Origin of the sequence: Serratia odorifera (assembly GCF_041448735.1) — a bacterium.
GTDB lineage: Bacteria > Pseudomonadota > Gammaproteobacteria > Enterobacterales > Enterobacteriaceae > Serratia_F > Serratia_F odorifera.
In genome coordinates this window covers 1-57,671 of the sequence record NZ_JBGMUT010000015.1, presented here as the reverse complement: position 1 = coordinate 57,671, position 57,671 = coordinate 1, and the positions used below count along the sequence as shown (strand labels likewise).

54 protein-coding genes (1 of these 54 running past the window's edge) are annotated in these 57,671 nt (G+C 55.4%); 37 read left to right on the top strand and 17 right to left on the bottom strand.

The window, feature by feature from the left end:
• The 3 genes in view from ACCC84_RS21885 to rlmM are tightly spaced (at most 50 nt apart) and all read left to right on the top strand, a layout consistent with a single transcriptional unit that may run on beyond the window.
• Positions 1–485, top strand: partial view of a transcriptional regulator GcvA gene (locus ACCC84_RS21885; protein ID WP_004959182.1) — the 3' portion only. Its footprint begins 433 nt before the window's first position; 485 of the gene's 918 nt are visible here — the last part of the coding sequence; its start codon lies off the left edge, out of view; the stop codon is at positions 483–485.
• Between the two features lie 50 nt (positions 486–535).
• A complete protein-coding gene (locus ACCC84_RS21880) occupies positions 536–931 on the top strand; it encodes a DUF423 domain-containing protein (RefSeq protein ID WP_088499772.1) in 396 nt (131 codons plus the stop codon).
• Positions 924–2,024 (top strand): 23S rRNA (cytidine(2498)-2'-O)-methyltransferase RlmM, encoded by a 1,101-nt coding sequence (rlmM, locus tag ACCC84_RS21875; protein WP_004959184.1) that lies wholly within the window; start codon positions 924–926, stop codon positions 2,022–2,024. Before ACCC84_RS21880 ends, rlmM begins: the two co-directional genes overlap by 8 nt.
• A gap of 93 nt (positions 2,025–2,117) precedes the next feature.
• Here rlmM and xni read toward each other — a convergent pair whose 3' ends face one another.
• From xni to queF, 3 genes are all read right to left on the bottom strand, one after another.
• Positions 2,118–2,876, bottom strand: coding sequence for a flap endonuclease Xni (xni, locus tag ACCC84_RS21870; RefSeq protein ID WP_004959185.1), 759 nt, complete (start codon positions 2,874–2,876; stop codon positions 2,118–2,120).
• 51 nt (positions 2,877–2,927) lie between these two features.
• Entirely contained in the window at positions 2,928–4,292 is a 1,365-nt protein-coding gene (gene ppnN / locus ACCC84_RS21865) for a nucleotide 5'-monophosphate nucleosidase PpnN (RefSeq protein WP_039991805.1), read from the bottom strand.
• 219 nt (positions 4,293–4,511) lie between these two features.
• Entirely contained in the window at positions 4,512–5,357 is an 846-nt protein-coding gene (gene queF, locus ACCC84_RS21860) for an NADPH-dependent 7-cyano-7-deazaguanine reductase QueF (protein WP_004959189.1), read from the bottom strand.
• A gap of 63 nt (positions 5,358–5,420) precedes the next feature.
• On the opposite strand from queF, the gene syd reads away from it, so the two are divergent.
• On the top strand, positions 5,421–5,975 hold the full coding sequence (syd, locus tag ACCC84_RS21855; protein ID WP_039991806.1) for a SecY-interacting protein: 555 nt from the start codon (positions 5,421–5,423) through the stop codon (positions 5,973–5,975).
• 615 nt (positions 5,976–6,590) lie between these two features.
• Here syd and ACCC84_RS21850 read toward each other — a convergent pair.
• The gene (locus ACCC84_RS21850; RefSeq protein ID WP_039991808.1) at positions 6,591–7,829 is read right to left on the bottom strand and encodes an MFS transporter; all 1,239 of its coding nucleotides are present in this window, start codon (positions 7,827–7,829) and stop codon (positions 6,591–6,593) included.
• A 183-nt stretch (positions 7,830–8,012) separates the two neighbouring features.
• Between ACCC84_RS21850 and ACCC84_RS21845 the strand changes: the two genes are divergently transcribed.
• From ACCC84_RS21845 to ACCC84_RS21835, 3 genes are read left to right on the top strand one after another with little or no spacing between them, the layout of a single operon-like run.
• The gene (locus ACCC84_RS21845; protein WP_039992590.1) at positions 8,013–8,342 is read left to right on the top strand and encodes a YqcC family protein; all 330 of its coding nucleotides are present in this window, start codon (positions 8,013–8,015) and stop codon (positions 8,340–8,342) included.
• Positions 8,342–9,115: a tRNA pseudouridine(65) synthase TruC gene (gene truC, locus ACCC84_RS21840; protein WP_004959198.1), complete on the top strand. Its 774-nt coding sequence runs from the start codon at positions 8,342–8,344 to the stop codon at positions 9,113–9,115. The genes ACCC84_RS21845 and truC overlap by 1 nt, the downstream gene beginning before the upstream one ends.
• Before the next feature lie 31 nt (positions 9,116–9,146).
• On the top strand, positions 9,147–9,596 hold the full coding sequence (locus tag ACCC84_RS21835) for a flavodoxin (protein WP_371902327.1): 450 nt from the start codon (positions 9,147–9,149) through the stop codon (positions 9,594–9,596).
• 772 nt (positions 9,597–10,368) lie between these two features.
• On the opposite strand, the gene ACCC84_RS21830 is transcribed toward ACCC84_RS21835, so the two are convergent.
• The 4 genes from ACCC84_RS21830 to map all read right to left on the bottom strand — a co-directional run bounded on the left by ACCC84_RS21830 (position 10,369) and on the right by map (position 15,406).
• The gene (locus tag ACCC84_RS21830) at positions 10,369–10,758 is read right to left on the bottom strand and encodes a DUF3461 family protein (protein ID WP_004959202.1); all 390 of its coding nucleotides are present in this window, start codon (positions 10,756–10,758) and stop codon (positions 10,369–10,371) included.
• 115 nt (positions 10,759–10,873) lie between these two features.
• On the bottom strand, positions 10,874–11,698 hold the full coding sequence (gene dapD, locus ACCC84_RS21825; protein ID WP_004959206.1) for a 2,3,4,5-tetrahydropyridine-2,6-dicarboxylate N-succinyltransferase: 825 nt from the start codon (positions 11,696–11,698) through the stop codon (positions 10,874–10,876).
• 166 nt (positions 11,699–11,864) lie between these two features.
• A complete protein-coding gene (glnD, locus tag ACCC84_RS21820) occupies positions 11,865–14,543 on the bottom strand; it encodes a bifunctional uridylyltransferase/uridylyl-removing protein GlnD (RefSeq protein WP_039992591.1) in 2,679 nt (892 codons plus the stop codon).
• Between the two features lie 68 nt (positions 14,544–14,611).
• Positions 14,612–15,406, bottom strand: a complete 795-nt coding sequence (map, locus tag ACCC84_RS21815; protein ID WP_004959210.1) for a type I methionyl aminopeptidase — start codon at positions 15,404–15,406, stop codon at positions 14,612–14,614.
• A 368-nt stretch (positions 15,407–15,774) separates the two neighbouring features.
• On the opposite strand from map, the gene rpsB reads away from it, so the two are divergent.
• The 18 genes from rpsB (at position 15,775) to ACCC84_RS21725 (ending at position 38,057) form a co-directional block, all read left to right on the top strand.
• A complete protein-coding gene (gene rpsB / locus ACCC84_RS21810) occupies positions 15,775–16,500 on the top strand; it encodes a 30S ribosomal protein S2 (protein WP_004959211.1) in 726 nt (241 codons plus the stop codon).
• Positions 16,501–16,756: 256 nt separating this feature from the next.
• Entirely contained in the window at positions 16,757–17,608 is an 852-nt protein-coding gene (gene tsf, locus ACCC84_RS21805) for a translation elongation factor Ts (RefSeq protein ID WP_088499771.1), read from the top strand.
• Between the two features lie 184 nt (positions 17,609–17,792).
• Positions 17,793–18,518 (top strand): UMP kinase, encoded by a 726-nt coding sequence (pyrH, locus tag ACCC84_RS21800; RefSeq protein ID WP_004959220.1) that lies wholly within the window; start codon positions 17,793–17,795, stop codon positions 18,516–18,518.
• 243 nt (positions 18,519–18,761) lie between these two features.
• Positions 18,762–19,319: a ribosome recycling factor gene (gene frr / locus ACCC84_RS21795; protein ID WP_039991810.1), complete on the top strand. Its 558-nt coding sequence runs from the start codon at positions 18,762–18,764 to the stop codon at positions 19,317–19,319.
• Between the two features lie 155 nt (positions 19,320–19,474).
• Positions 19,475–20,671: a 1-deoxy-D-xylulose-5-phosphate reductoisomerase gene (gene ispC / locus ACCC84_RS21790; RefSeq protein WP_039991811.1), complete on the top strand. Its 1,197-nt coding sequence runs from the start codon at positions 19,475–19,477 to the stop codon at positions 20,669–20,671.
• A 280-nt stretch (positions 20,672–20,951) separates the two neighbouring features.
• Positions 20,952–21,710, top strand: coding sequence for a (2E,6E)-farnesyl-diphosphate-specific ditrans,polycis-undecaprenyl-diphosphate synthase (ispU, locus tag ACCC84_RS21785; protein ID WP_004959232.1), 759 nt, complete (start codon positions 20,952–20,954; stop codon positions 21,708–21,710).
• Between the two features lie 9 nt (positions 21,711–21,719).
• Positions 21,720–22,568 carry a phosphatidate cytidylyltransferase gene (cdsA, locus tag ACCC84_RS21780; protein ID WP_004959236.1) on the top strand — a complete coding sequence of 283 codons (849 nt, stop codon included), beginning with the start codon at positions 21,720–21,722 and terminating at the stop codon, positions 22,566–22,568.
• A 28-nt stretch (positions 22,569–22,596) separates the two neighbouring features.
• Complete coding sequence (gene rseP, locus ACCC84_RS21775) at positions 22,597–23,952, top strand: sigma E protease regulator RseP (protein WP_039992593.1); 1,356 nt, start codon at positions 22,597–22,599, stop codon at positions 23,950–23,952.
• Positions 23,953–23,987: 35 nt separating this feature from the next.
• Positions 23,988–26,390, top strand: coding sequence for an outer membrane protein assembly factor BamA (gene bamA, locus ACCC84_RS21770; protein ID WP_004959239.1), 2,403 nt, complete (start codon positions 23,988–23,990; stop codon positions 26,388–26,390).
• 159 nt (positions 26,391–26,549) lie between these two features.
• The gene (gene skp / locus ACCC84_RS21765) at positions 26,550–27,047 is read left to right on the top strand and encodes a molecular chaperone Skp (RefSeq protein WP_039991812.1); all 498 of its coding nucleotides are present in this window, start codon (positions 26,550–26,552) and stop codon (positions 27,045–27,047) included.
• 4 nt (positions 27,048–27,051) lie between these two features.
• Positions 27,052–28,074 carry a UDP-3-O-(3-hydroxymyristoyl)glucosamine N-acyltransferase gene (lpxD, locus tag ACCC84_RS21760; protein ID WP_198773918.1) on the top strand — a complete coding sequence of 341 codons (1,023 nt, stop codon included), beginning with the start codon at positions 27,052–27,054 and terminating at the stop codon, positions 28,072–28,074.
• A gap of 174 nt (positions 28,075–28,248) precedes the next feature.
• Positions 28,249–28,704, top strand: coding sequence for a 3-hydroxyacyl-ACP dehydratase FabZ (fabZ, locus tag ACCC84_RS21755; protein ID WP_147415637.1), 456 nt, complete (start codon positions 28,249–28,251; stop codon positions 28,702–28,704).
• 3 nt (positions 28,705–28,707) lie between these two features.
• On the top strand, positions 28,708–29,496 hold the full coding sequence (lpxA, locus tag ACCC84_RS21750; protein WP_004959245.1) for an acyl-ACP--UDP-N-acetylglucosamine O-acyltransferase: 789 nt from the start codon (positions 28,708–28,710) through the stop codon (positions 29,494–29,496).
• Between the two features lie 3 nt (positions 29,497–29,499).
• The gene (gene lpxB / locus ACCC84_RS21745; RefSeq protein ID WP_371902326.1) at positions 29,500–30,648 is read left to right on the top strand and encodes a lipid-A-disaccharide synthase; all 1,149 of its coding nucleotides are present in this window, start codon (positions 29,500–29,502) and stop codon (positions 30,646–30,648) included.
• On the top strand, positions 30,645–31,253 hold the full coding sequence (rnhB, locus tag ACCC84_RS21740; RefSeq protein ID WP_004959254.1) for a ribonuclease HII: 609 nt from the start codon (positions 30,645–30,647) through the stop codon (positions 31,251–31,253). The genes lpxB and rnhB overlap by 4 nt, the downstream gene beginning before the upstream one ends.
• A gap of 94 nt (positions 31,254–31,347) precedes the next feature.
• Positions 31,348–34,836, top strand: a complete 3,489-nt coding sequence (gene dnaE, locus ACCC84_RS21735) for a DNA polymerase III subunit alpha (RefSeq protein ID WP_039992597.1) — start codon at positions 31,348–31,350, stop codon at positions 34,834–34,836.
• Between the two features lie 12 nt (positions 34,837–34,848).
• Complete coding sequence (gene accA, locus ACCC84_RS21730; protein ID WP_004959261.1) at positions 34,849–35,808, top strand: acetyl-CoA carboxylase carboxyl transferase subunit alpha; 960 nt, start codon at positions 34,849–34,851, stop codon at positions 35,806–35,808.
• 107 nt (positions 35,809–35,915) lie between these two features.
• Entirely contained in the window at positions 35,916–38,057 is a 2,142-nt protein-coding gene (locus ACCC84_RS21725; RefSeq protein ID WP_371902325.1) for a lysine decarboxylase LdcC, read from the top strand.
• Between the two features lies 1 nt (position 38,058).
• On the opposite strand, the gene ACCC84_RS21720 is transcribed toward ACCC84_RS21725, so the two are convergent.
• Entirely contained in the window at positions 38,059–38,601 is a 543-nt protein-coding gene (locus ACCC84_RS21720) for a MarR family winged helix-turn-helix transcriptional regulator (RefSeq protein ID WP_081445095.1), read from the bottom strand.
• 147 nt (positions 38,602–38,748) lie between these two features.
• Here ACCC84_RS21720 and ACCC84_RS21715 point away from each other — a divergent pair, with 147 nt between their 5' ends.
• The 8 genes from ACCC84_RS21715 (at position 38,749) to ACCC84_RS21680 (ending at position 48,432) form a co-directional block, all read left to right on the top strand.
• The gene (locus tag ACCC84_RS21715; RefSeq protein ID WP_039991815.1) at positions 38,749–38,982 is read left to right on the top strand and encodes a glutaredoxin domain-containing protein; all 234 of its coding nucleotides are present in this window, start codon (positions 38,749–38,751) and stop codon (positions 38,980–38,982) included.
• 135 nt (positions 38,983–39,117) lie between these two features.
• Positions 39,118–39,507: a VOC family protein gene (locus ACCC84_RS21710; RefSeq protein ID WP_004959270.1), complete on the top strand. Its 390-nt coding sequence runs from the start codon at positions 39,118–39,120 to the stop codon at positions 39,505–39,507.
• A gap of 89 nt (positions 39,508–39,596) precedes the next feature.
• The gene (gene cadC / locus ACCC84_RS21705) at positions 39,597–41,144 is read left to right on the top strand and encodes a lysine decarboxylation/transport transcriptional activator CadC (RefSeq protein ID WP_004959272.1); all 1,548 of its coding nucleotides are present in this window, start codon (positions 39,597–39,599) and stop codon (positions 41,142–41,144) included.
• A gap of 361 nt (positions 41,145–41,505) precedes the next feature.
• Entirely contained in the window at positions 41,506–42,849 is a 1,344-nt protein-coding gene (gene cadB / locus ACCC84_RS21700) for a cadaverine/lysine antiporter (protein ID WP_039991817.1), read from the top strand.
• Positions 42,850–42,943: 94 nt separating this feature from the next.
• A complete protein-coding gene (cadA, locus tag ACCC84_RS21695; RefSeq protein WP_039991818.1) occupies positions 42,944–45,085 on the top strand; it encodes a lysine decarboxylase CadA in 2,142 nt (713 codons plus the stop codon).
• A 185-nt stretch (positions 45,086–45,270) separates the two neighbouring features.
• Complete coding sequence (gene dtpD / locus ACCC84_RS21690; RefSeq protein ID WP_371902324.1) at positions 45,271–46,731, top strand: dipeptide permease DtpD; 1,461 nt, start codon at positions 45,271–45,273, stop codon at positions 46,729–46,731.
• A 56-nt stretch (positions 46,732–46,787) separates the two neighbouring features.
• Positions 46,788–48,098, top strand: coding sequence for a tRNA lysidine(34) synthetase TilS (gene tilS, locus ACCC84_RS21685; protein ID WP_371902323.1), 1,311 nt, complete (start codon positions 46,788–46,790; stop codon positions 48,096–48,098).
• Positions 48,099–48,117: 19 nt separating this feature from the next.
• Positions 48,118–48,432, top strand: coding sequence for a c-type cytochrome (locus ACCC84_RS21680; RefSeq protein WP_371902322.1), 315 nt, complete (start codon positions 48,118–48,120; stop codon positions 48,430–48,432).
• Positions 48,433–48,499: 67 nt separating this feature from the next.
• Here ACCC84_RS21680 and rof read toward each other — a convergent pair whose 3' ends face one another.
• Both rof and ACCC84_RS21670 read right to left on the bottom strand, forming a co-directional pair.
• Positions 48,500–48,763, bottom strand: a complete 264-nt coding sequence (gene rof / locus ACCC84_RS21675; RefSeq protein WP_039991819.1) for a Rho-binding antiterminator — start codon at positions 48,761–48,763, stop codon at positions 48,500–48,502.
• The gene (locus ACCC84_RS21670; RefSeq protein WP_039992600.1) at positions 48,750–48,950 is read right to left on the bottom strand and encodes a YaeP family protein; all 201 of its coding nucleotides are present in this window, start codon (positions 48,948–48,950) and stop codon (positions 48,750–48,752) included. The genes rof and ACCC84_RS21670 overlap by 14 nt, the downstream gene beginning before the upstream one ends.
• 203 nt (positions 48,951–49,153) lie before the next feature.
• Here ACCC84_RS21670 and ACCC84_RS21665 point away from each other — a divergent pair, with 203 nt between their 5' ends.
• From ACCC84_RS21665 to nlpE, 3 genes are read left to right on the top strand one after another with little or no spacing between them, the layout of a single operon-like run.
• A complete protein-coding gene (locus tag ACCC84_RS21665) occupies positions 49,154–49,702 on the top strand; it encodes a YaeQ family protein (RefSeq protein ID WP_004959304.1) in 549 nt (182 codons plus the stop codon).
• A gap of 3 nt (positions 49,703–49,705) precedes the next feature.
• Complete coding sequence (gene arfB / locus ACCC84_RS21660) at positions 49,706–50,119, top strand: alternative ribosome rescue aminoacyl-tRNA hydrolase ArfB (RefSeq protein ID WP_004959308.1); 414 nt, start codon at positions 49,706–49,708, stop codon at positions 50,117–50,119.
• 56 nt (positions 50,120–50,175) lie between these two features.
• A complete protein-coding gene (nlpE, locus tag ACCC84_RS21655) occupies positions 50,176–50,859 on the top strand; it encodes an envelope stress response activation lipoprotein NlpE (RefSeq protein ID WP_004959310.1) in 684 nt (227 codons plus the stop codon).
• Positions 50,860–50,934: 75 nt separating this feature from the next.
• On the opposite strand, the gene proS is transcribed toward nlpE, so the two are convergent.
• The 6 genes from proS to metN form a co-directional block, all read right to left on the bottom strand.
• Entirely contained in the window at positions 50,935–52,653 is a 1,719-nt protein-coding gene (gene proS, locus ACCC84_RS21650) for a proline--tRNA ligase (protein ID WP_004959311.1), read from the bottom strand.
• Positions 52,654–52,773: 120 nt separating this feature from the next.
• The gene (gene tsaA, locus ACCC84_RS21645; protein WP_371902321.1) at positions 52,774–53,481 is read right to left on the bottom strand and encodes a tRNA (N6-threonylcarbamoyladenosine(37)-N6)-methyltransferase TrmO; all 708 of its coding nucleotides are present in this window, start codon (positions 53,479–53,481) and stop codon (positions 52,774–52,776) included.
• Positions 53,478–53,882, bottom strand: coding sequence for an envelope stress sensor lipoprotein RcsF (rcsF, locus tag ACCC84_RS21640; RefSeq protein WP_039991820.1), 405 nt, complete (start codon positions 53,880–53,882; stop codon positions 53,478–53,480). Before rcsF ends, tsaA begins: the two co-directional genes overlap by 4 nt.
• A gap of 178 nt (positions 53,883–54,060) precedes the next feature.
• A complete protein-coding gene (locus tag ACCC84_RS21635) occupies positions 54,061–54,876 on the bottom strand; it encodes a MetQ/NlpA family lipoprotein (protein ID WP_004959317.1) in 816 nt (271 codons plus the stop codon).
• A 58-nt stretch (positions 54,877–54,934) separates the two neighbouring features.
• Positions 54,935–55,588 carry a methionine ABC transporter permease MetI gene (locus ACCC84_RS21630; RefSeq protein WP_004959318.1) on the bottom strand — a complete coding sequence of 218 codons (654 nt, stop codon included), beginning with the start codon at positions 55,586–55,588 and terminating at the stop codon, positions 54,935–54,937.
• Positions 55,581–56,612 (bottom strand): methionine ABC transporter ATP-binding protein MetN, encoded by a 1,032-nt coding sequence (metN, locus tag ACCC84_RS21625; protein WP_004959319.1) that lies wholly within the window; start codon positions 56,610–56,612, stop codon positions 55,581–55,583. The genes ACCC84_RS21630 and metN overlap by 8 nt, the downstream gene beginning before the upstream one ends.
• 186 nt (positions 56,613–56,798) lie before the next feature.
• On the opposite strand from metN, the gene gmhB reads away from it, so the two are divergent.
• Positions 56,799–57,362, top strand: a complete 564-nt coding sequence (gene gmhB / locus ACCC84_RS21620; protein ID WP_039991821.1) for a D-glycero-beta-D-manno-heptose 1,7-bisphosphate 7-phosphatase — start codon at positions 56,799–56,801, stop codon at positions 57,360–57,362.
• Positions 57,363–57,671: the final 309 nt, after the last annotated feature.

Sequence of the window (57,671 nt, the reverse complement as noted above, 5' to 3'; positions counted from 1 at the left end):
TTTTCTATGGGCGCGGCAACTGGCCAGGCCTGCGCGCCGAGCGTTTATATGCCGAATATTTACTGCCGGTGTGTTCACCCAGCCTGTTGACCGGCGATCATGCATTAAAATCACCGGACGATCTGGCTTATCATACGCTCCTGCATGATACTTCACGCCGCGACTGGCTGGCCTATACCCGCCAGTTGGGCTTACAGCACATTAATGTGCAGCAAGGCCCGATCTTCAGCCACAGCGCCATGGTGGTACAGGCGGCGGTGCACGGGCAAGGCGTTGCGTTGGTCAATAACGTGATGGCGCAAAGCGAGATTGAAGCCGGCCGTCTGGTCTGTCCGTTTAATGATGTGCTGGTCAGCAAAAATGCTTTTTATCTGGTATGTCATGACAGCCAGGCAGAACTGGGTAAAATAGCCGCCTTTCGCCAATGGATACTGGCGCGAGCAGCCAGCGAACAGGAAAAGTTCCGCTTTCGCTATGAACAATAAATTGGCCGCGGCCTGACGGCGGCTGGTTTCTTTAATAAAGGTAAATAACGATGACAAGTCGTTCAATGCTGATTTTCGCCGCCATCAGCGGCTTTGTGTTTGTCGCCCTGGGGGCGTTTGGCGCACACGTACTGACGGGTACCCTCGGCGCCAATGAAATGGCGTGGATCCGTACCGGTCTTGATTACCAGGGGTTCCATACGTTGGCGATCCTGGCGCTGGCGGTGGCGATGCAACGTCGCGTCAGCCTGTGGTTTTACTGGAGCGGAGCGCTGTTGGCGCTCGGCACCGTGTTGTTCAGCGGCAGCCTGTATTGTCTGGCGCTGTCGCACCTGAAGGTCTGGGTGTATATCACGCCGGTTGGCGGCGTGTGCTTCCTGATCGGTTGGGCATTGATGTTGATTGGCGCGTTGCGTCTGGGGAAAAAGGCCGAGCGCCATGAATAAGATTGCGTTGTACTGCCGTCCCGGCTTTGAAAAAGAGTGTGCGGCGGAAATTACCGACAAAGCCGCGCAACTGGAGATTTTTGGTTTTGCACGGGTGAAGGAAAACAGCGGCTATGTGCTGTTTGAGTGCTATCAACCGGACGACGCTGACCGTCTGGCAAAAGAAATTCCATTCCGCGAGCTGATTTTTGCCCGTCAGCTGGTGGTGGTTGGCGAACTGCTGCGCGATCTGCCGCCTGAAGATCGGGTTTCACCGATTGTCGGTATGCTGATGGGCGTGGTCGATCGCGGTGGCGAGCTGCGGGTTGAGGTGGCGGATACCAACGAAAGTAAAGAGTTGATGAAGTTCTGCCGTAAATTGACGGTGCCGCTGCGCGCCGCGATGCGCGAACAAAAGGTGCTGATGGCGCGTGAGAACCCAACGCGGCCGGTGGTGCACGTATTCTTTATTGCGCCGGGCTGTTGCTACGTCGGCTATTCCTACAGCAATAACAACTCGCCGTTTTATATGGGCATTCCACGGCTGAAGTTCCCGTCCGATGCGCCGAGCCGTTCTACGCTGAAGCTGGAAGAGGCCTTTCACGTCTTCATTCCCGCCGATGAGTGGGACGAACGGTTGGCCAGCGGTATGCATGCGGTCGATCTGGGCGCCTGCCCTGGCGGTTGGACCTATCAGTTGGTGAAGCGCAGCATGATGGTGCATGCGGTGGATAATGGCCCGATGGCGCCAAGCCTGATGGATACCGGTCAGGTGACCCACCACCGTGCCGATGGCTTCCGCTTCGAGCCTACCAGCAGCAAGGTATACTGGCTGGTGTGCGACATGGTGGAGAAACCGGCCAAGGTGACCAGTTTAATGATCCAGTGGCTGGTCAAAGGCTGGTGCCGCGAAGCAATCTTCAACCTGAAACTGCCAATGAAAAAGCGTTACGAAGAGGTTTCGCAGAATTTGCAGAGCATCCGTGAAGCGCTTGCGGCAGCGGATATCAGCGCTGAAGTACATGCCAAGCAGTTGTATCACGATCGTGAGGAAGTGACGGTGCATGTGCGTCGTATGTGGTCGGCGATCCCTGGCCGTCGCGACGAACGTTAATCCCCGGGTTGGCGGGGGGCGCGCTGTCGGCTGCCCGCCAATCAGCCCACCATGACGCGCTAATCCCTCCGCCGCCTTCAGGAGGAATGCCGGTCAGCGTTCGGGCAGTCGCAGCTGTTGCAGGTTGCCGTTAAGCTGTAGATCGGTGCGCAGGGTGGCGATTTGCTTGCACACGTAAGCCATCTCGCGATGTTGTTCCAGTTTGCTGCGCCATTTTTCCGGGATGGCCGCCAGCTGTTGGTACACGCCATCCAGACTCCCCGCCTGTTGCAGCAATTGCACCGCCGTTTTAGGTCCGATGCCGGCGACGCCCGGTATTTTGCTGCTGCCAATCCCCGCCAATCCCCAGTAATCCGCCAACTGCTGCGGCAACACGCCGAACTCCTGCTGCACAAACGGCATATCCAGCCAGCGTTTTTGGAAGTAATCGCGGATCTGCACCTTGGGCGACAGCAGTTGGCAATAGCCTTTGTCGGTGGAGACGATGGTGACCTGATGGCCGCCGGCCGCAACTTTTACCGCCAGCGTAGCGGCCAGATCGTCAGCCTCATTACCCGCTGAATGCCAGCAGGCTACGCCGAGGGCTTCGAACGCCTGACGCAGCTGTGGCATTTCCTGTTGCAGGTTTTCCGGCATTGGCGAGCGCCCGGCCTTATAGTCCGGTAATAACTGATGCCGCCAGCTGTCACTGCGATCGTCCTCATCAAACACCGCCACCGCGTGGCTCGGGCTGCTGTGCTGAATCAACTGGCGCAAGGCGTGGCGACAGGCATCGACGCATGGCGATCCCTGTACCGCATGGATGCGGCGGATCAGGTTTAGCGCGTCGACAATAAGCAAGGATATGGGCATGACATTTACACTAATTAAAGTGGGCGGCTCGCGCCGCCCAGGGGAGGGGGATCAGGCAATGATTTCGTAGCAGGGCACGTAGGCGCTGCCCGGCAGCTTCATGCGATGCTGGGCGACAAACCCTTGTAGCAGGCTGTCCATCTGTTTCATCATCTGCCGATCGCCGTGCAGTTTGTAAGGACCAAACTGCTCGATGGCGTGAATGCCATTTTCTTTTACGTTGCCGGCGACGATGCCGGAGAACGCACGGCGCAGGGCGGCAGCCAGTTCTTCTGGCGGCTGCTCCGGCGACAGGTTGAGATTGGCCATGTTTTCATGGGTCGGCTCAAACGGCAATTGCAGATCGGGGGCGATGCGCATTGACCAGTTAAAGCTGTAGGCATCACCGGTATTACGGCGGTTTTCCTTCACCAGCGGCATTGCCAGTTTCATCTGGCGCGCCACTTCGGCCGGATCGTCAATGATAATGGTGTAGTGGCGGCGTGCTTCATCGCCCAGGGTATTCATGATGAACTCGTCCAGTACGCGGAAGTAATCGGCGCTTTCTTTCGGCCCGGTGAGGATCAGCGGCAGTACCTGGTCGCTGTTTTCCGGATTCATCAGTATACCCAGCAGATACAGCAACTCTTCTGCCGTACCGACGCCACCTGGGAAAATGATGATGCCGTGCGCGATACGCACAAAGGCTTCCAGACGTTTTTCGATATCCGGCATGATGACCAGTTCGTTCACCAGCGGGTTAGGCGGTTCGGCGGCAATGATCGACGGTTCGGTCATACCGATGAAACGACTGTTGCGGTAGCGTTGCTGGGCGTGTCCGACCGCTGCACCCTTCATTGGCGCTTCCATGGCACCCGGCCCGCAGCCGGTGCAGATATTCAGTTCACGCAGACCCAGCTCGCTACCGACCTTGCGCGCATACAGGTATTCGGTCGGGTTGATCGAGTGGCCGCCCCAGCACACCACCATGTTTGGATCTTCGTCGAGGTGCAGCGTGCGCGCGTTGCGCAGAATGGAAAACACCAGGTTGGTGATATGTGCGGAGTTCTCCAGGTTCAGATGCTGGAAGCGGCCGGCGTTGACCAACTGACCATGAACAAACAGGATATCGCGCAGTACGGCGAACAGGTTGGCTTGCAGCGAGCGAATGATGCGCCCGTCGACAAAGGCCTCCTCCGGCGGGTTGACCAGCTCCAGTTTTACCCCGCGTTCGCGGCGCAGTACGTTGATATCAAAGGTTTCATAACGCGACAGCAGCTGTTTGCTGTTGTCGGTCTGGCTGCCGGAGTTCAGCACCGCCAGCGAACAGTTGCGGAACAAACGATACAGGTCGCTGCTGGCAGTGCGCTTCAGCATGTCGACTTCCAACTGCGACAACAAATCCATCGAGCCAAGTGGGCTGATATGTGTAATCAAGGTAACTCCTTTGCACCCAATATGGGGCGGTAGTAATCCATACGGCAGCAGAACAGCATCGATTATTGTAAATGGGCTTTTCGCACACGGCGGTAAGGCTGTCACTTTGCACGCCAAGGGGCGCTTTGCTGCGCTGGTCCTTATTTAACCTTACCGCTGTCCCCTGATTTTTACCAACGTAACGCTACCGTTAGCTCAGTTGTTGAGCAGCGCTTCGCATTATTGGCGTGCCAGACGGCCATGTGACGGTGAAAATTGCCCATTGCTGCGCCACGGATTGATGTCCAGCCCGCCACGGCGGGTATAACGTGCATAGACCGACAGCTGCTGCGGTTGGCAAAAACGCATGATGTCATTGAAGATACGTTCAACGCATTGTTCATGGAACTCGTTATGATGTCGGAACGACACTAAATAGCGCAGCAATGCTTCGCGATCGATCTGCGGGCCACGATAGCAGATCTGCACCGAACCCCAATCCGGCTGATTGGTGATCAGGCAATTCGACTTCAGCAGATGGCTGACCAGCGTTTCTTCTACCGTCTGCGTGCCGGCGGCATTTTGCAGATAATCGGCGTTGAACTGATAGTTGTCGATGGTGATGTTCTGCCGATCGATGCATTCGCCGCGCAAACCAGCGATAGGCTGACCTTCCAGCCGATCCAGCGGGTAGAGTGCCACCTCGATGCCGCCTTGCGCGCAGGCGGCCAGATCGCGTTGCAGGGTGTTGCGCACCGTTTCCCAGTCGGCAAAGCGCGTCTGGTTGAAGCTATTAAGGTACAGCTTAAAGCTTTTGGACTCGATCAGGTTCACGCTGGCGGCATCGAGGCTGATTTCTCCCACGGCAACCTGCGGCAGACCGTTGTTGTTCAGCCAGGAGAGTTCGTACAGTGTCCAGATGTCTGCACCGTGGAACGGCAGGTTGTCCGGATACAGGCCCAGAGGTTCACGGTTCATGCTGCGTGGCACCGGTTGCAGCAGCGCCGCGTCATAGTGGTCGTGATAGGCCGTCGGCTTGCCGAGCGTCAGGCCCGATAATGCCTGATGATCTTGATGAGAGGACATCTGCTGTCACCTTAAAGTTAGCGAGGTACAATGGCAGCCAGTTTAGCGTATGCGAGAGGAAATATGGATCATCAAGTAACGCACGCCCTGCGTGAATTTACCCAGCGCTATGTGGCGCTTTGGCAGCAGGAGCGCGGTCATGCGCCGGCAAGCTGCGAACTGTATGGCGTTGCTTCGCCATGCATCGTTGAAAACCGTGAGGACGCGGTGTTGTGGCTGCCGCAGCCGTTCACGCCTGCCGACGCGACGCTGGAAAAGGTCGAAACGGCAATGGCGTTGCGTTTGCAACCGGACATCCACGCTTTTTATACCCGGCAATTCGCTGGCGATATGAGCGCGCAGTTCGGCGAGCACCAGCTTTGTCTTTTGCAGGTATGGAGCGACGAGGACTTTATTCGCCTGCAGGAAAACCTGATCGGCCATTTGGTGACGCAAAAGCGCCTGAAACTGTCGCCGACGCTGTTTTTAGCCACTACCGACTCCGAGATGGCCGTGGTGTCGCTGTGCAACGTCAGCGGCAACGTGGTGCTTGAACAGTTTGGCAGCGATAAGCGTACCTTGTTGGCGGCCAGTCTGGGCAATTTTTTGGATGCATTGCGGCCAACATTGCGCGACTGAGGTTAAATCGTGCCGTGCCGTGTGAGAGATCTCTCACAAGAGTTGTGCGAGATCGCTTTTAATTTCATATCGCGTTAACGCAAAATTTGATTTATTGCCAGGTGTATCAAATAGTTAACTTTCTCTTAAGATAACTCTTGGCGCAATTTTTGACGTAATGCTTTTACAAGCCCTTGTGATCCGCATGGAATTAGGCGATCTTATGCCTACCGGATGGATGATGGTTGGAGCAGGATGCGTCAGGATGATGCAGGCTTCAGGATGAAGAAGTGGATGCACTCAGTGAAGAGTGACAGGGATGGCGTCAGGATGATGCTCAGGATGTTTCAGGCATGAAACCAGGGACACCTCCAGGATGGAGATTGAGAACCGGCACAGGATGGTCGGCGGGTCAGGAAGACCACGGAACCTCGTCAGGCTGACGTTTAAAGGAATACGGCAAGGATTGTCTGGTCAGGATGGCCGAAGGAAAAGTTTTCAAGGATTGAGCAGGGAGCACACTGCGTAGCGGGATAGCTATAAAACGAACCGGGGGCACTGTTAACGCAGTGCCCCCAATTTTTTGCCCGTCATAGCTCAGCGGGCGCCATGCCGTTGGCCGGCATGGCCTGCGGATCAGCCAATTGCCCCCAGGGTATCGCCATTGCCGTGCTTTTTCGGCAGCAGGCACAGTGTGGCGTAGATATCCAACAGATAGATGACTGCCAGCAGTGTGATGGCAGCGGTGAAGGAGACCTGCGTCACCAACGCGCCAATCACCAAAGGCCCAAGCCCGCCGACGCCACGCCCCAGGTTGAACAATATGTTCTGTGCGGTGGCGCGCACCTGTACTGGATAGATGTCTGAAATCAATGCGCCATAGCCGCCGATCATGCCGTTAACAAACAATCCCATCACCGCACCGGCGAACAGCATCAACAGCGGATCGCTGAGCTGTGCGTAACAGACCACCATCACCACCGCGCCAATTTGGTAAACCACAAAGATCTTCCAGCGCGCGAAGCGATCGGCCAGCACGCCGAACAGCCAGATACCGAAGGTCATACCGATGACCGTAACGGCGGTCCAGATACCGGATTTGGTTAACGAGAAGCCAAAGTTTTTGGCCAGATAGGTCGGCATCCATATCATCAGGCCGTAATAACCGAAGTTTTGCACCGAACAAAGAATAAAAATACCGATGCTGGCGCGACCGGTGGCGCGATCCCTGAACAGCAGCCTGAGTCGCTGGGTAAAGGAGAGCGGCGTGTCGTCGCTTTTGTTACGGGCAAACTCTTCTGGTTCGCCCATGGTTCGACGGATCAGGAAGGACGCCAGCGCCGGCAGCAAACCGACGAGGAACATGCCGCGCCAGCCGATATGCGTTAGCAGCAGCGGCGTGAGAAAGGCGGCAGCCAGCACGCCGAGTTGCCAGCCCATACCGACGTAGGCCGATGCACGATTGCGTTTTTCTGCCGGCCAGGCTTCGGCGATCAGCGCCATGCCGATGCCGAACTCGCCGCCCAGACCGATGCCTGCCAGCGTCCGATAAGCCAGCAGATCCCAGTAACCGACCGCGACCGCGCACAAGCCGGTGAACAATGAAAACATCAGGATGGTGATGGTCAAAACGCGGATCCGGCCGAAGCGGTCGCTCAGATGACCGAAGATCACTCCGCCCAGCACCGCACCAATCAGTGTCCAGGTCACCAGTGAACCAGCTTCTGATGAGCTCAGCCCCAGTTCGCTGGAGATCACCGGCAGCATAAAGCCCAGGATAAGCAGATCGAAGCCGTCCATGGCGTAGCCCGTCACCGAGGCCAGCATCGCCTTGCCTGGGGTGGCGTGAGGTTTGGTTGAGATGTTAAGCGACATGAGTTTCATCTTGTGGGTGTATTTGGGCATCTATTGTGCCGTGCGCCGCTGAACGCCACCAGATGAAATTTCCCCTGGCGACGCTCGACATTGGCATTTGGGCTATAACAGGTTAAATGCTATGCTCTGCCGCCTTTCAGCCAGCGCGCTGATTACCATGGTTTAACCGGATCGGGAATGCAGATGAGTATACAAAATCAGGTTCGCCACGATTTGCAGGCGATAGAACAATCCATGCGGGATTTGGCGTTGTGGCAGGTGTCGCCGCCTGCGCCTGAAGCGTTCAGCAGCACCGAGCCATTTTGCGTCGACAGCATGTTGGCGGAAGAGTGGCTGCAATGGGTGCTGTTGCCGCGGATGTATGCGTTGCTGGACGCCGGTGCGCCGTTGCCGACCCGCTTTGCCATTACGCCGTATTTCGAGGAAGCGCTGAAAGACAAGCAGCCAAACTGTCTGCCGCTGCTGGTGCTGTTGCAGCGTCTGGACAATACGCTGAATAAAGAGCCCGGCTAATGCTTGAAATTCTTTATCAGGATCAATACCTGGTAGCGGTAAACAAGCCGGCAGGTTGGCTGGTGCACCGCAGCTGGCTCGACAGCCGTGAAACGGTCTTCGTGATGCAAACCGTGCGCGATCAAATTGGCCAGCACGTGTTCACCGTGCATCGTCTCGACCGCCCGACCTCCGGCGTGTTGCTGATGGCGCTATCCAGCGAGGTGGCCCACCTGCTGTCACAGCAGTTTGAGCAGCATCAGGTGCAGAAAACCTATCATGCGGTGGTGCGTGGTTTTGTTACGCAAGGCGCGCGGCTGGATTATCCACTGACCCAGGAAAGGGACAAGATTGCCGATAAGTTTGCCGAGCAGGACAAGGAGCCGCAGCCGGCGGTCACGCATTATCGGCCGCTGGCACAGGTCGAAATGCCGGTGGCGATTGGCCGTTATGACAGCGCACGCTACAGTCTGATGGAGCTGCAGCCGGAAACCGGGCGTAAACATCAGTTGCGGCGCCATATGACGCACCTGCGCCATCCGATTATCGGCGACAGCAAGCACGGTGACCTGCGGCAAAATCGCGGTATGGCACAGCATTTTGGCAGTTCGCGGCTGATGCTGCACGCCAGCCATTTGCAATTCACACACCCGGTGACCGGCCAGCCGTTATGCATTTCCGCGCGCTGGGATGACACCTGGCAGCGGGTAATGTCACAGTTTGGCTGGCTATCTGTGCTACCCGAGCTTGCCGGGGTTGAGTTTCCAACCGCGAGCGGTCAGGATAGCCGGTAATTTTTTACAGTTCAGGAAGGGAGTTGGAGCGATGGCTCAGGTCGGTATTTTCGTTGGAACGGTGTATGGCAATGCTTTGCTGGTAGCGGAAGAAGCGGAAACTATCCTTGGCGAGCAGGGCCACGAGGTCAAGCTGTTCGAAGAAGGCACGCTCGAAGCCTGGCAGTATTATCGCCAGCATTATGCGCTGGTGATTACCTCAACGACCGGACAAGGCGATTTGCCGGACAGCATCGCACCGCTGTTTGCTGCCATTCGCGATGAGGTTGGTTTTCAACCGGAACTGAAATATGGCCTGATCGCTCTCGGTGACAGCAGCTACGATAACTTCTGTGGCGCCGGTCGGGCGTTTGATGCACTGTTGCAAGAGCAGGGCGCGACCCGGATAGGCGAGATGCTGGAAATTGACGCCATAGAACTGCCGGAACCGGAAGTGGTGTCCTGCCCTTGGGTAGAGCATTGGGGCACGTTGCTGAAATAATAAAAAAGGCGCGTTAATCCATGATTCGCGCCTTAATTTATTCTGAACTTGAATTACCCGCGGCATTGTCCATTAACGCTGTTGCGACTCGAATTCCCACCCAGTGTTCCTGAATTATTATCACCACAATTTATATTATAAAATCGAGTCGCTTCAATCACGCCAGCTCCTATTCCAACACCCGCTGCTCCACCAGGTAAACCTTGAACGGCAACCACCTGCAATTGCTCCCGGTGTTGTATCACTCGTGACCGCTGAATAACCGCGGCCTTCATAGCCAGAATCGGTATCTCCACCGCGGACAAGGCCAATTTGATCAGGCTTGAGCTGCTGCATGCTCTTTATTTTTTTGGTTCTATCACATAAATAATGTATAGCTATCATCGAGGTGGCGACATAAATAAGAGTTGCTTTCAATGTATATTCAGCAGTGAGTTGATTGAGTGAAATATATAACCTAGAGGAATGGGAAGTAATAGGCTGATTAATTAAAATATATAAAAACAACGGATATTTTTATCGTTAACTGGCGTATGTTTTTTCGCTAATAAATATCCCACGGTATATCGATTGCCAGTGGAGTACTGGTCATAAAACAGAGCGTGGTTTATGGCATGGAAATAACGTTGTGACGCGATATATGATTAACCGGCTTTGATGTAAAGGAAAGGGTAAATTTGTCAGCGTCGACGGTGCATCATTTAACCGTCATTGCCAATACTCGGTTATAGCTGGTGAAACTAGCCCTCGAATAACCAGAGGGCTATAATTTTTACTTACCGCGGGTCAACTTCTCCAGATCGGATTCGATCTCGGCGATTTTGTTCGAGACCACGCCTTCCAGATGACGCAGATCTTCCAGGATCTTGCGTTTCAGATCGACTTCGACCTGATCGCGTTGGCACAGCTGGTCCAGTTCGTCGATCACATAGCGCAGGTTCGGGTTGATCTCGTGGATTTCCTTGTAACCCTGTCCTGCGTTGTCCGCCACCACGGTTTTGCGCTGACGTGGATATTTGAATTTCACGCTCTTGGCGAAGAACTCGCCTTTATCCTTGCGGAAATAAATCTTGAGAATATCGTTATTGGCTTCCTGTCGCAGGCTATAACGATCGACATCTTCCGGTTGATTTATACCCAAGCTTTTCAAGTTATCGTACATACAGCGCCCCTCTAATGGTGTTTATTTCACGGTTTATTATGGTGAAAAGACGGTACTGCGACTGTGACTGGCATCAAGGCAAAAAAATAGCGGGTGAATCACCCGCCGTTCAAGTTTAGTCGATAGTGCGTAATAACTCATTAATACCGACTTTACCGCGCGTTTTGGCGTCCACTTTCTTCACAATGACCGCACAGTACAGGCTGTAGGAACCGTCTTTCGATGGCAGGTTGCCGGAAACCACCACCGAGCCGGCCGGTACGCGACCGTAATGCACTTCGCCGGTTTCGCGATCGTAAATCTTGGTGCTCTGGCCGAGGTAAACCCCCATGGAGATCACCGAGCCTTCTTCGACGATCACGCCTTCGACCACTTCCGAGCGTGCGCCGATGAAGCAGTTGTCTTCAATGATGGTCGGGTTGGCCTGTAACGGTTCCAGTACGCCGCCGATGCCGACGCCGCCGGACAGGTGAACGTTTTTACCGATCTGTGCGCAAGAGCCGACGGTAGCCCAGGTATCGACCATCGAGCCTTCGTCAACGTAAGCACCGATGTTGACATAGGACGGCATCAATACGGTATTGCGTGCGATAAACGCGCCCTGGCGTACGCTGGCCGGTGGCACAACGCGGAAGCCCTCTTGCTGGAAACGCGCTTCGTCGTAGTCGGCAAACTTCATTGGCACCTTGTCGTAATAGCGGGTTTCGGCACCGTCCATCACGATGTTGTCATTAATGCGGAAAGAGAGCAGCACCGCTTTCTTCAGCCATTGATGCGTGACCCACTGGCCGTCGATCTTTTCGGCCACGCGCAGCGCGCCGCTGTCCAATAGGCCGATGACCTGGTTTACCGCTTCGCGCGTGACGCTGTCTACGTTTGCCGGCGTGATGTCTGCACGGCGTTCGAAGGCGCTTTCAATAACGTTCTGTAATTGCTGCATTCTGTTCTCGTCCTGATAATGTTTAGCTAAAGGTTACTTGTTTACCCAAAAGATTTCGAGTGGCGGTTAGGCGGCAGCCGCACGAGTCCCCAGTACTTACGTCAGTAAGTGACTGGGGTGAGTAAGGGCAGCCAACAACGCTGCCGTTTGCAAGATGATGGGTATATCACATTTTATCGTTTGGATTGAGGGCCTCTGTCAACCGTTGTTCCAACTTTCTGCGCGTCTCGGCATTCAAGGCTCGCCGATCGCCGTCCGCCAGGATAAACAAGTCTTCAACCCGTTCGCCGATGGTGGAAATGCGCGCGCCGTGCAGTGAAAGCCCCAGATCGGCGAACACTTCGCCGACCCGGGCCAGCAGACCGGGCTGATCCAGCGCGGTCAATTCGAGGTAGCTACGCCGATCGGTGTGGGTTGGCAGGAAACTGGTTTCGGTCGGCACGCTGAAATGCCGCAGTTTTGACGAGGGGCGGCGCACCCGCGGCGGCTGGTAATCCCGTAGGGTAATGGCCTGCAGCAGCGCCTGCTGAATTGCTGCGTGGCGATCCTGCGCCAGTGGGCTGCCGTCCGGCTCCAGTACGATAAAGGTATCCATCGCCATACCGTCGCGATTGGTGAAGATCTGGGCGTCGTGCACGCTGAGATTGCGGCGATCCATTTCGCCGGCGACGGCGGCAAACAGGTAAGGGCGGTCCGGGCTCCAGATAAAGATCTCGGTGCCGCCGCGCGTCGCCTGCCGGCTGACCAGTACCAGCGGCTGGGTGGAGTCATGCACCAGCAGGTGGCGGGCATGCCAGGCCAGCTGGTTTGGCGAATGACGCAGGAAATAATCGGCGCGGCAACGGCTCCAGATGCGGTGCAGCGCCTCCTCGTCGATATTGTCCATGCGCAGCAGAGCCAGCGCCTGCAAACGGTGGTGGCGCACGCGCTCACGCAGATCCGGGCTGTTTTGCATGCCGCGACGCAGCTGTTTTTCGGTGGCGAAATACAGTTCGCGCAACAGACTCTGCTTCCAGCTGTTCCACAGTGTTTCATTGGTGGCGCAGATATCGGCTACCGTCAGGCACACCAGATAGCGCAGCCGCGTTTCGCTTTGCACTTCGGCGCTGAATTGCTGAATGACGGTCGGGTCCTGAATATCGCGGCGCTGTGCGGTGACAGACATCAGCAGGTGGCAGCGCACCAGCCAGGAAATCAGTTGGGTTTCGCGCGAGTTCAGGCCGTGCAGTTCGGCGAACTCGATCACGTCCTGCGCGCCGAGTATCGAATGATCGCCGCCGCGCCCTTTGGCGATGTCGTGGAACAACGCGGCGATCAGCAACAGTTCCGGATGCGGCAGGCGCGGATACAGTTCGACGCACAGCGGGTGGCGCGGGCGGGTCTCTTCATCGGCAAAGCTTTCCAGCTTTTGCAGCACGCGGATGGTGTGTTCATCTACAGTATAGGCATGGAACAGATCGAACTGCATCTGGCCGACGATTTTGCCCCACTGCGGCATGTAGGCCCACAGCACGCTGTGGCGATGCATTGGCACCAGCGCACGCGATACCGCGCCCGGATGGCGCAGGATCGCCATAAACAGTTCGCGCGCTTGTGCAATGGTACACAGCGGCTGTTTAAGATGGCGGCGCGCATGGCGCAGCTGGCGCACGGTCGTGGAATAGATGCCCTTGATCTCGCGGTTACGCACCATCAGGTAAAACATCCGCATAATGGCTTCCGGCTGGCGGATAAACAGCGTTTCATCACGCAGATCGATCAAGGCGCCGCGCAGTTGGAAATCATCGTTCAGCGGTCGCGGTTTTTCCGTGGCGTCCAGGGCCAGAATCGCCTCGTCAAACAGCTGCAGCAGCATGTGATTGAGTTCGCCGACGCGACGCGTCATGCGGTAGAAATCTTTCATCATGCGTTCAACCGGCTCGTTGCCTTCGCCTTGGTAACGCAGCAGTTGCGCCACGCTGAGCTGGCGGTCGAACAACAGCCGATTGTCGTAGCGCGTCAACATCAGGTGCAGCGCGAAGCGAATGCGCCACAGGAAGCTCTGGCATTCGTTCAGTTCGTTGCGTTCCGCCTGAGTCAAAAAGCCGAAGCCGACCATTTCGTCAAGCGAGGTGGCGCCGAAGTGACGGCGGGCGACCCACAGCAGGGTGTGGATATCCCGCAGGCCACCGGGGCTGCTTTTGATGTCGGGTTCCAGATTGTAGCTGGTGCCGTGATAGCGCTGGTGGCGCTCCTGCTGTTCGGCAATTTTTGCATGGAAGAATTGCGGCGACGGCCAGAAACCGTCGCTGAAAATGTGCTTCTGCATTTGCAGGAACAGCGCGACGTCACCGCAGATCATGCGCGATTCGATCAGATTGGTGGCCACGGTCAAGTCCGCCAGGCCTTCCAGCAGGCATTCTTCCAGCGTACGCACGCTGTGGCCGACTTCCAGTTTCAGATCCCACAGCAGGGTGATGAATTCGCCGACGCGTGCCGCCTGGCCGTCGTTGAGGCGTTGCTGGCTCAGCACCAGCACATCAATGTCCGACAAGGGATGCAGTTCACCGCGGCCGTAGCCGCCGACCGCGACCAGCGCGGTTTCGGTCAGCGTGTCGAAGCCGTAGAAGGTCCATAGCCGGCGCAACAGGCGATCGATAAACTCGCTGCGCGCCGCCACCAGGCTTTCGGCGCTCGAACCGGCGTCAAATGCCGCCGCCAGCCATAGCTGAAACTGTTCCAGCCGCTGTTTTAATGCGGCGCAGTTGATTTCCTCATCGCCGTAGACGTTGGGGTAGTCAGGTTGCATTGGTGCGGCCTGCGGAGAGGTTACCGGGGCGGTCTGTTCACGGAAGTTATCTGACATTTGATGGCCCATAAAAAAGGCCGGCGTAAGCCGGCCTGTCATGCATTCGCAGTGCGTTGACGCCGCACTTACATCTCATGCGTAATGATGTTGGGGATGGTGTCATCCTTGCGCAACGTCATTATTTCGCAGCCGTTATCAGTGACCACAATAGTATGCTCATACTGCGCCGACAAGCTGCGATCCTTGGTTTTTACCGTCCAGCCATCTTTCATGGTGCGGATACGGTAATCACCGGCGTTGACCATCGGTTCAATGGTGAACGCCATACCGGCCTGCAGCACCACGCCACCGTCGTCGGCGTCGTAATGCAACACCTGCGGTTCTTCGTGGAATACTTCGCCGATACCGTGCCCGCAATATTCACGCACCACGGAGAATTTTTCCGCTTCGACGAATTGCTGGATGGCTTTGCCCAGCGTGCGCAGGCGAATGCCCGGCTTGACCATTTTCAACGCCAGATACAGGCTTTCCTGCGTGACGCGGCATAGACGCTCACCCAGAATGGTCGGTTTGCCCACCAGGAACATTTTAGAGGTATCGCCATGCCAGCCGTCTTTGATGACGGTAACGTCGATGTTGACGATATCGCCGTCTTTCAGCGACTTGTCATCGCTTGGGATGCCGTGGCACACCACTTCGTTGACAGAAATGCACACCGATTTTGGGAAGCCGTGATAGCCCAGGCAGGCAGAGATGGCCTGCTGTTTTTCGGTGATGTACTGGTGGCAGATGCGATCCAGCTCGCCGGTGGTGACACCGGGTTTGACGTGGGGTTCGATGATTTCCAGCACTTCGGCAGCCAGACGGCCGGCCACGCGCATTTTTTGGATGTCATCAGGGGTTTTGATAGAAATTGCCATGAAATTCGTCCGCAGGAGTGTCGATAATGCCGACAACAATAAGAATAGGAAGCAGTCTCTTATGGTATCAGCCCGCCGATAGGCTGCCAAATTTCATTTGCGCGCGGCCTGGCCGCAACGCGACGATAATGCAACAAAAGTTGGAGTGTGTGGTCGGTTTATGGTATAAAGCGCGCCGGCGATCGGTGAGTTCGTTCTTGTGACGACGACAGATATGGCCGAAAATACTTTAACTGCACTCACATTGTGTAAATAACACACACGTATCGGCACATCCGCCGGGGTGCCTCGGGTGACATCGTCATGCTGGGGTCGGCGTTATGGGATACGTGGAGGCATAACCCCAACTAATCTATAGAGGTTTAATCATGGCAACTGTTTCCATGCGCGACATGCTCCAGGCTGGTGTACACTTCGGTCACCAAACCCGTTACTGGAACCCGAAAATGAAGCCTTTCATCTTCGGCGCTCGTAACAAGGTTCACATCATCAACCTGGAAAAAACCGTACCAATGTTCAACGAAGCTCTGGCTGAGTTGACCAAGATCTCTTCCCGTAAAGGCAAGATCCTGTTCGTTGGTACCAAACGCGCTGCAAGCGAAGCGGTAAAAGAAGCTGCAAACAACTGCGACCAGTTCTTCGTGAACCATCGCTGGTTGGGCGGCATGCTGACTAACTGGAAAACCGTTCGTCAGTCCATCAAACGTTTGAAAGATCTGGAAACTCAGTCTCAAGACGGCACCTTCGACAAGCTGACCAAGAAAGAAGCGCTGATGCGCACTCGTGAACTGGACAAGCTGGAAAACTCTCTGGGTGGTATCAAGGACATGGGTGGTCTGCCAGACGCTCTGTTCGTTATCGATGCCGATCACGAACACATCGCGATCAAAGAAGCCAACAACCTGGGTATCCCGGTATTCTCTATCGTTGATACCAACTCCGATCCAGACGGCGTTGACTTCATCATCCCAGGCAACGACGACGCAATCCGTGCAGTTAACCTGTACCTGACCGCCGTTGCTGCTGCCGTCCGTGAAGGTCGTTCTCAAGATCTGGCCGTTCAGGCGGAAGAAAGCTTCGTAGAAGCTGAATAATAAGGCAAGCTCGAACTCGAGCCCTTATTAACCAGGTATTGACATATGTTGGTTAGGGGGGCCCCTTAAAGGCCCCCTTTGCTTATCTAAATGAGAACCCTGCCCAAAAGATTTCGGGTTGCGGCAGAGCGGAGACTGCACGAATCTCCAGGCGCCTGGCGAGCCAGGTGGTCAAGGTGAGAAAAGGCAGCCAACGCCGCGGTGACGCGAAAGACGAAGGGTAAATCTCCGAGCGAGATAACCGAGGAATAAAGAAATGGCTGATATTACCGCTGCTCTGGTAAAAGAACTGCGTGAGCGTACCGGCGCAGGCATGATGGATTGTAAGAAAGCGCTGGTTGAATCCAACGGCGACATCGAGCTGGCAATCGAAAACATGCGTAAGTCTGGCGCGATCAAAGCGGCGAAAAAAGCAGGCAACGTGGCTGCTGACGGCGTGATCAAAACCAAGATCGAAGGCAACTTCGGCGTGATCCTGGAAGTTAACTGCCAGACCGACTTCGTTGCCAAAGATGCCGGTTTCCAGGCATTTGCTGACAAAGTGCTGGACGCAGCCGTTGCTGGCAAAGTAACCGACGTTGAAGTCCTGAAGGCACAGTTCGAAGAAGAACGCGTTGCTCTGGTGGCAAAAATCGGTGAAAACATCAATATTCGTCGCGTTTCCATTCTGGAAGGCGACGTGCTGGGCAGCTACCTGCACGGCGCGCGTATCGGTGTTCTGGTTGCCGCTAAAGGCGCTAACGAAGAACTGGTTAAACAAATTGCCATGCACGTTGCTGCCAGCAAGCCAGAATTCGTCAAGCCTGAAGACGTGTCTGCCGACGTGGTAGAAAAAGAGTACCAGGTTCAGCTGGACATCGCGATGCAGTCTGGCAAGCCGAAAGAAATCGCTGAGAAAATGGTTGAAGGCCGCATGAAGAAATTCACCGGCGAAGTTTCTCTGACCGGTCAGCCTTTCGTTATCGAACCAAGCAAAACCGTTGGCCAGGTGCTGAAAGAGCACAACGCTGACGTGATTAACTTCATCCGCTTCGAAGTGGGCGAAGGCATCGAGAAAGTTGAAGCCGACTTTGCTGCCGAAGTTGCAGCAATGAGCAAACAGTCTTAATGCCTGTTAATGGGACCGCCTCCGGGCGGTTCCATTTTATACCCCTCATAAAAAATGCTGTCGGGTATGTGTTACTCCAGCCAGATTTACACCGATGGCGGCCCTGCCGGGTTATACTCTGCGCAGGCGCATTTCATCGGCTGAAACCTCCAATACCATTACTGCTGCTTAGGACAGAATAACCATGGCAACCAATGCAAAACCCGTATATCAGCGTATCCTGCTCAAACTGAGTGGCGAAGCCCTGCAAGGCGCAGAAGGATTTGGTATCGACGCTAGCGTTTTGGATCGCATGGCTCAGGAAGTAAAAGAGCTGGTCGAACTGGGAATTCAAGTGGGCGTAGTTATTGGCGGTGGCAACCTGTTCCGCGGCGCGGGCCTGGCGCAAGCCGGCATGAACCGCGTAGTGGGCGACCACATGGGAATGCTGGCTACCGTGATGAACGGCCTGGCTATGCGTGATGCACTGCACCGTGCCTATGTGAACGCCCGCCTGATGTCCGCCATTCCGCTGAACGGCGTGTGCGACAACTACAGCTGGGCAGAGGCAATCAGCCTGCTGCGTAATAACCGTGTGGTTATCTTCTCTGCCGGTACCGGCAACCCGTTTTTCACCACTGACTCTGCTGCCTGCCTGCGTGGGATCGAAATTGAAGCCGATGTGGTGTTGAAAGCGACTAAAGTAGATGGTGTATACTCCGCAGATCCGGTTAAAAACCCGGATGCGACGTTGTACGAACAGTTAACCTATCAAGACGTGCTGGAACGCGAACTGAAAGTGATGGATCTGGCCGCCTTTACGCTGGCGCGCGATCACGGTCTGCCGATTCGCGTGTTCAACATGAACAAGCCGGGCGCGCTGCGCCGCGTCGTGATGGGCGAAAACGAAGGTACGCTGATCGGCAAATAATTGCCGTTCAACCTGATTTAGCGGGGAGTGACGGTGCGCCGCGCCGTCTGTTCCCCTTGAGTAAAATTCACGGGCTATAATTACCTACCCAAAGGATTTCACCGCGCATCTTGTCGGCAGTACGGGACTTCGGCGCTTGGAGCGTTAAGCGCCAGGATCAACGTTGCAGCCAGCGGTGATGTGCGATGGAATACCCAGGGGGAAAATGGCCTGCCAAGTAACCAGCTTTCAAGGGTTCGCAACGTGATTAACGACATCAGAAAAGATGCTGACACACGCATGGAAAAAAGCGTTGAAGCATTCAAAAACCAAATCAGCAAAATCCGCACCGGCCGCGCTTCGCCAAGCATTCTCGACGGTATTATGGTGGAGTATTACGGCGCTGCCACGCCGCTGCGCCAATTGGCCAGCATCACCGTGGAAGATTCCCGTACGCTGAAAATCAACGTGTTTGACCGCTCGCTGAGCCCGGCGGTCGAAAAGGCCATCATGTCTTCCGACCTTGGCCTGAACCCGTCGTCTGCCGGTTCCGACATTCGTGTGCCACTGCCGGCACTGACCGAAGAACGCCGTAAGGATCTGATCAAGGTGGTACGCGGTGAAGCAGAGCAGGGCCGTGTGTCGGTGCGTAACGTTCGCCGTGACGCCAACGATAAGATCAAGGCGCTGTTGAAAGACAAGGAAATCAGCGAAGACGAAGAACGTCGCGCGCAAGACGATGTTCAGAAAATGACCGATGCTTATATCAAGCTGGTCGATGCCGCTCTGGCAGATAAAGAAAAAGAGCTGATGGAGTTCTAATCGGCTTGCACGAGAAACAGGCGTCGCCCAGGCGGCGCTTTGTTTTTTGTGGCGCAGATCCCGTTACATCGTACTGAAAGATCATGACAACGGGTGTACAAGGTTTCACACTGGAACACCTCCGATCTCCTCAGACAGTTATTCAGAGCGAACTCATGAAGCAACTGACTATTCTTGGTTCCACCGGCTCTGTCGGCACCAGCACGCTGGCCGTTGTCAGGGAAAATTCCGAACGTTTCGCCATCAAGGCGCTGGTTGCCGGCCGCAATGTGGCGGTAATGGCAGAGCAGTGTCTGGAGTTCCGCCCGGCATATGCCGCCATGGCCGATGAAGCCTCCGCGCGGGAATTGCGCCGTATCCTGGCGGAAAACGGTGTCGCAACCGACGTGTTGGCAGGCGTGGAGGCAGCGTGCGAACTGGCGGCGCTGGACGACGTCGATCAGGTCACTGCCGCCATTGTCGGCGCTGCCGGGCTGCTGCCCACGCTGGCGGCGATCCGCGCCGGCAAACAGGTATTGTTGGCCAATAAGGAATCGCTGGTCACCTGCGGTCGCCTGTTTATGGATGCGGTACGCAAGAGTCGCAGCCAGTTATTGCCGCTCGATAGCGAACATAACGCCATTTTTCAGAGTTTACCTGAGAGCATCCAGCGACAGTTGGGGTACTCTTCATTAGAAGATCATGGTGTGTCACGCATCGTGTTGACCGGTTCTGGCGGCCCGTTCCGTACCCTGCCGCTGGCGCAGTTTGCCGCGGTGACGCCGGATCAGGCCTGTGCCCATCCAAACTGGTCAATGGGACGCAAGATCTCGGTCGATTCCGCCACCATGATGAATAAAGGTCTGGAATACATTGAAGCCCGCTGGCTGTTCAATGCTTCAGCCGAACAGATGGAAGTGATTCTGCATCCGCAATCGGTGATCCATTCGATGGTACGCTATGCCGACGGCAGCGTACTGGCGCAACTGGGAACCCCGGACATGCGTACGCCGATAGCCCATGCGATGGCGTATCCACAGCGGGTCAATTCCGGCGTCGCTGCCCTGGATTTCTGCCGCATTGGCGCGCTGACCTTCGCCGAGCCCGAGCGTGAACGTTATCCCTGCCTGCATCTGGCGATTGCTGCCTGTGATGCCGGGCAGGCGGCGACCACCGCGCTCAATGCCGCCAACGAAGTGGCGGTGGCGGCGTTTTTGCAGACGCAGATTCGCTTTACCGATATTGCCACGGTTAACCAAAAAGTCGTCGAAGGTTTGGCTTTGCAGGAACCGACGTGCGTCGACGCGGTCTTAGACATTGATCGTCAGGCGCGTGATGTGGCCACCGATCTGGTGCGGCAACTGCGCGCCTGATTGGCAATACGGTTCAATTTTGTTCGTAAATTGCGCGCACCGCCGTGGCCTGTTTGTTCAGGCCTCGCTGAGGTGATATAGTCTGCGCCACCTGCCAACGGTTATGCCGTTGAATAAAGGCCTGATTGGCGGTCGAAAAGCCATTTGCATTCCGAATATCATCGGCATGCTCAGGACGTGCAGACTGAAAAGCCGTGTCGGGCACACGGCTTTTTTTGCGCGCAAGGGCCTGTGCTCCGGAAAAGCTTTTGTGTTTCTATTGAGGAAATAAGTACGCGTTATGTCGTCCGAAAATCAACAAGAGGCTAATCCGTCCATCTTTGGGCCTCGTCATGTCGCCATCATTATGGACGGCAACGGACGCTGGGCTAAACGTCAGGGCAAGTTACGTGTCTTCGGTCATAAAGCAGGGGTGAAATCGGTGCGTAGAGCCGTTAGCTTTGCTGCCAGCCATCATTTGGATGCGCTCACGCTTTATGCCTTCAGCAGTGAGAACTGGAATCGTCCGGCACAGGAAGTCTCAGCGTTAATGGAGCTTTTTGTCCGAGCCCTGGACAGCGAAGTAAAAAGCCTGCACAAACATAACGTCAGGTTGCGCGTAATCGGCGATGTCAGCCGTTTCAGCGCACGTTTGCAGGAGCGGATCCGCCGCTCCGAGCAACTGACAGAAAATAACGATGGTCTTACGCTCAACATTGCTGCCAACTACGGCGGCCGTTGGGATATCATTCAGGGAGTGAAGCGCCTGGCCGAACGCGTGCAGGAAGGTTTACTGCGCCCGGACCAGATTAATGAAGAATTGCTGAGCGAGCAGGTCTGCATGAGCGAACTGACCCCGGTGGATCTGGTGATCCGTACCGGTGGTGAGCACCGCATCAGCAACTTTTTATTATGGCAAATAGCTTACGCCGAGCTTTACTTTACTGATGTACTCTGGCCTGATTTTGATGAACTTGTCTTTGAAGGTGCGCTGAATGCATTTGCACAACGTGAGCGTCGCTTCGGGGGAACAACACCTATCGGCGTCAATGCGTCCTAGGGGGAACTTTTGCTGAAGTATCGCCTCATAACTGCTCTGATTTTAATACCGATCGTTATCGCAGCGCTGTTTTTGCTGCCGCCGGTGGGATTTGCACTGGTAACGCTGGTTGTATGCATGTTAGCAGCCTGGGAGTGGGGCCAGTTGGCTGGTTTTGCTTCCCGTTCCCAACGAATCTGGTTAGCGATACTCTGCGGGTTCCTGCTGGCGTTGATGATGCTCAGCGTGCCTGCCTATCACCAGTCGGTACATCTGTTGCAGGTCGGTGGGCCGTTATGGGCGTCGATGGGCTGGTGGCTGGCGGCGTTGCTGCTGGTGCTGTTCTATCCGGGCTCAGCCGCCCTGTGGCGTAATTCGCGCCCGTTGCGGCTGCTGTTTGGCGTATTGACCATCGTGCCGTTTTTCTGGGGCATGGTGGCGTTGCGCCAGTTCGGCTATGAACAAAATCATTTTACCGGTGCCTGGTGGCTGCTGTATGTGATGCTACTGGTATGGGGAGCGGATTCAGGTGCCTACGTATTCGGCAAAATGCTGGGTAAGCACAAGCTGGCACCAAAGGTCTCGCCCGGAAAAACCTGGGAAGGGTTGATCGGCGGGCTGGTGACCTCGGCAGTTATTTCATGGCTGTTTGGCCGCTATGCGCCATTGAACGTGATACCGGCCACCTTGCTGGTCTGTTCAATCATTGCCGCGCTGGCATCGGTGCTGGGCGATCTGACCGAGAGCATGTTCAAACGCGAAGCGGGCATCAAGGACAGCGGTCATCTGATACCTGGCCATGGCGGGGTTCTGGATCGTATCGACAGTTTGACCGCGGCCGTGCCTGTATTTGCCTGCCTGATGCTGTTAGTGTTTTAATCCGTCGTTGACGGGGAGTGAAGGGATGATGTTCAGCGTGCTCTGGAACCTGGTAGCGTTTATTATTGCACTCGGTGTGTTGATCACCGTGCATGAGTTCGGGCACTTTTGGGTGGCTCGACGCTGCGGCGTCCGCGTTGAACGCTTTTCCATCGGCTTCGGCCGCGCCCTGTGGCAACGCACCGACCGGCACGGTACCGAATTCGTCATCGCGCTGATCCCGCTGGGCGGCTACGTGAAAATGCTCGACGAACGCGTCGAGACGGTCGCTCCGGAGCTGCGTCATCAGGCCTTCAACAACAAAACCGTCTGGCAGCGCGCAGCCATCGTCAGCGCCGGGCCGATAGCCAACTTTGTTTTTGCCATTCTTGCCTACTGGCTGGTGTTTATCATCGGCGTGCCCAGTTTCCGTCCGGTGATTGGCGAAATATCTCCTCAATCCATTGCCGCTCAGGCGCAAATTTCGCCGGGAATGGAACTAAAGTCGGTTGACGGTATCGAAACGCCTGACTGGGAATCAGTTCGTTTGGCGCTGGTTACCAAAATTGGCGATACGCAAACCGAGGTGGGTGTCGCGCCGTTTGGTTCGTCGCAGTTGGTGAACAAAACCCTGGATTTGCGCCAGTGGAGCTTTGAACCAGACAAGCAGGATCCGGTGGTCTCACTGGGCATTATTCCGCGTGGCCCGCAAATCGAATCGGTGCTTGCCGAAGTGCAAACCGGGTCCGCGGCGCAAAAAGCGGGTTTGCAAGCCGGTGACAGGATCGTTAAAGTCGATGGGCAGCTGTTGGGTCGTTGGCAAACGCTGGTGAAGCGCATTCACGACGGCCCCGGGCAACCGCTGGTTTTAGAAGTTGAAAGAAACGGCGCCCCCTTGTCTTTGACGCTGATACCGGATACAAAACCGGTGGGCGAAGGGAAAAGCGTGGGTTTTGCCGGCATTATTCCGAAGGTGTTGCCGCTGCCGGATGAGTACAAAACGATTCGCCAGTATGGGCCGTTCCCGGCGTTGTATCAGGCCGGGGACAAAACCTGGCAGCTGATGCGGTTAACGGTCAGCATGCTGGGCAAGTTAATAACCGGTGATGTAAAGCTGAATAACCTGAGCGGCCCGATATCCATTGCGCAGGGAGCAGGGGCGTCAGCCGGGGTAGGGTTCGTGTATTACCTGATGTTCCTGGCGTTGATTAGCGTTAACCTGGGTATCATCAACCTGTTCCCATTACCGGTGTTAGATGGTGGGCATCTCCTCTTCCTGGCGATAGAAAAGCTGAAGGGTGGGCCGGTTTCCGAGCGAGTACAGGACTACAGCTACCGCATTGGTTCGATCGTGTTGGTGCTGTTAATGGGTCTTGCACTTTTCAATGATTTTTCTCGCCTTTAGGGGCGGGGATAGGTTAGGAAGAACGCATAACAACGATGGCGATGAAAAAGTTGCTCATAGCGTCGCTGCTGTTTGGCAGCGCCACCGTATACGGTGCAGACGGGTTCGTAGTGAAAGATATTCATTTCGAAGGCCTGCAACGGGTCGCCGTCGGTGCGGCGTTACTCAACATGCCGGTTCGCGTAGGCGATACCGTCACTGACGATGATATCAGTAATACCATCCGTGCCTTGTTTGCCACTGGCAACTTCGAGGACGTGCGCGTACTGCGCGATGGTAATACCTTGATCGTTCAGGTTAAGGAACGCCCTACCATAGCCAGCATCACCTTCTCCGGTAACAAGTCGGTGAAGGACGATATGCTCAAGCAGAACCTGGAAGCCTCTGGCGTCCGGGTTGGCGAGGCGCTCGACCGCACCACGATCTCCAGTATTGAAAAAGGCCTGGAAGACTTCTATTACAGCGTCGGTAAATACAGCGCCTCGGTGAAAGCCGTGGTAACGCCGTTGCCGCGTAACCGTGTTGACCTGAAACTGGTGTTCACGGAAGGGGTTTCCGCCAAAATTCAACAAATCAACATCGTCGGCAACCATGCCTTCACCAACGATGAGCTGATTTCACGCTTCCAACTGCGTGATGAGGTGCCGTGGTGGAACGTGGTTGGCGATCGCAAATACCAGAAGCAGAAACTGGCGGGCGATCTTGAAACCCTGCGCAGCTTCTACCTGGACCGCGGTTATGCCCGCTTCAACATTGATTCGACGCAGGTCAGCCTGACGCCGGACAAAAAAGGCATTTACATCACCGTCAACATTACCGAAGGCGATCAGTACAAGCTTTCCGACGTGGTGGTGAACGGCAACCTGGCGGGCCATTCGGCCGAAGTCGCCCAGTTGACCAAAATCGAGCCGGGCGAACTGTACAACGGTAGCAAAGTGACCAAGATGGAAGACAACATCAAGAAGATGTTGGGCCGTTACGGTTATGCCTATCCGCGGGTACAGACCCAGCCTGAAATCAACGACGCCGACAAGACCGTCAAGCTGCACGTCAACATCGATGCGGGCAACCGTTTCTATGTGCGTCGCATCAAGTTTGAAGGCAACGACACCAGTAAAGATTCCGTTCTGCGCCGTGAAATGCGTCAGATGGAAGGGGCGTGGCTGGGCAACGATCAGGTCGAACAGGGCAAAGAGCGTCTGAACCGCCTGGGTTACTTTGAAACCGTTGACGTTGAAACCCAACGTGTGCCAGGCACCGCCGACCAGGTTGACGTGACCTACAAGGTCAAGGAGCGCAACACCGGTACCTTCAACTTCGGCGTCGGCTACGGCACCGAAAGCGGCGTCAGCTTCCAGGTCGGCGTGCAGCAGGACAACTGGCTGGGTACCGGTTACTCGGTTGGCGTCAGCGGCACCAAGAACGATTACCAGACCTATGCAGAACTGTCCGCCACCAACCCGTACTTCACCGTTGACGGTGTCAGTCTGGGCGGTCGTATCTTCTACAACGACTTCAAGGCGGATGATGCGGATCTGTCCGACTATACCAACAGCAGTTACGGTGTAGACGGCACGCTGGGCTTCCCGATCAACGAGAACAACTCGCTGCGCGCCGGTCTGGGCTATGTGCATAACAGCCTGTCCGACATGCAGCCGCAGATCGCCATGTGGCGTTATCTCGAATCGATGGGCCAGGATCCGAACACCACGGATCGCGCCAGCTACAAGGCTGACGATTTCACGCTGAACCTGGGCTGGACTTACAACAATCTGGACCGTGGTTACTTCCCGACCTCCGGTAACCGCACCACCTTGAACGGTAAAGTCACCATTCCTGGTTCTGACAACGAATACTACAAAGTGACGTTGGACAGCGTGCAGTACGTGCCGATCAACGACGACCGTACCTGGGTTCTGCTGGGGCGTGGCCGTCTGGGCTATGCCGACGGTCTGGGCGGCAAGGAAATGCCGTTCTACGAGAACTTCTATGCCGGTGGTTCAAGCACCGTGCGTGGCTTCCAGTCCAATACCATTGGTCCGAAGGCGGTGTACTACAATTCCAACTCCTACAGCTGCAGCAACGGCACCAAGATTTGTGGTTCCGACGATGCGGTGGGCGGTAACGCGATGGCGGTGGCCAGCATGGAGTTGATTACCCCAACGCCGTTTATCAGCGAGAAGTACGCCAACTCGGTGCGCACGTCGCTGTTCGTCGATGCGGGTACCGTGTGGGATACCAACTGGGATAGCAGTCAAACCACCGGTTATGACATACCGGACTACAGCAAACCGGGTAACATCCGTGTTTCCGCCGGTATTGCATTGCAGTGGATGTCACCGCTTGGGCCGTTGGTGTTCTCTTATGCCAATCCGCTCAAGGATTACGAAGGCGACAAATCCGAACAGTTCCAGTTTAACATTGGTAAGACCTGGTAACGGGTCTCATCTCTGGGTTTAGCAGTAGCTAAGAATCACAGGTGCCAGACCGTCGGCGGAGCAGAGAGAGATAAGTCTCATTGTGTCTTGAGATAAGTCTGGCAGATTGTGTATTTCAAGTGTCATATGACACAAACGGGTGATGGTAAGGAGTTTATAGTGAAAAAGTGGTTGTGTGCCGCAGGCCTCGGTTTAGCAATGGCTGCTTCAGCGGGCGTTCAGGCAGCTGACAAGATTGCTGTCGTCAACGTTTCCAGCATTTTCCAACAGTTGCCAGCACGTGAGACCGTTGCTAAACAATTGGAAAACGAATTCAAGGGCCGCGCGGGCGAACTCCAGAACATGGAACGCAGCCTGCAAACCAAAATGCAGAAGTTGCAGCGTGATGGTTCTACCATGAAGGCAAGCGAACGCAGCAAGCTGGAAAAAGACGTGATGGCTCAACGCGAGCAGTTCTCTCAGAAAGCCCAGGCTTTTGAGCAGGACAACCGTCGTCGTCAAATGGAAGAACGTAACAAAATCCTGAGCCGTATTCAGGATGCAGTGAAATCTGTTGCCAGCAAAGAAGGCTATGACGTGGTGATCGACGCTAACGCCGTCGCTTACGCAGGCTCTTCAAAAGATATCACTGCTGACGTGCTGAAACAGGTTAAATAACAACATGCCTTCAATTCGACTGGCTGATTTAGCACAGCAGTTGGATGCACAATTGCACGGTGATGGCGATCTCGTCATCACCGGCATTGCTTCTATGCATTCGGCACAAGCGGGCCAAATCACGTTTTTGTCAGACAGCCGTTATCAAGAGCGGTTGTCCTCCTGCCAGGCCAGCGCCGTGGTGCTGACCGAAGCAGATTTGCCTCACTGCCGCAGCGCGGCACTGGTGGTGAAAAATCCTTATCTGACCTACGCGCGCATGGCGCAATTGATGGACACCACGCCGGCTCCGGCTCAGGATATCGCGCCGAGCGCGGTGATTGCTCCTGACGCACAGCTTGGCGAGCATGTTGCCGTCGGTGCCAATGCGGTGATTGAGTCGGGTGCCGTACTCGGCGATAACGTGGTTATCGGTCCCGGGTGTTTTGTCGGCAAGAATGCACACATTGGCGCAGGTACGCGTCTCTGGGCTAACGTTACCGTTTATCATGAGGTGGTCATCGGGCAGCAGTGCCTGATTCAGGCCGGAACGGTAATCGGCGCTGATGGTTTCGGTTATGCCAACGAGCGTGGCAACTGGATTAAAATTCCCCAGTTGGGCACGGTGATTATCGGCGATCGCGTTGAGATTGGCGCCTGCACCACCATCGATCGCGGTGCCTTGGATAACACTCATATCGGGAATGGTGTTATCATTGACAACCAATGCCAGATTGCACATAACGTGGTGATTGGTGAGAATACTGCCGTTGCCGGCGGCGTTATCATGGCCGGCAGCCTGAAAATTGGCCGCTATTGCCAGATCGGTGGCGCCAGTGTGATTAATGGTCACATGGAGATTGCCGACAAGGTGGTAGTGACAGGAATGGGAATGGTTATGCGACCAATCACCGAACCTGGGGTATACTCTTCGGGCATTCCGTTACAACCCAACAAAGTTTGGCGTAAAACCGCCGCGTTGGTGATGAATATCGATGAGATTAGCAAACGCTTAAAAGCTGTCGAACGAAAAGTCGGAAAAGACTAATCACTGCCGTCCGCCTGAGCCTTACTGGGTAGAAAAACGAAACGCGTTGGTCGCTCTATGGCGGCCAAAAGCGCAAATAGTTGTTAATTTGCGGCCTGCCTGATGATCTCCTTTTTGGGGTCAACGCAGGCCGTGTTGTTGATGCCATCAGATTTTAGAGACAGGAAGAGTATTTTGACTATCGACACTCATACTCTAGATATTGCAGAAATTTTGGAACTGCTCCCTCATCGTTACCCATTCTTGCTGGTTGACCGTGTACTTGAGTTTGAAGAGCATAAATATCTGCGTGCGGTGAAGAACGTTTCCGTAAACGAGCCGTTTTTCCAGGGGCACTTCCCTGGCAAACCGATTTTCCCTGGCGTATTGATCCTGGAAGCCATGGCGCAGGCCACCGGCATTCTGGCCTTCAAAAGCGTGGGTAAACTGGAACCGGGCGAGCTATATTACTTTGCCGGTATCGACGAAGCGCGCTTCAAGCGCCCAGTGGTACCTGGCGATCAGATGATCATGGAAGTCACTTTCGAGAAAACCCGCCGTGGTCTGACGCGCTTTAAAGGCGTGGCGACCGTTGACGGTAAAATTGTCTGCGAAGCAACCATGATGTGTGCCCGCAGCCGGGAGGCATAATCCGTGATAGACAAAACCGCCTTTATCCACCCAAGCGCAATTGTTGAAGAAGGCGCCGTTATCGGCGCTGGCGTGCATATCGGTCCCTTCAGTTACGTCGGCTCGCAGGTGGAAATCGGCGAGGGCACGCTGCTGAAGTCGCACGTTGTGGTCAATGGCATTACCAGGATTGGCCGCGACAATCAGATCTACCAGTTCGCTTCCATCGGTGAAGTGAACCAGGATCTGAAATACGCCGGTGAACCTACGCGTGTCGAAGTCGGCGATCGCAATCGCATCCGCGAAAGCGTCACCATCCACCGCGGCACGGCTCAGGGTAGCGGCGTAACCAAAGTGGGTAATGACAACCTGCTGATGGTCAACGTACACGTTGCTCACGACTGCGTGGTGGGTAATTCCTGCATTCTTGCCAACAATGCAACGCTGGCAGGCCATGTGGAAATTGACGATCATGCGATCATCGGCGGTATGACGGCCATTCATCAGTTCTGCATTATCGGCGCACACGTGATGGTTGGCGGCTGCTCCGGTGTTGCACAGGACGTGCCTCCTTTTGTCATCGCACAAGGCAACCACGCTACGCCGTTCGGCGTTAACGCGGTGGGCCTGAAACGCCGTGGATTTGATAAAGACGAAATGCAGGCGATTCGCAATGCCTACAAGATCCTTTATCGCAGTGAAAAAACGCTGGATGAAGCGAAAGCGGAAATCGAAGCCCTGGCACAGCAGCAGCCGGTGGTACAGCAATACCTTGATTTCTTTAATCGTTCCACCCGCGGTATCATTCGCTAACCCATGTCTACGCGTCCATTGACTATCGGTTTGGTCGCCGGCGAAACGTCCGGTGATATTCTTGGCGCCGGATTGATCCGTGCGCTCAAGGCAAAACACCCTGACGCGCGTTTTGTCGGCGTTGCCGGCCCGTTGATGCAGGCCGAAGGGTGTGAAGCCTGGTATGAAATGGAAGAGCTGGCGGTGATGGGCATTGTGGAAGTGCTTGAGCGCTTGCCTCGCCTGTTGAAGATCCGCAAGGATCTTACCCGCCGCTTTAGCGAGCTTGCCCCCGATGTCTTCGTTGGCATTGATGCGCCGGACTTCAACATCACGTTGGAGGGACGTCTGAAGCAACGCGGTATTCGCACCATCCATTATGTCAGCCCATCAGTGTGGGCCTGGCGTCAAAAGCGCGTTTTCAAAATTGGCAAAGCGACCGATCTGGTATTGGCGTTTCTCCCTTTTGAAAAAGCGTTTTACGATCGTTTCAACGTTCCCTGCCGCTTTATCGGCCACACCATGGCCGATGCCATGGCGTTGCAGCCCGACAAGCTGGCGGCGCGCGCCACATTGGGCATTGACCCTCAGGCCCGCTGTCTGGCGTTGTTGCCGGGCAGTCGCGGTGCGGAAGTGGAAATGCTCAGCGCGGATTTCCTTAGAACTGCCCAGTTGCTGCGTACGCGCTATCCCGACCTGGAGATTGTGGTTCCGCTGGTCAATGCCAAACGGCGTGAACAGTTTGAACGCATCAAGGCGGAAGTAGCGCCGGAACTGCCGGCGCATTTGCTTGACGGCAAAGGGCGTGAGGCGATGCTGGCCAGCGACGCCGCGTTGCTGGCGTCTGGTACCGCCGCGCTGGAGTGCATGCTGGCAAAATGCCCGATGGTGGTCGGTTACCGCATGAAGCCGTTTACCTTTTGGCTGGCGGAGCGGTTGGTGAAGACCCCGTATGTCTCATTGCCGAACCTGCTGGCCGGGCGCGAAATCGTCACCGAGCTGTTGCAGCATGACTGCGTGCCGGGCAAGCTGGCCGCCGCGCTGCTGCCTCTGCTGGAAGACAGCCCGCAAGCGGAGCAGTTGAAACAGACATTCCTTGAATTGCACCAGAGCATTCGCTGTGGCGCTGACGAACAGGCCGCTCAGGCTGTGTTGGAGCTGGCAAAAGCATGATTGAACCCTTTGTTTATCCGACGGCGCAATGTATCGCCGGCGTAGACGAGGTCGGGCGCGGCCCGTTGGTCGGTGCGGTAGTGACTGCCGCAGTGATCCTCGATCCGGCACGTCCTATCGTTGGCCTGGCCGATTCCAAAAAGCTGAGTGAAAAACGTCGCCTGGCGTTGTACGACGAAATTATCGACAAAGCCCAGGCCTGGAGCCTTGGCCGAGCAGAACCTGCTGAAATCGACAGTTTGAACATTCTGCACGCCACGATGCTGGCGATGCAGCGAGCGGTGGCCGGTTTGGCGATAACGCCGGATCTGGTGCTGATAGACGGCAACCGTTGCCCGAAACTGCCGATGCGTTCGCAAGCGGTAGTGAAGGGCGATAGCCGGGTTGCCGAAATCAGTGCCGCGTCGATTCTGGCCAAGGTGACGCGCGATCGCGAAATGGCCGAACTGGATCTGTCGTTCCCGGCTTACGGCTTTGCCCAGCATAAAGGCTATCCGACCGCGTTCCATTTGGAAAAGCTGGCGCAGTATGGTGCGACGCAGCATCATCGACGCAGTTTTGCACCGGTAAGAAGAGCGCTGGAAGCCGCACCTTTTGCTGAATAAAATGTAACGTGCGTTACCCCGCAGCAGGATGACAAATACCCTGGTAGCGGCTTGACGCCACGTTATGACATTCACACATTTCTGGTATCAGGATATGGCCGAACCCCGTTTTATTCACTTACGCGTTCACAGCGACTACTCGATGATCGACGGGCTCGCCAAAGTCGGGCCGTTGGTGAAAAGAGCCGCTGCGTTAGCCATGCCGGCCCTGGCAATCACCGACTTCACCAACCTGTGCGGTCTGGTCAAGTTTTATGGCAGCGCGCACGGTGCCGGTATCAAACCGATCATTGGCGCAGATTTCCATGTGCAAAGCGATGTGCTGGGCGATGAGCTGGCGCAGCTTACCGTACTGGCCGCCAACAACGACGGCTATCAGAACCTGACCTTGCTGATCTCCCGCGCCTATCAACGCGGTTACGGCGCCGCCGGTCCTATCATCGACCGTGACTGGCTGGTAGAACACCGCGAAGGGCTGATATTGCTATCCGGCGGGCGGATGGGCGACGTCGGCAAATTTCTGCTGCGCGGCAACCACGCGCAGGTTGAGCAGTGTCTGGCGTTCTATCAGCAGTATTTCCCCGATAACTACTACCTGGAGCTGATCCGCACCGGGCGGCCGGATGAAGAAAACTACCTGCACGCCGCGGTAGCCCTGGCGACCGAGCGTGATTTACCGGTGGTGGCGACCAACGATGTGCGTTTTCTGGTTGAAGACGATTTCGACGCCCATGAAATCCGCGTGGCGATCCACGACGGCTTCACCCTTGATGACCCTAAACGTCCGCGCAATTACAGCCCGCAGCAATACATGCGCAATGAAGACGAGATGTGCGAGCTGTTTGCCGATATTCCCGAAGCGTTGATCAACAGCGTTGAAATCGCCAAACGCTGTAACGTCACCATTCGTCTGGGTGAATACTTCCTGCCGCAATTCCCAACCGGTGATATGACTACCGAAGACTTTTTGGTAGCCAAATCCAAAGAAGGGCTGGAAGAACGTCTGGAGTTCCTGTTCCCCGATCCTGAAGTCCGTGCCCAACGTCGGCCAGAATACGATGAGCGTCTGGATATCGAACTGAAGGTGATCAACCAGATGGGGTTCCCCGGTTACTTCCTGATCGTAATGGAGTTCATCCAGTGGTCGAAGGATAACAACGTGCCGGTAGGGCCAGGGCGAGGCTCCGGCGCCGGCTCGCTGGTGGCCTATGCGTTGAAGATCACCGACCTCGACCCGCTGGAGTTCGATCTGCTGTTCGAACGTTTCCTTAACCCTGAACGTGTTTCGATGCCTGACTTCGACGTCGATTTCTGCATGGAAAAACGCGATCTGGTGATTGAGCACGTGGCGGAGATGTACGGTCGCGAAGCGGTATCACAGATTATTACCTTCGGCACCATGGCGGCCAAAGCGGTAATTCGCGACGTTGGGCGCGTGCTGGGCCATCCATACGGGTTTGTCGACCGCATTTCAAAACTGGTGCCGCCCGATCCGGGCATGACGCTGGAAAAGGCCTTTGCCGCCGAACCGCAGTTGCCGGAAATCTACGAAGCGGACGAAGAGGTCAAGGCGCTGATCGACATGGCGCGCAAACTGGAAGGGGTGACGCGTAACGCCGGGAAGCACGCCGGCGGCGTGGTGATCGCGCCGACCAAGATCACCGATTTTGCTCCACTGTATTGCGACGCGGAAGGCAACCATCCGGTTACCCAGTTCGATAAAAACGACGTGGAATACGCCGGGCTGGTGAAGTTCGACTTCCTTGGCCTGCGTACCCTGACCATCATCGACTGGGCGCTGGAGATGATCAACAAGCGGCGCGCCAAGACCGACCTGCCGCCGATCGACATCGCCGCTATCCCGCTCGACGACAAGAAAAGCTTCGATATGCTGCAACGCTCGGAAACCACTGCGGTATTCCAGCTTGAATCGCGCGGCATGAAGGATCTGATCAAGCGTCTGAAACCGGACTGCTTCGAAGACATGATCGCTCTGGTGGCGCTGTTCCGTCCGGGGCCGTTGCAATCTGGCATGGTGGATAACTTTATCGACCGTAAGCACGGCCGTGAAGAGATCTCCTACCCGGACATTCAATGGCAGCATGAGTCGCTGAAACCGGTACTGGAGCCAACCTACGGCATCATCCTGTATCAGGAACAGGTGATGCAGATTGCCCAGGTGCTGGCTGGCTATACGCTGGGCGGCGCGGATATGCTGCGTCGTGCGATGGGTAAAAAGAACCCGGTCGAAATGGCCAAGCAGCGTGGCGGTTTTGAAGATGGGGCGAAAGCGCGGGGCATTGACGGTGAACTGTCGATCAAGATCTTCGATCTGGTAGAGAAGTTCGCGGGATATGGCTTTAACAAATCCCACTCCGCGGCCTATGCGCTGGTATCTTATCAGACGCTGTGGCTGAAGGCGCACTACCCGGCCGAGTTTATGGCGGCGGTGATGACCGCCGATATGGACAACACCGACAAGGTGGTCGGGCTGGTGGATGAGTGCTGGCGGATGGGGCTAAAAATCCTGCCGCCAGACATCAATAGTGGCCAATACCACTTCCACGTCAATGACGACGGCGAAATCGTTTACGGTATCGGCGCGATTAAAGGTGTGGGGGAAGGGCCAATTGAAGCTATTATTGAAGCGCGCAACAGCGGCGAACAGGGTTACTTCAAGGACTTGTTCGACCTTTGCGCGCGTTCTGATATCAAAAAGCTGAACCGCCGCATTCTGGAAAAGCTGATCATGTCCGGGGCGTTTGACCGCCTGGGACCGCATCGCGCTGCGCTGATGAATTCGCTCGGTGACGCGCTGAAAGCGGCCGATCAGCATGCCAAAGCCGAGGCCATCGGCCAGGTGGATATGTTTGGCGTGCTGGCGGAAGCGCCGGAGCAGGTTGAGCAATCTTATGCCAACGTTGCACCGTGGCAAGAGCAGGTGGTGCTGGACGGTGAGCGGGAGACGCTGGGGCTGTATCTGACCGGCCACCCGATTACCCAGTACCTTAAGGAAATCGAACGTTACGCCGGTGGCCAGCGTTTGAAAGACATGCACCCGACGGATCGGGGCAAAATGACCACCGCCGTTGGCTTGGTGGTCGCTGCGCGGGTGATGGTCACCAAGCGTGGCAATCGCATCGGGATTTGTACGCTGGATGACCGTTCCGGGCGTCTGGAAGTGATGCTTTTCACCGATGCGTTGGAAAAATACCAGCATTTGTTGGAAAAAGACCGTATCCTGATTGCCAGTGGACAGGTCAGCTTTGATGACTTTAGCGGCGGGCTTAAAATGACTGCCCGTGAGCTCATGGACATCAGCGAAGCACGTGAAAAATACGCTCGCGGGCTTGCTATCTCGCTGACTGACAGGCAAATTGATGACCAGCTTTTGAACCGTCTCCGTCAGTCGTTGGAACCCCATCGCTCGGGGACGATTCCAGTGCATCTCTACTATCAACGGATCGACGCACGGGCCAAGCTGCGTTTTGGCGCAACCTGGCGTGTGACGCCCACCGACCGCTTGTTGATAGATTTGCGGACTTTGGTAGGCAATGAGCAGGTGGAACTGGAATTTGACTAAAATAGGAATACTATGAGTCTGAATTTTCTTGATTTTGAACAGCCGATTGCAGAGCTGGAAGCGAAAATTGACTCGCTGACTGCAGTCAGCCGTCAAGACGAAAAATTAGATATTAATCTGGACGAAGAGGTTCAGCGCCTGCGTGAAAAGAGCGTTGAGCTGACGCGCAAGATTTTTTCCGATCTTGGGGCCTGGCAAGTTGCCCAATTGGCACGCCATCCGCGCCGTCCTTACACCCTGGATTATATCAAACACATCTTTACCGACTTCGAAGAGTTGGCCGGCGACCGCGCCTATGCCGATGACAAGGCGATCGTCGGTGGGATCGCGCGTCTGGACGGTCGGCCGGTGATGATCATCGGGCACCAGAAGGGCCGCGAAACCAAAGAGAAAATCCGCCGCAACTTCGGTATGCCGGCACCGGAAGGTTACCGTAAGGCGCTGCGCCTGATGGAGATGGCGTCACGCTTCAAGATGCCGATCATCACCTTCATTGACACTCCGGGCGCCTACCCGGGCGTGGGTGCAGAAGAGCGCGGCCAGTCGGAAGCGATTGCCCGCAACCTGCGTGAGATGTCGCGTCTGCAGGTGCCGGTGATCTGTACGGTTATTGGCGAAGGCGGCTCCGGTGGCGCGTTGGCGATCGGCGTTGGCGATAAAGTGAATATGCTGCAGTACAGTACCTACTCGGTGATCTCGCCGGAAGGCTGTGCCTCGATTCTGTGGAAAAGCGCTGACAAAGCGCCAATCGCCGCAGAAGCGATGGGCATCACCGCGCCGCGTCTGAAAGAACTGAAGCTGATTGATTCGGTGATCCCGGAACCGCTGGGCGCGGCTCATCGCGACGTGCCGGCGATAGCTGCATCGCTGAAGGCACAGTTGCTGGCCGATCTGACCGATCTCGACGGGTTGAACACCGAAGAGTTGCTCAATCGCCGCTATCAGCGCCTGATGAACTACGGCTACTGCTGATAAGCGCTTGCCACACCAAACCGCCTCCGGGCGGTTTTTTTACGTCTGTCTATTTTGCTTTATGCTTTATAAGGTTGTATTGGCCGTTTACTGACAGGAGCAGCACCATGAATATTATCGCGATCATGAGCCCGATGGGCGTTTACTACAAAGATGAACCGATACGCGAGCTGCATCAGGCGCTGTCTGTCATGGGGTTTCAACTGGTGTATCCGCAAGGCAGCGCAGATCTGCTGAAGCTGATTGAACACAATGCGCGCATCTGCGGCGTGATTTTCGACTGGGACGAGTACAGTCTGGAACTGTGCAGCGAAATCAACGAACTCAATGAATACTTGCCGTTGTATGCGTTCATCAACACCCATTCGACTTTCGACGTCAGCCTGCATGAAATGCGCATGGTGCTGTATTTCTTTGAGTACGGCCTGAATGCGGCGCAGGATATTGCCCAGCGTATCCGCCAGTACACCGATGAATACATCGACACTATCACGCCACCGCTGACCAAGGCGCTGTTCACCTACGTCAAGGAAGGCAAATACACCTTCTGTACCCCTGGCCATATGGCAGGCACCGCGTTTCAGAAAAGCCCGGTCGGCTGTCTGTTCTACGACTTTTTTGGCGCCAATACGCTGAAGGCCGACGTCTCGATTTCGGTGACCGAACTGGGTTCGCTGCTCGATCATACCGGCCCGCACCTGGAAGCCGAAGAGTATATCGCCCGCACCTTTAACGCCGAGCAGAGCTATCTGGTGACCAACGGCACCTCGACCGCCAACAAGATTATTGGCATGTACTCGGCACCGGCGGGTAGCACGGTATTGATCGACCGCAACTGCCACAAATCGCTGTGTCATCTGTTGATGATGAGCGATATCGTGCCAATTTACCTGCGCCCGCTGCGTAATGCCTACGGCATTCTCGGCGGCATCCCACGGCGGGAGTTCAGCCGCGAGAGTATCAGCAGTCGCATTGCGGAAACCGCTAATGCCAGTTGGCCGGTGCATGCGGTGATCACCAATTCCACCTATGACGGCCTGCTGTATAACACCGACTTTATCAAGCAGACGCTGGAGGTGCCGTCGATCCATTTTGACTCCGCCTGGGTGCCATACACCAATTTTCACCCCATCTATAGCGGCAAGAGCGGTATGAGCGGCGAGCGTATCGCCGGTAAGGTGATCTACGAAACCCAGTCGACGCACAAATTATTGGCGGCGTTCTCGCAAGCCTCGATGATACATATCAAGGGGGATTACGATGAAAGTACCTTCAATGAAGCCTATATGATGCATACCACCACCTCGCCGCATTACGGCATCGTGGCATCAATGGAAACCGCTGCGGCGATGCTGCGTGGCAATCCGGGGCGGCGGATGATCAACCGCTCGGTAGAGCGTGCCCTGCATTTCCGCCGTGAGGTACAGCGGTTGCGCGCGGAAAGTGACGGCTGGTTTTTTGATATCTGGCAACCGAAAGAGATCGATCAGGCCGAATGCTGGGCGTTGTCACCGGACGAAAACTGGCATGGTTTCGGCAACACCGACCGCGATCACCTGTTCCTCGATCCGATCAAGGTGACCATTTTGACACCCGGCATGAATGAGTTGGGGGGATTGGCGGAAAGTGGTATTCCGGCGGCGCTGGTGGCCAAGTATCTCGACGAACGGGGTATCGTGGTAGAAAAAACCGGTCCTTATAACCTGCTGTTTCTGTTCAGCATCGGTATTGATAAAACCAAGGCGATGAGCCTGTTGCGCGGCTTGACCGATTTTAAACGCGCTTTCGATCTTAACCTGCGGGTGAAGAATATGCTGCCGGATCTGTACGCCGAAGATCCCGACTTCTATCGCAATATGCGTATCCAGGATCTGGCCGCCGGCATCCACCGGCTGATTTGCCAGCACGACTTGCCGCGCCTGATGCAACGCGCGTTCGACGTCTTGCCACAAATGTGCCTGACCCCGCACCAGATGTTCCAGCAGCAGGTGCGCGGCAACGTTGAAAGCTGTGAAATAGATCAACTGATAGGCAGAGTGGCGGCAAACATGATCCTGCCATACCCGCCAGGGGTGCCGTTGGTGATGCCGGGAGAAATGATCACCGAAGAAAGCCGGGCGGTGCTGGATTTTCTGCTGATGCTGTGTTCGATTGGCAAGCGTTATCCGGGGTTTGAAACCGACATTCATGGTACCAAAGTGACCGACGACGGGCGCTATCTGGTGAAGGTGCTGAAAGATCCGCTGTGATTCAGGCAAACTCGCGACAGATAAGCCGCTCGCTGGCGTGCGGTAACGGCTCATGCGTCAGGCCGCAAAAGCCGTGCCCTTCGCGCCGCTGATGGTAGCGGCAGCGGTGACATTCACCAAACAGCGCAGCGTCGCCTTGCTTTTGTAACTGGCGCAGTAACTGCGTCAGTAATGCCAACAGATCATCGCCGTCGTTGCCCATCGCCTGCTGCGCCTCGCGTAGATAGGCCGGAGGAAACAGCGCGTCCATCAATTCACGCGCTTTGTCGGTCAGCTGCAATCGTACGCTGCGGCGATCTTTAACGTCCGCCATCCGGGCGATCAGCCCGTTACTCTCTAATTTTTTTAACGATTGCGACACCGTACCCTTGGTGAGTCCAAGGTAATCCGCCACCGCCATCGGCGTGTTGGAATAGTGATTGCAGCGCGCCAGATAATACAGCGCACTCAGCTGCACCGGCGGCAAGGCGGCCAGCTCCTCATGACTGCGCAGCCAGCTGCGCTGCAGGCTATTCAGGCGTTCCAGCAAATCAAACAGTGTCAGCATAATCCCCTCGTTATTGTCGCTAGATAGTATCGATTGAAAACTATATTGACAAGCAGTAGCGATGACCTTACTGTACATTTGGTTTCGATTCGAAACTAAATGGGGTATCAACTTACCCACAAGGTCATAACAAGGAGAATTATCATGACTAAAGCCGTTTTCTATCATGCCGGTTGCCCGGTTTGCGTGAGTGCAGAACAACAGCTGTTGGCACTGCTGCGTGATGATGTCGTCGTGGATGTGGTGCATCTGGGCGAGCAGCCGGCCAGCATTGCCGATGCCGAACGGGCAGGGGTGAAGAGCGTGCCTGCGCTGGTAGTGGATGGTCAGGTGTTGCATATCAACTTTGGTGCGGCGCTGGCAGATCTGTCAGGCTGAACGCCAGGTTGACTACGGTATTGTTTCAAGCCCCGTTTGCTCAGCGGGGCTTTTTACTATTCGGCCTTTTGCCGATTGACCTCGGTCGGACTCATCGCCTAACGTAGCTCATCCAACCTTACATCAGGAGTTAGTATGTTGGCTTTACGTCAGGTGCATCACATTGCAATCATTGCTTCCAATTATGCCGTCAGTAAGCACTTTTACTGCCAGATACTGGGTTTTACCCTGCAAGGCGAGTTTTATCGCCAGGAGCGCGACTCCTGGAAGGCCGATCTGGCGCTGAATGGCCAATATACCCTCGAACTGTTTTCCTTTCCGTCACCGCCGCTGCGTGTCAGCCGTCCGGAGGCATGTGGCCTGCGCCATCTGGCGTTTAGCGTCGACGATATCGAGCAGTCGATTGCGCATTTACAGGCTGCTGGCGTGGCATGCGAAACGGTACGCGTTGACCCTTATACCGGGGCGCGCTTCACATTCTTCAGCGATCCTGACGGCTTGCCGCTAGAGTTATATGAACAATGAATGCTTAATCGACATGGCGCAGCCCAAGTCGCAGGAGGTTATGGTATTATCGCGCGCTTGCTTCGTGTCCCCTTTGAGTTATTTCCGCCATGCAACAGCCTGTATTTCGCGTCGGAGAGTGGCTGGTTACTCCAGCAAATAATCAAATCAGCCGTGATGGGCGTCAGAAGACGCTGGAGCCACGTTTAATCGATATGCTGTTCTACTTTGCTCAGCATCCGGACGTGGTGTTGAGTCGTGATGAGCTGATCGATAACGTCTGGAAACGCAATATCGTCACCAATCATGTGGTGACGCAGAGCATTTCCGAACTGCGCAAGTATTTGAAAGACGGCGATGGCAACGGCCGTGAATACATTGTCACCGTGCCCAAGCGTGGTTATAAGCTGGCTGCGCCGGTCATGTGGTGCGAAGAGGGCGAACTGCTACCGCCGGCAGCGCCGCAGGTGGCGGTGATTACCCATGAGCCGGAAGATGGCGGCGAAGATGATGCGCAAGACTATATCCCGCCGCGCCCGGCGGCAAAACCTGCCGAGCCGGCGCGTAACGGCAGGCGATTTTATCAACGCTCGCCATTTTGGGTATGGTTGAGCTTCCTGGCCGCACTCAGCGCCTGCGTGGCGTTTGTCGGTATTGCGACCTTGTCGCAGCGGGTACCGGTAGCAACCATGCCGATGCTGCTTAATCCGCGGGATATCGATATCCGCATTCAGGGCGGCAACAGCTGCAGCAACTGGATGCCGCAGCTTTCCTACGTGGTTGGCCTCAGTGAGCTGATTGCCGACTCCCTCAATACCTACTCCACCTTTTTGGTCCACGATCAAACCAACTATAACTACGGCGGGCCGAGCAGTTCAGGCAAGTCGCTGACCATCGAATTCGTCAACCAGCGCCACTACCGCGCCCAGCAATGTTTCCTGTCGGTAAAGCTGGTGGATAACGCCGATAGCGCCATCATGCTGGATAAACGTTACTTTATCACCACGGATAATCAGCTCAAGATCCAGGCCGATTTGCTAAACAGCATGTCGGTGGCGCTGAAGCAACCGTGGCCGCCGCAGTTGCTAAAGCGTCTGAACGATGTGCTGCCGCAGCAGGGGCCGGCCTTGCAGCAGTTTTATCAGGCGCACCAGCTGTTGATTCAGGGGGATGTTGAATCCCTGACGCGTGCCAGTGAACTGCTCAGCGCGCTGATGAAAAGCGCGCCTGATTTTATCTATAGCGGGGCAGAAAAAGCGCTGGTTGACGTATTAAGAAACTCATATCAACCGTTTGACAGTCAGCAATCGCAGCAGCTGCGTGATGAGATCTCGCGGCTGGAAAAGCTGCCGCAATTGCAAGACAGCCCTATCTTGCAGCAGATATATACCGTGGAAGCGCTGGGGCAGGGAAGAATCGACGACGCCTACCGAGCGATAAATAAGGCTATCGATATGCAAATGTCGTGGATTAATTATGTTCTGCTGGGCAAGGTGTATGAAATGCAGGGGCGAAATCATTTGGCGGCAGACTCTTACATCACCGCTTTTAATTTGCGCCCTGGGGAAAATACCCTGCATTGGATAAGAAATGGCGTATTCCAAACCTCAATTTCTGCGGTCGTACCTTATTTGTCTCATTACGATGCCGATAAATAACCTGGTCATTGCTTTCGACTAGCGCAGCGTTACCGAGGACGTTATATTTAATGTGACGTTGTGTTGTCGTTTTGTAATTCAATAAGCACTTACCAGAGGGGGGTATTTTTCATTTGTTAATTATTTTAACCTGGCTAATTGGCTGTTTTTATTGGCTGTTTACCTTTTCTTGATATGAGCTTGGCATATTTATATGTTACTGCAAAACCTCAACTTATCATTTGTATGATCATGAGTGTAATATCACTTTATCTTTAGGATTTTATATTCTCGTCTGTTTAACATTCTGAGCATCAAGTCGGGTCGCTGATTGTTGGTTTATCGCCCTGGCTTATAAAAAATGACACTCAGGAGAACAGACATGGCTTCATCCAAGAAGATAGGGCTTATTGCCTGCACCGGCGTGGTCGCCGGGAATATGATGGGGAGCGGGATTGCGCTATTACCCGCGAACCTGGCAAGTATCGGCTCCATTGCCATTTGGGGCTGGGTGATATCTATTATTGGTGCGATGTCGTTGGCCTATGTTTACGCCAGACTTGCCACTAAAAATCCACAACAGGGTGGCCCTATTGCCTACGCCGGGGAAATATCGCCGGCCTTTGGCTTCCAGACCGGCGTTCTGTATTACCATGCCAACTGGATTGGCAATCTGGCCATCGGCATTACCGCCGTTTCCTACCTTTCTACCTTCTTCCCCGCGCTGAATAATCCGGTACCGGCAGGCATTGCCTGTATTGCCATCGTCTGGGTGTTCACCTTTGTCAATCTGCTCGGCGGATCCTGGGTCAGCCGTTTGACCACCCTTGGCCTGGTGCTGGTGTTGATCCCGATTGTGGTGACCGCCATTGCCGGCTGGCACTGGTTTGACGTCGCTACCTATCAGGCGAACTGGAATACCTCCACCACCACTGACAGTCACGCAGTGGTTAAAAGTATTCTGCTGTGTCTGTGGGCCTTCATCGGTGTGGAATCTGCTGCGGTCAGCACCGGCATGGTAAAAAATCCGAAACGCACCGTACCGTTGGCCACCATGTTGGGGACCGGTCTGGCCGGCATTATCTATATCGCCGCCACCCAGGTATTGAGCGGCATGTACCCTGCCAGCCAAATGGCCGCCAGTGGCGCACCGTTTGCCATCAGTGCCTCCACCATTATGGGCGGTTGGGCCGCGCCAATGGTCTCAGCCTTCACCGCCTTCGCCTGTCTGACCTCGCTGGGCTCGTGGATGATGCTGGTAGGCCAGGCCGGGGTTCGTGCCGCCAATGACGGTAACTTCCCGAAAGTGTACGGCGAACTGGATAAAAACGGCATACCGAAGAAAGGCCTGCTGCTGGCCAGCTGCAAAATGACCGCGTTAATGGTGCTGATCACCCTGATGAGCTCCAACGGCGGCAAGGCATCCGACCTGTTTGGCGAACTGACCGGCATCGCGGTACTGCTGACCATGCTGCCTTACTTCTACTCGTGCGTAGACCTGATTCGCTTCGAAGGCGTCAATGTTCGCAACCTGTTGAGCCTGATCGCTTCCATCTGCGGCTGTGGCTTCTGCTTCATCGCCTTGATGGGTGCCAATTCGTTCGAACTGTCCGGCACCTTTATCGTCAGCCTGATCATCCTGATGTTCTACGCCCGGAAAATGAATACCCGTCAGGTTGCCAACGCGGCAGCTATCGAAGACAACGCAGCGGCCAAAGCGCACTGATCCACCGCCTCTGACCAACCGATATGACCTCAGCCTCTTTCTTTCCGACCTGTCTCGCGATGGGAAGGGGCTTGCTTTGCCAGGAGAAATGCTTATGAACGTTATCGCCATCATGAATCACATGGGTGTCTACTTTAAAGAAGAGCCGATCCGTGAACTGCATCAGGCGTTGGAAGGACTGGATTTCCGCATTGTTTATCCTAACGATCGCGAAGACCTGCTCAAACTGATCGAAAATAATGCCCGCCTGTGCGGGGTGATTTTCGACTGGGACAAATACAATCTGGAGCTGTGCGAAGAAATCAGCCAGCTCAATGAATACATGCCGCTTTACGCCTTTGCCAATACCTACTCGACGCTTGATGTCAGCCTGAACGATCTGCGCATGCAGGTACGTTTCTTTGAATACGCGCTGGGCGCGGCGCAGGATATTGCTGCCAAAATCAAGCAAAACACCGATGAATACATCGATACCATTCTGCCGCCGTTGACCAAGGCGTTGTTCAAATACGTGCGAGAAGGCAAATACACCTTCTGTACCCCAGGCCATATGGGGGGCACCGCGTTCCAGAAAAGCCCGGTCGGCAGCCTGTTTTATGATTTCTTTGGCGCCAATACCATGAAGTCCGACGTGTCTATTTCGGTATCGGAACTGGGGTCGCTGCTGGACCACTCCGGCCCGCACAAAGAAGCCGAGGAGTATATTTCCCGCGTATTCAACGCTGAACGCAGCTACATGGTGACCAACGGCACCTCCACCGCCAATAAAATCGTCGGCATGTACTCGGCGCCAGCGGGCAGCACGGTGCTGATTGACCGCAACTGCCACAAATCGCTGACGCACCTGATGATGATGAGCGACATCACGCCGATCTACTTCCGACCAACCCGTAACGCCTACGGCATTCTCGGCGGCATCCCGCAGAGCGAATTTAGCCGTGCCACCATCGCCAAACGGGTAAAAGAAACGCCGAACGCGACCTGGCCGGTGCATGCGGTGATCACCAACTCGACCTACGATGGTCTGCTGTACAACACCGATTTTATTAAAAACACGCTGGACGTTAAATCCATTCACTTTGATTCCGCCTGGGTGCCGTATACCAATTTCCACCCGATTTATAAAGGCAAGTGCGGCATGAGCGGCGGCCGTGTGGAAGGCAAGGTGATTTATGAAACCCAATCCACCCATAAATTGCTGGCGGCATTCTCACAGGCATCGATGATCCACGTGAAGGGCGACATCAACGAAGAAACCTTCAATGAAGCCTATATGATGCACACCACCACCTCGCCGCATTACGGCATCGTGGCGTCGACCGAAACCGCGGCGGCGATGATGAAGGGCAATGCCGGCAAGCGTCTGATCAACGGTTCGATTGAACGTGCCATCCGCTTCCGCAAGGAGATCAAACGACTGAACGTTGAGTCCGACGGTTGGTTCTTTGACGTTTGGCAGCCGGAGCATATCGATGAGCCGGAGTGCTGGCCGCTGCGTTCGGACAGCGCCTGGCACGGGTTCAAAAACATCGATAACGAGCATATGTATCTCGACCCGATCAAGGTGACCATTCTGACGCCAGGGATGAGCAAAGAAGGGACCATGCAATCGTTCGGTATCCCGGCCAGCATTGTGGCCAAGTATCTGGATGAGCGCGGCATTATCGTTGAAAAAACCGGTCCGTATAACCTGTTGTTCCTGTTCAGCATTGGTATCGACAAAACCAAGGCGCTCAGCCTGCTGCGTGCCATGACCGACTTCAAGCGCTCGTTCGATCTGAACCTGCGGGTGAAAAACATGCTGCCGTCGCTGTATCAGGAAGCGCCTGAGTTCTATGAAAACATGCGCATTCAGGATCTGGCTCGCAATATTCACCAGTTGGTCGAGCAGCATAACCTGCCGGATCTGATGTACCGCGCCTTTGAGGTGTTGCCAACCATGGTGATGAACCCGTATCAGGCATTCCAGAAAGAGCTGCACGGCGAGGTTGAGGAAGTGTATCTGGAAGAGATGGTTGGCAAGGTCAATGCCAACATGATTCTGCCTTATCCTCCAGGCGTACCGTTGGTCATGCCAGGTGAAATGCTGACCGAAGAAAGCCGGCCGGTACTGGAGTTCCTGCAAATGCTGTGCGAAATCGGCGCGCATTATCCGGGCTTCGAAACCGATATCCACGGCGCTTACCGTCAGGCGGATGGCCGCTACACCGTGAAGGTGCTGAAAAACGATAAGTAAGGCCAGCGTACCCGACATGGTTGGCGATGCATCAAGGCGGCTGAAAACACTGACGATGAATAGACGCAAGTCAATGCAGCGCGGTAGTGCAGGCAATCTGAAGGCAGCGTAATGATGACGGGGACCGAGGGAAGCGTTCGCGCTTCCCTTTTGCCGTGCAGTTCATCGACTGATGGGAGAAAACCATGAAAACACCCTCACAGCCGCGCGCAATCTACTATGTCGTAGCGATACAAATTTGGGAATATTTCAGCTTTTACGGCATGCGTGCGTTACTTATTCTCTATCTAACCCACCAACTCGGCTATTCTGACAGCCACGCCATCAATCTCTACAGCGCCTATGCTTCTCTGGTTTACGTTACGCCGATTCTCGGCGGTTGGCTGGCCGACCGCCTGCTGGGCAATCGCATCGCGGTGATTGCCGGTGCGGCGCTGATGACGCTAGGCCACGTGGTACTTGGACTGAGCGCGGTTTCCAGCCAGTCGCTGTATCTGGCGCTGGCGATTATCGTCTGCGGTTATGGCCTGTTTAAATCCAATATCAGCTGCCTGCTGGGCGAACTGTATCAACCGCACGATCCGCGTCGCGAAGGGGGGTTTTCGCTGTTGTACGCCGCGGGCAACGTCGGTTCGATCCTGGCACCGATCGCCTGTGGACTGGCGGCGGAACATTACGGCTGGCACGTTGGCTTTGCCCTGGCGGGTATCGGCATGTTTGCCGGTCTGATGATTTTTCTGTGTGGCAGCCGCCATTTTCAGCATACCCGTGGCGTCAATGTTGCCTTGATGCGGAGCAAAAGCGGAGGGGTGCCGCATTGGGGCTGGCTACTGCTCGCATTGCCGTTGTCGCCGCTGCTGTTCACCTTTTTATTTATTCACGACCTGGCCGGTTATTTGCTGGTTCTGGTATGCCTGGCGGCGGTGGTGCTGGTGGCGCGTATTCTGTGGCGGGTGGATGCGACGCAGCGGCGTGCGCTGTGGCAGATCGTCATACTGATGCTGCTGGGCACGCTGTTCTGGGCATTTGCTCAGCAGGGCGGCAGTTCGATCAGCCTGTTTATCGATCATTTCGTCGATCGTCGCTGGTTATCGTGGCAAGTACCTACCGCGCTGTTCCAGTCGGTGAACGCCTTTGCGGTGATGCTCGGCGGCGTGGCGCTGGCCTGGTTGATGAGCGCGGAGGGCGAGGGCAATCGTACGTTGCGCATTTGGTGCAAATTTGCCTTTGGCCTGCTGTTGATCGGCGTTGGGTTTATGCTGATGGCGCTCAACGCGCGGCTGGGGCACATTAACGGGCAAGCGTCGATGGGGCTGATGATTGCCGGCCTGGCGATGATGGGGTTCGCCGAACTGTTTATCGATCCGGTGGCCATGGCGCAGATCACCCGCTTGAATATCCCCGGTGCCACCGGTGTGCTGACCGGTATTTACATGTTGGCGACCGGTTCGGTGGCCAATTATCTGGCGGGCATTATCGCTAATCAGATGGCGGAAGATCGCCTCGGCGGCGCGGCGATCCAGGCCTACGGCAGCATTTTCAGCCAGATTGGCTGGGGGGCGGCCGGCAGCGCATTGCTGGTGATTGCCGTGCTGGTCGGTTGGTGTATGGTCGCTCGCCGCCTTGGCCGGGTGGTTAATGCTTGATTGATCGGGGGCGGCAGAGTTACCGTGCAGCAATGTGGATGTGATAAAGCCGAACAATGAAGACCAATCAATTAGTGACGCAGCTTGCAGAACAGCTGGGCGAGCACCGCCAGTGGCTGGTGGCGTTCAGCGGCGGGCTGGATTCCAGCGTATTGCTGCACTTGCTGGTGCAACTTCGCCAACGGCGGCCGGAGCTGCAATTGCGCGCGGTGCATGTGCACCACGGCCTGAGCGCCCTGGCCGATGACTGGGTCGCGCATTGCCAGCGGCAGTGTGCCAACTGGCAGGTGCCGCTGGTGGTGCAGTATGTGCAGGTGGAGAGTCGCGACGGCGGGCTGGAGGCTGCGGCGCGTACGGCGCGCTACCAGGCACTGCAACGGACGCTGTCGAGCGGTGAGGCCCTGCTGACGGCACAGCATCTCGACGACCAGTGCGAAACCTTTCTGCTGGCGCTAAAGCGCGGCAGCGGGCCGGCGGGGCTGGCGGCAATGGCGACGTACGGCACGCTGGGCGACTCCCCGTTGCTGCGTCCGCTGCTCGGGGTGAGCCGCCGGCAGTTGGAACAGTATGCCGCTCGGCAGCAACTCGACTGGATCGAGGATGACAGTAATCAGGATGCACGTTTCGACCGCAATTTTCTGCGCTTGCAGGTGCTGCCGCTATTGACGCAGCGCTGGCCGCACTTTGCCACTGCCGCTGCGCGCAGCGCCAGCCTGTGCGCCGAGCAGGAGCTGTTGCTTGACGAACTGCTGGCGGAGCAGTTGCAGGCGTTGACTGACCAAGAGCAGTCGATTGCCATAGACGGGTTACAGGCCTGTTCTGCCCCGCGGCGTTTTGCATTGCTGCGCCGCTGGATAGCGCTCGCTGGTTTCACCATGCCGTCACGCGAGCAATTGCAACGGCTGTGGGACGAGGTGGCATTGGCGCGCGCCGACGCGGAACCGCAGCTGCAACTGGCCCATTACCAGGTTCGCCGTTACCGCCAGCGCCTGTATCTGCTGCCGCCGTTGGCAGACTTGTGCGCAGTGCATTTGCCCTGGTTCGACGCGGCGACGCTCGCTTTGCCAGATGGCCTGGGCAGCATCAGTCGTGGCGAAGGGGAGATTATGGTACGCGCACCGCAGCCGCAGCAGGCGGTGAGCGTGCGTTTTGGCGTTAGCGGCAGGTTACGTATCGCGGGGCGCAGACATTCGCGTTCGGCTAAAAAACTGTGGCAGGAATTGGCGATTGCGCCTTGGCAGCGTGAACGTATTCCGTTGATCTATTATGATGACTGCCTGATTGCCGCATTAGGGGTTTTTATCACCGAAGCCGGACAACCGGTGGCTGATGTCCCTGTATGGCGGCTGCGCTGGAATAAAAAATAAGCATCCCAAAGGAATAATCATGAAATTTGTCAGTGTTCTGCTGGCGGCGCTTGCCATGTTCAGCCTGCCGGCTCTGGCCGCCGGCGATGCCGCAGCCGGCAAGGAGAAATCAGCCAGTTGCCTCGCCTGCCATGGTGCGAGCGGTAAAGTGTCGGTGCCGATGTACCCTAATCTGGCCGGGCAAAATGCCATGTACCTGGAGCACGCGCTGCAGGCCTATAAAAGCGGCGGCCGTTCCGGCGGGCAGGCGGAGGTGATGCGGGCGTACGTCTCCGGACTGTCGGACGCTGATATCGCCGATCTGGCGGCCTATTACGCCAGCCTCAAACCCTGAGAGCCCGCGGTGCAGAAATGACGAGGGCAGCCATTGGCTGCCCTGTGGGATGGGGTTACCGTGTGGCTCAGTCCGACAGGCTGACGACCACGGTACCGATTTGCGGATGGCTGAAACTCTTGATATGGTCCAGGCGCAGGCTACGTGCGCTGCCGCTTTGATCGATAATCAGATACTCAACGCCCTTGGTAAACTTCAGCTCACTGGCCTTGCCTTCAAGCGTTTCTCCGTCGCGTAACTCCAGCGTCAGGATGTAGTTATGCTGACAGGCGAGTTCCAGGCTTTCGTAGTCATCGCAATTGATGGATTGGTACTCATCATTCATCAACATAGTCGCTCACCAATAAGTTAGCGGCGGCAAAGGCCGCCTGTTCCCTAACGGAGGACGGGAGTGCGCTATTCGCAGCAACATCGTCCAATGCCTTTAATACACATGCTAGCGCATCGGGCACGTAGCCAAGATCCCCACTGCCTATCTCGGCGTAAAAACGGCGTACTAACTCGCTGTATTGTTGCACAGTTACCTCCCTTAAGAACCTCTGCGTCATTGACGGCCCTGATGCAATGAAACTCAGGCTCTCAGAGTGTTAACCTATCCTAGAGGACTATAGCACAGGTGTTATTAAGTTATCAGCACCGTACCATATCGACAACGCCGAGCTTTCTGAGCGGAAACAGGTGAAATCAAGTACACTGTGCCCTGAAAATAATGAGGTTACCCATGGCGTTGAAAGCAACTATTTATAAAGCCACGGTCAATATCGCCGATATGGATCGTCACTTCTATCACGATGCGATGCTGACCATTGCCCAGCATCCATCAGAGACAGAACAGCGGATGATGTTGCGCCTGCTGGCGTGGATCTGCCACGCTGACGAACGGCTGACGTTTACCAAAGGGCTTAGCGCCGACGACGAACCGGAAATCTGGCAGCGCAATGACCATAACGGTCTGGAAATGTGGATCGAAATGGGGCTGCCGGATGAGAAGCGTATTAAGAAAGCCTGCAATCAGTCGCCACGCGTGGTGGTCTATGCCTATGGCGAACGCGCGGCTCGCGTGTGGTGGCAGTCGATGCAAAGTAAGGTCGCTAACCACAAAAACCTGAGCATTCGGTTTTTGGATGATGAACAATTGGCCCGTCTGACGGCGCTGGCCAATCGCAATATGACGCTGCAAGCGACGTTGCAGGAAGGAACTATTTGGCTGTCTGATGCTCAGAATAGTCTGGAAATCCAGTTTGCCGAGTGGCAACAGGCGCAGGTGTAACCGTTGCTCGAACTGTCAAGAAATGTCGCCATAGCGGACCACGAGATTGAACTTACGGCCATTCGCGCGCAGGGCGCCGGTGGCCAGCATGTGAATAAAACCTCAACCGCCATCCATTTGCGCTTTGACATCCGGGCCTCCAGCCTGCCAGAGTATTATAAAGAAAGGTTATTGGCGCTTAATCATCATTTGATTACCGGCGACGGTGTGGTGATTATCAAGGCGCAGGAATACCGTAGTCAGGAATTAAATCGTGAAGCGGCACTGGCTCGGCTGGTGGCGCTGATTCGTCAGGCAATGGTGGTGGAAAAAACACGTAAAGCGACCAAACCCAGTAAAGGCGCGAAAAAACGCCGACTGGAAAACAAGGTGCGCAAAGGCGCGACAAAAGCGTTGCGTGGCAAGGTCCGCCCTTAAGGAATTTGGGTTATTTCCTTCATTATTGAAGGGAAGAGCGCAGTAGGAGAATAACTGTGAAGAAAATAACAATCGCGCTGTTTCTAGCCGCAGGCGCACTCTCTTTATTAGGCTGTAACAATCATTACCAGCCCAAGGAACAACCGCTGCAGCCAATGCAGCAAAGTTATCAGGGCATATTGCCTTGTGCCGACTGCTCTGGTCTGGAAACCTCATTATTCCTTGATGAAGACGGGACCTTTGTCCTGCAGGAAACCTACCTCGGCAGTAAGGATGGCGATCGCACGTTTGCCAGCTACGGTAGCTGGGCGCGTACCGCCGACAAGCTGGTGCTGACGGATAACAACGGCGAAAAACGTTATTTCCATCCGCAGGGCAAGGATCTGGCGCTGTTGGATCAAAGCGGCGCGCCGATCGTGTCGACGCTAAACTACCGCTTGCAACCGGTAGAGAAAAAACTGCCAAACACGCCAATGGCGCTGCGTGGCAGCTATAGCTATATGGCGGATGCGGCGGTATTTAAAGACTGCGCCACCGGCAAGACCTTCCCGGTAGCCAATAATCTGGCGCTGGAACAAGGCTATGCCAAGGCCGGTGCCGAAGGCGGCGAACCGGTATTCCTGATGCTGAATGGCCACTTTAGCGTACAGCCGTCGATGGAAGAGGGGCTGGTGGAGAAAGCGCTGGTGCCGGACGGGCAAATCAGGTTCGATAAAAACCAGAACTGCGCCAGCCGATAAGCGAAACGCGAAAAAAAACCCGCCAAGGCGGGTTTTTTGTTGGCCGTTGGTCGCGGGATGCCGACACGGTCCGGATTAACGCTGGATCTGCGCCAGCAGATACTCAACGATATCGCCGGTTTTTATCATCTGTTTTTCGCCGACGCGACGATTTTTGTATTCGATCTCGTCGCTATCCAGATTGCGGTCACCGATCACGATCGAGTGCGGCACGCCGATCAGTTCCATATCCGCGAACATCACGCCCGGGCGCTCTTTACGATCGTCGAGGATGACGTCGATACCGTGGCTGCGCAGTTCGGCGTACAGTTTTTCCGCCAGTTCCTGCACGCGGAATGACTTGTGCATGTTCATTGGCAGAATGGCGACGTGGAACGGCGCAATGGCGTCTGGCCAGATAATGCCGCGATCGTCGTGGTTTTGCTCGATGGCTGCCGCCACCACGCGAGTAACGCCAATGCCGTAACAGCCCATGTTCAACAGCTGGTTACGACCGTCTTCACCCTGCACGGTTGCTTTCATCGCTTCCGAGTATTTGGTGCCGAGCTGGAAGATATGGCCCACTTCGATGCCACGTTTGATAAGCAAGGTGCCCTGACCGTCCGGGCTGGCGTCGCCTTCAACCACGTTACGGATATCAGCCACCTGCGGCAGCGGCAGGTCGCGTTGCCAGTTGATGCCGAAGTAGTGTTTGCCGTCAACGTTGGCGCCGGCGCCAAAATCGCTCATGGCCGCTACGCTGCGGTCGATCACCACGGGAATCGGCATGTTGATTGGGCCTAGCGAACCTGGACCGGCACCGACGATGGCGCGAATTTCTTCTTCGCTGGCGAAGGTCAGCGGTGCGGCCACCTGTGGCAGTTTCTCGGCCTTGATTTCATTCAGTTCGTGATCGCCGCGCACCAGCAGGGCAACCAGTTTATGGCCGCTCTCTTCTGTGGCGTGCACCAGCAGCGTTTTGACGGTTTTTTCTACCGGCAGCTGGAATTGATCAACCAGATCGGCGATGGTTTTGGCATTTGGCGTATCAACGACGCGCAGTTCTTCGGTTGCTGCCGCACGCGGCTGTGCCGGCGCGACGGCTTCGGCCAGTTCGATGTTGGCGGCATAATCGGAACCGGTCGAGAAGACGATATCGTCCTCACCGCTGGCGGCCAACACCTGGAATTCATGGGACGCGCTGCCACCAATCGAGCCGGTATCCGCCTGTACCGGACGGAAGTCGAGGCCCATACGGCTGAAAATCTTGCTGTAGGCCTGATACATGGCATCGTAGGTGGCCTGCAGCGATTCCTGCGTGGTATGGAACGAATAAGAGTCCTTCATCAGGAATTCGCGTGAACGCATAACGCCAAAGCGTGGGCGAACTTCATCGCGGAACTTGGTCTGAATCTGGAAGAAGTTCAGCGGCAGCTGCTTGTAAGAGCTGATTTCATTGCGAATCAGATCGGTAATCACTTCTTCATGCGTAGGGCCGAGCACGAACGGACGCTCGCCGCGGTCGACAAAGCGCAGCAATTCCGGGCCGTATTGCTCCCATCGGCCGCTTTCCTGCCACAGATCCGCTGGTTGCACCACCGGCATGGAAACCTCGATCGCATTGGCGTTATTCATTTCTTCGCGAACGATGTTCTCAACTTTTTTCAAAACCCGCAGGCCGGTCGGCAGCCAGGTATAAAGACCGGAGGCCAGTTTGCGAATCATCCCGGCGCGCAGCATCAGCTGGTGGCTGATCACTTCGGCATCGGCAGGTGTCTCCTTCAGTGTGGAGAGCAGATATTGGCTAGTACGCATGGTGTTTTGGTTCCGTTAGAACTGCAAATTGCAACGGGCAGCCAGAGTGGCGGCCAAAATTGTCAAAAGTGATTTAGTTTAACAGCGTGTGCCGGTTGTCAAAAGAGAGAGCGAGGAAATTTAACGGCGCTCGAGTGAAAGCACTTCGCTCACCTCGTCAACGACCCGCCAGCGCACGTTGAAATCCAGCAGCCAGACCGCGTAATCACGATTGGTTTTCTCGCCTTTGCGGTAGGCGGGGCGCGGGTCTTGCGCCAGTACCTGGCTGATAAAACGACGCAGGTTGGGGTAGCGTGTCAGATTGTCATTCAGTTGCTGTTCCGCTTGCGGCGAAAAGCACACCGGCATATCGGCAGGCGGGGCATCCTGTGCAAAACCGGCTATCGCCTGCGGCTGGCTTTCGGCAAACGGCAGATAGGGCTTGATATCCACTACCGGCGTGCCGTCAACCAGATCCAGGCTGCCCAGTTCCAGCACCACTTCGCCGCCGTGAACGCGGATGCCGGTCAGCTCAACCAGCGACATGCCGAGCGGGTTGGGGCGAAAGGTCGAGCGGGTGGCAAACACGCCCATGCGGGTATTGCCGCCGAGGCGTGGTGGGCGCACGGTTGGCCGCCAGCCGCCGTCCATGGTTTGATGGAAGATAAACATCACCCATAGATGGCTGAACTCGCCAAGACCGCGAACCGCTTCTGCCTGATTGTAAGGCGGCAGCAGAACCAGCTCTCCGCCACCGTCTTCCACCAGTCCCGGCTGACGGGGTACGGCGAATTTTTCCTTGTACGGTGAACGGATAGTACCGATCTGATTAAAGACGAACTCGGTCATTTGGACGAGACGTTAAGCGCAGAACCCTGGCAAACGGCTTGTTGATAACAACCGGCTACACCGCTGACAATCTGGCAGTCGTGCAGTAATACGGCGTTGGCCTTCATGTAGGACGCACGGATCTGCATGCGTTTACGTGCGGTTGCCATGTTCGGCGGTGAATCCTGAACGGTGGTTTGGCAAGACTCGCCAGACACTTCTCCCAGATCGCGGAATGGCTTGCCGACCAGCTCTTCGGCGCTTTTATACAGCTTGACCGGCGCCGGGCGCGCTGCAGGTGTGGTTTTGCTTGGCGTGGTCGCCGTTGGTTTGCTGGTACTGTTTGTTGAGGTTGGCTCGGTACGCAGCATGGAGCAGCCACCTAGCGTAAGCGCTAACAAACAGAGAGGTAAAGCACGCATGGAAATTCCTCTGCCTTTTATAAAATAAAGTGGCGCTATTGAAGCAATCTATGGTGGAAATAACAAGACGGGCCGCAGCCCGTCTTGCAATTATAGGAATAAAATAGCGTGGTGGGAGCTGTTAGCCGAAGGTTATTCGGATGACAGCTCTGATTCTCTCGGCCGTTTGGCCATTGAATTACCAGCCTTTTACCGCACCGCCGTTGAAGATTTTATTGGCAGCATCGTTAACTTCATCAGACTGGTAAGCCTGAACGAATTTCTTCACGTTTTCTGCGTCTTTGTTATCTTCACGGGAAACCAGCAGGTTGACGTAAGGAGACTCTTTGCCTTCAACGAACAAACCGTCTTTTGCCGGAGTCAGGCCAATCTGGCTGGCGTAGGTGGTGTTGATAATCGCCAGCGCGATCTGCTGATCGTCCAGTGAACGTGGCAGCTGTGGCGCTTCCAGTTCGACCAGCTTGAGGTTTTTCGGGTTCTCGGTAACATCCAGCACGGTTGGCAGCAGGCCAACGCCGTCTTTCAGTTTGATCAAACCTTCCTGTTGCAGCAGCAGCAGTGAACGACCCAGGTTGGTTGGATCGTTAGGCAGGGCGATTTGCGAGCCCGGTTGCAGTTCGCTCAGCGATTTGATTTTTTTGGAGTAACCGGCAATCGGATACACGAAGGTGCTGCCAACCGACACCAGCTTATAACCACGATCCTTGATTTGCTGATCCAGGTAAGGCTTGTGCTGGAAGGCATTGAGGTCGATATCGCCCTTGCTCAGCGCTTCGTTTGGCAGTACGTAATCGTTGAAGGTAACCAGCTCAACGTCAAGACCGTATTTTTCTTTGGCGACTTTTTGCGCGACTTCCGCTACCTGCTGTTCGGCGCCGACGATAACGCCCACTTTGATATGGTTTGGATCTTTTTCATCCTGACCGCAGCCTGTCAGAGCCAGAGTGCCGATCAGTGCGCCGATTGCCGCGATGGATTTAAGTTTTAACGACATATCCCTTCCTCTTTAGACTCGCATAAGTAATGCGCCGTTGAGCGCGTTGCTGTGAAACTTATTTATGGGTAACGGTTTTAACAATCCGATCGCCACAGAACTGGATCAGGTAAACCAGCACTACCAGTAATATTAATACCGTATTCATAACTGTAGCGTTATAACCAATGTATCCATACTGATAACCAATTTGCCCCAGGCCGCCGGCGCCGACCGCACCGCCCATCGCCGAATAGCCGACCAGGGTAATCAGGGTGATGGTGGCGGCGTTGACCAGACCCGGCAAGGCTTCGGGCAGCAGCACTTTCTTGATGATCTGCATCGGGGTTGCCCCCATGGCGCGTGCCGCCTCAACCAGACCGGACGGGATTTCCAGCAGCGCGTTTTCAACCATGCGGGCGATAAACGGTGCAGCGCCAACGGTGAGTGGAACGATCGCCGCCTGCAGGCCAATCGAGGTACCCACGATCATGCGGGTAAAGGGAATCATCCACACCAGTAAAATGATGAAGGGTATCGAACGGAAAATATTCACCAGGCCCGACAACACCTTATACAGCGCCGGGTTGGCGATGATTTGTCCCGGGCGGGTAACGTACAGCAGCACGCCAACTGGCAAGCCGATGACAAAACCGAAGAAACCCGAGACAAAGGTCATCATGACGGTTTCCCATACGCCACGCGCCATTAACCACATCATTGCCTCAGACATAACCCAGAACCTCTACTTTTACCTGATTTTCTTGCAGGAACTTAATTGTCGCCAGTGCGTCTTCATCGCTGCCGTGCAGCTCGGCCAGCATTACGCCGAACTTCACTCCGCCGGCGTAATCCATTTGCGCACTGATAATGTTGTTGTTGACGTTGAAGCGGCGAGCGGCTTCCGATAGCAGTGGCGCATCGACCGATTGGCCGGTGAACTCCAGGCGCAGCAGCGGTTGGCGATCGCCGGTGCGGTCTGGGCTCAGACGCAATGCGTAGTCGTCAGGAATATCCAGATGCAGCGTGGATTGAATAAATTGCTGCGCCAGCGGCGTCTTGGGATGCGAGAACACTTCACTGACGCTGTCTTTTTCAATCAGTTGGCCCTGGCTGATTACGGCAACCTGATCGCAAATGCGCTTTACCACGTCCATTTCGTGGGTGATCAACAGAATGGTCAAGCCGAGGCGGCGGTTGATATCTTTCAACAGCTCCAGAATGGAGCGGGTGGTCGCCGGGTCCAGTGCGCTGGTGGCTTCGTCACACAACAGCACCTTGGGGTTGCTGGCCAGCGCACGGGCGATAGCCACGCGCTGTTTTTGCCCGCCGGACAGGTTGGCGGGGTAGGCGTCATGCTTGTCTGACAGGCCGACCAGCTCCAGCAATTCGCTGACGCGCTTTTTGATGTCCGCGCGCGGGGTGCTGTCCAGCTCCAGCGGCAGCGCAACGTTGCCAAACACCGTGCGGGATGACAACAGATTAAAGTGCTGGAAGATCATGCCAATCTGGCGACGCGCGCGCGTCAGTTCGCTTTCCGACAGCGAGGTCAGATCCTGTCCGTCAACCAGTACCTGGCCGGAGGTAGGGCGCTCAAGCATGTTGGCGCAGCGAATCAGCGTGCTTTTACCGGCGCCGGAGGAGCCGATAACGCCGTAGATCTGTCCGGCAGGGACGTGGAGAGTCACGTCTGACAGCGCAGTGATGGAGCGCGAACCCTGCTGAAACACTTTGGTGATGTTAGAAAGTTTAATCATATTCTTCTTATTTTAGCGTGGTTGCCCGTGGCTAGATAAAAGTAAACCCTGGCGTGGAACCAAGGTATGCTCAGATGTTAAGGCGTCTAGACGTCTAAGTCAACGGGCAAGGTTGTTCTCTAACGTTCTCAGCATAGGGCAAACATGCGATACTGTGCGCGTTTTCAGGTCCTCAGGAGTAAACCGGTGACACAACGCGTTCCAGCTATTTTCTTAGATCGTGATGGCACGATAAATGTCGATCATGGCTACGTCCATGAAATCGATAATTTCCAATTTATTGACGGTGTGATTGATGCATGCCGTGAGCTAAAAAAAATGGGTTTTGCCCTGGTATTGGTGACCAACCAGTCCGGCATTGCGCGCGGCATGTTCAGCGAAGAACAGTTTATGCAGTTGACCGAATGGATGGACTGGTCGCTGGCCGACCGTGAGGTCGATCTCGATGGTATTTACTTCTGCCCACATTTACCTGACGCCACGGTAGACGCCTACCGTCAAACCTGTGACTGTCGTAAACCGCAGCCGGGCATGCTGTTACAAGCACAGCAAGAATTGGACATTGATATGGCTGCTTCTTATATGGTTGGCGATAAAGTAGAAGATATGTTGGCGGCGGCGGCGGCGGGCGTTGGCACCAAAGTCCTGGTGCGTACCGGCAAACCGGTAACCGAAGACGGTGAAAAACAGGCGGATTGGGTGCTGGATAGCCTGGCAGACCTGCCCGAGGCGATTAAAAAGCGGATTTAATCGGCGTTATGACTGAATAGTGAGCGGTCGGAAGAAAAGTGAATATTAATCCTTGTCATTCTGAACCGGCTCCCTATAATGCGCCTCCATCGACCGGGCACAACGGCAAGTGATTCACTTCACAAGCTAGCCAGGGCGAAAGAGAAAAAATCCTGAAAAAACGGGTTGACTCTGAAAGAGGAAAGCGTATTATACGCCACCTCGAGTTAACAAGCTTCGGCGCGTAACTCACTGCTCTTTAACAATTTATCAGACAATCTGTGTGGGCACTCACAAGACGATATCCAGCTGCTTCGGCAGCAAAAAAAT

Excerpts from the sequence above, each read along its gene's own strand:
- ACCC84_RS21880 (WP_088499772.1), top strand. The coding sequence starts at position 536 with ATGACAAGTCGTTCAATGCTGATTTTCGCCGCCATCAGCGGCTTTGTG.
- rlmM (WP_004959184.1), top strand. The coding sequence starts at position 924 with ATGAATAAGATTGCGTTGTACTGCCGTCCCGGCTTTGAAAAAGAGTGT.
- xni (WP_004959185.1), bottom strand. The coding sequence starts at position 2,876 with ATGCCCATATCCTTGCTTATTGTCGACGCGCTAAACCTGATCCGCCGC.
- queF (WP_004959189.1), bottom strand. The coding sequence starts at position 5,357 with ATGTCCTCTCATCAAGATCATCAGGCATTATCGGGCCTGACGCTCGGC.
- syd (WP_039991806.1), top strand. The coding sequence starts at position 5,421 with ATGGATCATCAAGTAACGCACGCCCTGCGTGAATTTACCCAGCGCTAT.
- ACCC84_RS21850 (WP_039991808.1), bottom strand. The coding sequence starts at position 7,829 with ATGTCGCTTAACATCTCAACCAAACCTCACGCCACCCCAGGCAAGGCG.
- ACCC84_RS21845 (WP_039992590.1), top strand. The coding sequence starts at position 8,013 with ATGAGTATACAAAATCAGGTTCGCCACGATTTGCAGGCGATAGAACAA.
- truC (WP_004959198.1), top strand. The coding sequence starts at position 8,342 with ATGCTTGAAATTCTTTATCAGGATCAATACCTGGTAGCGGTAAACAAG.
- ACCC84_RS21835 (WP_371902327.1), top strand. The coding sequence starts at position 9,147 with ATGGCTCAGGTCGGTATTTTCGTTGGAACGGTGTATGGCAATGCTTTG.
- ACCC84_RS21830 (WP_004959202.1), bottom strand. The coding sequence starts at position 10,758 with ATGTACGATAACTTGAAAAGCTTGGGTATAAATCAACCGGAAGATGTC.
- dapD (WP_004959206.1), bottom strand. The coding sequence starts at position 11,698 with ATGCAGCAATTACAGAACGTTATTGAAAGCGCCTTCGAACGCCGTGCA.
- glnD (WP_039992591.1), bottom strand. The coding sequence starts at position 14,543 with ATGTCAGATAACTTCCGTGAACAGACCGCCCCGGTAACCTCTCCGCAG.
- map (WP_004959210.1), bottom strand. The coding sequence starts at position 15,406 with ATGGCAATTTCTATCAAAACCCCTGATGACATCCAAAAAATGCGCGTG.
- rpsB (WP_004959211.1), top strand. The coding sequence starts at position 15,775 with ATGGCAACTGTTTCCATGCGCGACATGCTCCAGGCTGGTGTACACTTC.
- tsf (WP_088499771.1), top strand. The coding sequence starts at position 16,757 with ATGGCTGATATTACCGCTGCTCTGGTAAAAGAACTGCGTGAGCGTACC.
- pyrH (WP_004959220.1), top strand. The coding sequence starts at position 17,793 with ATGGCAACCAATGCAAAACCCGTATATCAGCGTATCCTGCTCAAACTG.
- ispC (WP_039991811.1), top strand. The coding sequence starts at position 19,475 with ATGAAGCAACTGACTATTCTTGGTTCCACCGGCTCTGTCGGCACCAGC.
- ispU (WP_004959232.1), top strand. The coding sequence starts at position 20,952 with ATGTCGTCCGAAAATCAACAAGAGGCTAATCCGTCCATCTTTGGGCCT.
- rseP (WP_039992593.1), top strand. The coding sequence starts at position 22,597 with ATGTTCAGCGTGCTCTGGAACCTGGTAGCGTTTATTATTGCACTCGGT.
- bamA (WP_004959239.1), top strand. The coding sequence starts at position 23,988 with ATGGCGATGAAAAAGTTGCTCATAGCGTCGCTGCTGTTTGGCAGCGCC.
- lpxD (WP_198773918.1), top strand. The coding sequence starts at position 27,052 with ATGCCTTCAATTCGACTGGCTGATTTAGCACAGCAGTTGGATGCACAA.
- lpxB (WP_371902326.1), top strand. The coding sequence starts at position 29,500 with ATGTCTACGCGTCCATTGACTATCGGTTTGGTCGCCGGCGAAACGTCC.
- rnhB (WP_004959254.1), top strand. The coding sequence starts at position 30,645 with ATGATTGAACCCTTTGTTTATCCGACGGCGCAATGTATCGCCGGCGTA.
- dnaE (WP_039992597.1), top strand. The coding sequence starts at position 31,348 with ATGGCCGAACCCCGTTTTATTCACTTACGCGTTCACAGCGACTACTCG.
- accA (WP_004959261.1), top strand. The coding sequence starts at position 34,849 with ATGAGTCTGAATTTTCTTGATTTTGAACAGCCGATTGCAGAGCTGGAA.
- ACCC84_RS21725 (WP_371902325.1), top strand. The coding sequence starts at position 35,916 with ATGAATATTATCGCGATCATGAGCCCGATGGGCGTTTACTACAAAGAT.
- ACCC84_RS21715 (WP_039991815.1), top strand. The coding sequence starts at position 38,749 with ATGACTAAAGCCGTTTTCTATCATGCCGGTTGCCCGGTTTGCGTGAGT.
- ACCC84_RS21710 (WP_004959270.1), top strand. The coding sequence starts at position 39,118 with ATGTTGGCTTTACGTCAGGTGCATCACATTGCAATCATTGCTTCCAAT.
- cadC (WP_004959272.1), top strand. The coding sequence starts at position 39,597 with ATGCAACAGCCTGTATTTCGCGTCGGAGAGTGGCTGGTTACTCCAGCA.
- cadB (WP_039991817.1), top strand. The coding sequence starts at position 41,506 with ATGGCTTCATCCAAGAAGATAGGGCTTATTGCCTGCACCGGCGTGGTC.
- cadA (WP_039991818.1), top strand. The coding sequence starts at position 42,944 with ATGAACGTTATCGCCATCATGAATCACATGGGTGTCTACTTTAAAGAA.
- dtpD (WP_371902324.1), top strand. The coding sequence starts at position 45,271 with ATGAAAACACCCTCACAGCCGCGCGCAATCTACTATGTCGTAGCGATA.
- tilS (WP_371902323.1), top strand. The coding sequence starts at position 46,788 with ATGAAGACCAATCAATTAGTGACGCAGCTTGCAGAACAGCTGGGCGAG.
- ACCC84_RS21680 (WP_371902322.1), top strand. The coding sequence starts at position 48,118 with ATGAAATTTGTCAGTGTTCTGCTGGCGGCGCTTGCCATGTTCAGCCTG.
- rof (WP_039991819.1), bottom strand. The coding sequence starts at position 48,763 with ATGTTGATGAATGATGAGTACCAATCCATCAATTGCGATGACTACGAA.
- ACCC84_RS21665 (WP_004959304.1), top strand. The coding sequence starts at position 49,154 with ATGGCGTTGAAAGCAACTATTTATAAAGCCACGGTCAATATCGCCGAT.
- proS (WP_004959311.1), bottom strand. The coding sequence starts at position 52,653 with ATGCGTACTAGCCAATATCTGCTCTCCACACTGAAGGAGACACCTGCC.
- tsaA (WP_371902321.1), bottom strand. The coding sequence starts at position 53,481 with ATGACCGAGTTCGTCTTTAATCAGATCGGTACTATCCGTTCACCGTAC.
- rcsF (WP_039991820.1), bottom strand. The coding sequence starts at position 53,882 with ATGCGTGCTTTACCTCTCTGTTTGTTAGCGCTTACGCTAGGTGGCTGC.
- ACCC84_RS21635 (WP_004959317.1), bottom strand. The coding sequence starts at position 54,876 with ATGTCGTTAAAACTTAAATCCATCGCGGCAATCGGCGCACTGATCGGC.
- ACCC84_RS21630 (WP_004959318.1), bottom strand. The coding sequence starts at position 55,588 with ATGTCTGAGGCAATGATGTGGTTAATGGCGCGTGGCGTATGGGAAACC.
- metN (WP_004959319.1), bottom strand. The coding sequence starts at position 56,612 with ATGATTAAACTTTCTAACATCACCAAAGTGTTTCAGCAGGGTTCGCGC.